Raw genomic sequence first — 56,621 nt, 5'->3', positions numbered from 1 at the left:
TGACGCGCGACCTCCGTCGCGACGCTCGCGAGGCGCTCGGAGACGCGCAGGAGCAGCACGTGCACGAGGTTGCGCTCGAACACGTCGTGCCCGTCGAGCTGCGCCGACAGCAGGCGCTGCTTGCGCGCGACCAGCGGCGCGCACTCGGCACGGAGCGCCTCCGCGAGCTCTGCGATGCGCGCGATCTCGTCGCCCTGGCTCGCGTAGGGCGCGTCGCTCCCACCGCCGCTGCGCTCGTCGAAGCGCGTGATCTTCGCGACGAGCTCGTCGCCCTCGGGATCGAGCGTGATGACGAAGCTGTCGCGCGGCGCGTCGAGCTTGCGACGCAGGTGGATCTCCATCGAGTCCGGCCCGAGCTCGAGCGCCGCGATCATCATCTCGTCGAGCACGACGACGTCGGGGTGCAGCGAGCTGCGCAGGAACGCCTTCTTGAACCCGACCTGCAGCGCGAGCCCCGGCGCGAAGTCGCCGATCTTCCGCGGCCGACCCCAGCTCGCGTCGCGCGACACGTCGAGCGAGAAGCTCGTCGTGAGATCCCCCGGGTGCGAGCGCACGACTTGCCCCTGCGGCGCGGTGCCGCCGAGCCCGAGCGAGAGCGCCCACGAGTCGACGGGCAGCGGCTCGCTGACCAGGTACTCGGCGAGCGCCGCGCGAAGCTCGCTGCGCCGCGCCCGGATGCGCGCCGCGACCTCGACCTGATCGGCGTCGAGATCCTTCGCGCGCGCCGCACGCGCCTTCGCGGAGAGCGCGTCGATCTGATCGAGGAGCTGGCTCGCGTAGGGCCCGACGACCTGCGGCGCGCCCGATCGCGCGGCGCGCTCTGCGATCACGTCGCCGAGCCCGTTGAAGAACGCCTGCAGCGCCTCGAGCGCGTGCAGGTGCTCCTGGGCTCGCTCGCCGAGCGAGCGCTCGAGCTCGTCGGCCTCGTACGCCAGCGCGAGCACGCGGCTCGACGCGCGCACGAAGCTGCGGAGCGCGCTCAGGAAATCGAAGCCGTCGGGAAACGGCTCGGAGTCTCCGTACAGGAATCGGGCGCCCACAGCACACACGATACCCGTGGCTGGTGCCGGCTGTACACCGGAACGATCGCGCTGGAAACGATCACCGCGATGCGCGCGGCGCGCTGGGGCACGAGCACCCCCAGCTCTCCGGGAGCTGCGCGCACGCAGTCTCGGCGATCACGCGATGTCCCTCGCGGTTCGGGTGCACCGGATCGAACCCGCGGTACTCGGGCCGCAGGAACCAGCGCGGGAGCTCCGCGAGGATGCGCGAGTCCGCGTCGAGCCGCGCCATGCGCACCGCTTCGGGGAACGCGTCGAGCATCCGCCGCGCGCGCGAGTCCTGCTCGAGCACGCGCCGCATCTCCGCCACGTCGCGCGGTGCGGCGCCGCGATCGCGCAGCACCGAGTCGTAGAGATCGATGCGCACGTCGGCGAGCTCTTCCGGCGCCCACGGCGCGTCCGCAGCGAGCTCGCGGTGCTGCGCGTGCTCGCCGAGCGCCTCGCGCGGCCCGATGCGGCCCATCACGAAGTCGACGATGCGCCGCGTGCTCCGCCACGTCTCGAGCCCGCGCGCGCCGCCCCAGCGACGCTCGTCGTCGAAGCTCCCCCAGGGCGTCAGCGTCATCCCGACGACGCGCATGCCGCGCCGATGCGCGTCGCGGAACGTCCGGCGGATGTAGTGGTTCGTGCGGTGCGACACGCCCGCGCTGTTCAGCCCGCCGTTCCACACGAGCCAGTGCTCCTGATCGGGCGCGCCCAGCGTGATGCGGGGGTTCCCCAGCACCTGCTCGCGGAAGTGCTCGTAGAGCTGCCACGCGCCGTACCCGACGCGCGACAGGTTCCGCACCTCGGCGTTCGCGCACCAGTTGTGGATCAGCCGCCCGTACGGCTCGTCGCGCCACGCGCCGATCGATCCCGCGAGCAGCACGACCTTCACCGGCCGCGAGCGCAGCACGAAGCGCCACTCGGGATCGTCCCACGCGTACCCGCCGCCTCCGCTCGGCTGCGCGAGCGTGGAGGTCGACGGAACGACGAACGCCGCGATCCCGCAGAGCAGGATCGCGGCGGCCGTGCAGAGCGTCTCAGCCCTTGAGCGCCTCGGCGCCACCGATGATCTCCATCAGCTCGGTGGTGATCGCCGCCTGGCGCGCGCGGTTGTAGGCGAGGGTCAGCTTGCCGACGAGCTCCGACGCGTTCTTCGTCGCGTTGTCCATCGCCGTCATGCGCGCGCCGTGCTCCGACGCGATCGACTCGAGCAGCGCGCGGAAGATCTCGATCTCCACGTACATCGGGAGGAGTCGATCGAGCAGCGCGACCTTGCTCGGCTCGTAGATGAAGTCGACCGACGCGCCGCCCGCGCCCTCGTCGCCGCCCACGCTGTGCGGGACGATCGGGAGCAGCGGCTCGAGCACGATCTTCTGCGAGATCGCGCTCTTGAACTCGTTGTACGCGAGGAGGACCTCGTCGTAGCCGTCGGTCTTGTACTCCGCGACGATCGCACGCCCGATCTCGCCGGCCTTGAGCACCGAGAGGTTCTCGAACACGCCGGTGAACTCGAACTCGATCTTCGCGTTGCGGCGACGGAGGTAGTCGCGCGCCTTGCGGCCGATCACCGCGAAGCCGACGTCGACGCCCTGCGCCTCGAGCTCCTTCCACTTGCGGAAGGCGGCCTTGTTGATGTTCGCGTTGAACGCGCCCGCGAGGCCGCGGTCGCTGGTCAGCGCGACGATCAGGACCTTCTTGCGCTCGCGCCGCGCGAGGAGCGGATGCACCTCCTCTTCGCCGGCGCGCGAAGCGACCGAGCTGAGGACCTCCATCGTCTTGATGGCGTAGGGCCGCAGCTCGGTGATCGCCTGCTGTGCTCGCCGGAGGCGAGCCGCGGCGACCATCTTCATCGCGCGCGTGATCTTCTGCGTGTTCTTGACGCTTCCGATCCGCTTACGAATGGCCTTGAGGTTGGCCATCGATCACTCCGCCGCTTCGTCGTCGGCCGCGGCCTTCTTCGCCTTCTTGCCGCCCTTGGCGCCGGCGCCCTCGACCGAGAAGATCGTGGCGAACTCCTTCAGCGCCTTGTGGACGTCGCCCTCGAGCTCCTTCGTGATCTCGGGCTTCTTCTTGAGCGTGTCGAGGATCGCGCCGTGCGAGCCCTCGACGAACGAGATCATCTCGCGCTCGTAGCGGCGAACCTCGCCCGTCGGGACCTCGTCGACGTAGCCGTTCGTCGCCGCGAAGATCGAAAGGACCTGCTTGTCGACCGTGAGCGGCGCGAACTGGTCCTGCTTCATGATCTCGACGAGGCGCGCGCCGCGCGCCAGCTGGCGCTGCGAGGCCTTGTCGAGGTCCGACGCGAACTGCGCGAACGCCGCCATCGCGCGGTACTGCGCGAGCTCGAGGCGCAGCGGGCCGGCGACCTTGCGCATCGCCTTCGTCTGCGCGCTGCCGCCGACGCGCGACACCGAGATGCCAACGTTGATGGCGGGGCGGACGCCCGAGTAGAAGAGGTCCGACTCCAGGAAGATCTGGCCGTCGGTGATCGAGATGACGTTCGTCGGGATGTACGCCGAGACGTCACCCGCCTGCGTCTCGATGATCGGGAGCGCCGTGAGCGAGCCGCCGGAGTCGGGGATCTTCTTGGCGACGTAGTCGCCACCCTTCTCCTTCGCCTCCTTCTCGGCCTCCTTCTTCGCTTCCTCGCCCATGTGGACGTGGACGCCCGGGAGGCCGCGCTTCGGCTCCTGATCCTTCTTCACGCACACCCACTCTTCCGCGAGCTTCGCGGCGCGCTCGAGCAGGCGCGAGTGGACGTAGAAGACGTCGCCCGGGTACGCCTCGCGGCCCGGCGGGCGGCGGAGGAGGAGCGAGAGCTGGCGGTACGCGACCGCCTGCTTCGAGAGATCATCGTAGACGAGCAGCGCGTGCTGTCCGTTGTCGCGGAAGTACTCGCCCATCGTCACGCCCGCGTACGGCGCGATGAACTGGAGCGGCGCCGACTCCGACGCGCCGGCCACGACGATCGTCGTGTACTCCATCGCGCCGTGCTCCTGGAGCTTCGTCACGACGTTCGCGACGGTCGACTGCTTCTGACCGATCGCCACGTACACGCAGAAGACGCCCTGGCCCTTCTGGTTGATGATCGTGTCGAGCGCGACCGCGGTCTTGCCGGTCTGGCGGTCGCCGATGATCAGCTCGCGCTGACCACGGCCGATCGGGATCATCGCGTCGATCGCCTTGAGGCCGGTCTGGAGCGGCTCCTTGACCGGCTGGCGCTGCACGATGCCGGGCGCCTTGATCTCGACGCGGCGGCGCAGCTTCGTCTCGATCGGGCCCTTGCCGTCGATCGGCTCGCCGAGCGAGTTCACCACGCGGCCGACCATCGCCGGGCCGACGGGCACGTCGAAGATGCGGCCCGTGCGCTTGACGGTGTCGCCCTCGCGGACCTCGATGCCGGTGCCGAGGATGGCGACGCCGACGTTGTCCTCCTCGAGGTTCAGCACCATGCCGGCCAGGCCGCCGCTGAACTCGACGAGCTCGCCCGCCATCGCGCTCTCGAGGCCGTAGATGCGCGCGATACCGTCACCGACCGACAGCACCGTGCCGGTCTCCAGGACGTCGACCGCCTTGTCGTAGCTGGCGATCTGCTTCTTGATGATCTCCGAGATCTCTTCGGCGCGGAGCTGCATGTTCCTGTCCTCGTTGGCGACTGGCTCGTTGTCCCGGTAGCCGCAGCCCTCAGGCGCGACCCTGCGGGGAAGCAGCCACCAGGAGCTGGTGGCGGATGTCACGGAGACGGTTCTTGATCGAGCCGTCGAACACGACGTCGCCGACCTTCGCGACGACGCCGCCGATGAGCGAGGGATCCGTGCGGCGCACGAGCTGCACCTTGCGACCGGTCGCCTCCGAGAGCGTGCGCTCGAGCTCGGCGTAGTAGGCCTCGGGCAGCTGCGTCGCGCTGATCACCTCGGCGCGCAGGCGTCCCGCCTGGGCCTCGGCCATCGACTGGTACGCGTCCGAGATCGCGCGGAGATGCACGAGGCGACCGCGTTCGGTCAGCATCATCAGCGCGTTCACGAGCATCGTGGGCGCGCCCGCGCGCTCCGCGACGCCGCGAACCACCTGCTTCTTCGTCTCCGGCAGGTACTTCGGGTTCTCGAGCACCCCGCGCAGCTCCACGCTCGACTCGAGCGCGCCCGCCACGTCGGCCAGGCCCTTGCCGATGGTCTCGACCGTCTTCTGCTCGCTCGCGAGCTCGAAGAGAGCCTTCGCGTAGCGCTTGGCGACTCCCGACGCGATCACAGCCGCTTCTCCTGCACCTTCTCGGCGAGCGAGGTGCGAATCGTGCCGAGGTAGTCCTTCGCGAGGCGCTCCTGGTCCTGCGCGTTCGTCGACTGCACGAGCATCGACTCCGCGGCCGCGACCGCGGCCTCGATCGCCTCGCGCGTCAGGTCCTCACGGAGCTGCTTCATCTGCTGCTCGATGAGGAAGCGCGCTTCGTCGCGCATCTTCTCGGCGCGCTTGCTCGCGTCGGCGACGATGCGATCGCGCTCGTCCATGCCGGCGCGGCGCATCTCCTCGCGGAGGCGATCGAGCTCGGCGTCGAGGTTGTCGATGCGGGCCGAGTACTCCTTGTACTTCGTCTCCGCCTCTTCCTTGACGCGCTTCGCCTCCTCCATGCCCTCGACCACCGACGCGCGGCGGTTGCGGAGGAACTCGGGGAGCGACTTCCGCATCAGCAGGAAGAGCACGAGCAGCAGGAGCGCGAAGTTGACGACCGAGCCACCGAGCTCGAACGTGTTGATCTCCGCGTGGTGCTCGCCGCCGTGCGCGTCGTGGCCGGCGCCGTGCGCGTCGCCGTGGTCCTCGCCGTGCTCGGTGGGCGCACCGTGCGCGCCCTCGGCACCGTGCGCGCCGTGATCCTGAGCGCTCGCGATCGCCGGGACCGACAGGCCTGCCGCTCCGGCGCAGAGCATCGCCGCGAGCAGCCACATCCGCAGCGTGCGCATCAGGCTGCCTTCCTGCCGAGCAGCTTCTCGGCGATCTGACCCGCGAGCGCGGGCACGGTCTTCTTCATGTCGGCGCGGATGGCGGCCGCGTCGGACTGCATCTTCGCGGTCGCGTCGCCGAGCATGCCGTCGGCCTCGACGCGCGCCTTCGCGAGCAGCTCGCGCTCGAGGCGCTGCGCGTCCTGGCGGATCGAGTCGCGATCGGCCGCGGCCTCGGCGCGCACCTTCTTCATCTCCGTCTCGAAGGCCTTGAGCTTCTCCTCGGCCTCGGTCTCGAGCGAGCGCGCCTCGCGCTTCGCTCCGTCGATCGCCGCCTCGCGCGCATCGAAGAGCGCGATCATCGGGCGGAACACCAGGCGGCGGAGGAGCTCGAACGCGACGAAGAAGATCGCGAGCTGGATCAGCAGCGACCCGTCGAGGTCGATCACCGCGCCTCCGGAGAGGAGCAGGGCAGGAAGAGTGGACGGCATGCCGATTCCTCGAGGGCGAAGACGCCTCGCAAGGGAGCTCTCGAGAACGCCTCGAGAGAGGCCCCCTGCGCAGCGCGAAGCGGTCGGGGGTTCGAGAGGGCCGGAAAATCAGTGGCGGCTGGCGCGCGCTCGGGGGGAGGGCCCCCTCGGGCGGGCGCTGTGTAGCATGGGGGTTGGGGCAGTCAAGCGTGGTCGCGAGTGCTCGCGGACCCCGCGGATGCCCGAGAAACATGGGCCTTTCTCGTCGGACGTGGGGTCGCTCTCGCGCGGCGGCGAGGGGCTCTCGAGCGCGTCTCCGCACGTGGCGGGAAGCCTCTGTCCGAGTGCGCCTTTTCGTCTATGCTCCGCGCCGATGAGTGTCACGACGCGCTGGATTCCAGTCGCGGCCGCGATCGCGGCCGCGGCGCTGGTCACGATCGACGGAGCGCCCGCCGAGGCCCAGGTGCGGGTCGCGGTGATGCCCTTCGAGGGCGCGGGCGCGAGCGGGGCGAGACGTCAGGTCCAGAGCGCCCTTGAGGAAGACGGGCGCGTGTCGGTCGTCGATCTCGATCGCGTGGACTCCGCGGGGAGCGATCCGAGCCGCGTCGCGAGCGATCTCGGCGCCCGGATGGTCGTGCAGGGCCGCGTGACCGGCCGCGGCCGTCGCCGGCGTCTCCAGCTCACCGCCCTCGACGAGAACGGGCACCAGGTCGCCAGCGCCAGCGCGCAGATGCGCGGTCAGGGCGTGGCGCGCGCCGCGCGATCGCTGCTCGACGACGGGCTCTCGCGCCTGCCCGGGCCGCGCCAGGAAGTCCAGGAGGCGCCTCCGCCCGTGCGCACCACGACGCTGCCCGACGAGGAAGAGGTCGTCGAGGACGAGGTCGAGGAGGAAGAGCAGGAGGAAGGCGGCACCTCCGAGTGGGATCGCCGCGCGCCGCTGCTCGAGCTGCAGTTCGGCGTGGTCCCGCGATCGCGCGAGGCCGACGTGACGTTCCAGGACGGTCGCCACGGTCGCTACAACGCGTGGTACCCGGAGCTCGCGGTGCGCGGCGAGGTGCGCCCCTTCAACGCGGATCCCGGCGTGATCCAGGGCATCTACGCCCGCGGCTTCTTCGCCCACGCGGTCGGCCTGTCGTCGCAGGTCGACAGCACCGGACAGCCGGTCGACAGCACCTTCTACCGCGTCGACTTCGCGGCGGGCTGGCTCTTCCCGCTCGCCGACGTGCTCGATCTCGGCGTCGAGTTCGGCGCCGGCTGGGACACCTACAACCTCAGCGAGAACCCGCTCCTCGAGAGCGCGGAGTACGTCTATCTCCGCCCCGCGCTGCGCGGGCGCATGCGGATCTACCGCGAGCTCTTCGTGATCGGCGCCGAGGTCGGCGTGCGCCCGGTGCTGAGCCGCGGCGATCTGAACCAGTACGGGAACGCCGGCGACACGATCGGCTTCGACGTCGGCGGCTCCATCGGCGGCGGTTTCACGCTCGCGGGGACGTTCGGGATCACCTGGGCGCTCCAGGTGAGCTACGTGAACTACTGGCTGTCGTTCTCGGATCCGCCGGACGTCGCGTTCGCCGGCGACAGCGGGACCGACGGCGGCGTGCGCATCGGGATCTTCGCCGGCATCGGCTACTGGTGAGCCCGAACGCCTCGATCTTCGTGTGAAGATCGAGGCTTCCGGGCACCAACCCTCGATTTCCCACCAAAAAACGGCTCTGGCCCCGGGCCAGAGCCGTTTTTTGGCGAAAGATCGCCGCTTTCCCCCGGCCCGAGCCGTTCTTTGGTCCGAACGAGGCTCTCGCCCGCGCGAAGGGACGTTCGTCGGCGAGAGAAGGGCTCGGGCCCGCGCGCCGTATCACCCGTGCTCATCGGGGACGGCCGTCTCGGCGGTCTCGCCCTCTTCCTCGTCGCGGTCGACCGGGAGCATCGTGCAGCGGCCCTCGAACACGCAGCCCTTCGAGATGTCGATCTCCGGCGCCTGGATGTCGCCGTACACCGCGCCCTCGGGGTGGATCTCGATCAGCTGACGCGCCAGCACGTTCCCGCGCAGCACGCCGCCGCGCACGATGAGCGTGCCGACCTCGACGTTCGCCTCGACCTCGGCGCCGTCGCCGATGACGAGCACTCCGTCGCCGAGGATCTCGCCCTTGAGCGCGCCGTCGATGCGCACGCGCCCTTCGAACGCGAGCTTGCCCTCGAAGCGCGCGCCACGGCCGAGCAGCGCGTGCAGCTCACCGATGCCGGTGAGATCGCGAGGCGCGGGCATCGTGCTCAGCCCTCCTCGACGCGGATCGCGCGCGCCGGCTCGGAGATGCCGCTCAGCATGTGGATCTCGCGGAGCGCGCTGCGCACGTTCGCGTCCTTGCACGCGTGGGTGAGCATCACGACGTGCACCGGCTCGCCGTCGGCGCTGGCGCGGCCCTCCTGGATCATCTGCTCGATCGACACGTCGAACGCGCCGAGCACGCCCGCGATGCGCGCGAGCACGCCGGGGCGATCCATCACGGTGAAGCGCAGGTAATAGCGCCCGACGTGGTGCCCGGGGTCGCGCACCTCGCGCGCCGCGAGCGAGCGATGCGTGACGCGACCGCGCGAGCCCATCATCAGGTTGCGCCCGACGTCGACGATGTCGCTCACCACGCTCATCGCGGTGGGCATCGATCCCGCGCCGTAGCCCGAGATCATCAGCGGACCGAGGCTCTCGCCCTCGATGTAGATCGCGTTGAGCGCGCCCGAGATGCTCGCGATGACGCTGTCGTCGGGCACGAGCGCAGGGTGCACGCGCAGATCGAGCGCGCCGTTCGGCAGCGCGCGCGCGATCGCGAGCAGCTTGATCACGTAGCCGAAGCGCGCCGCCATCTGCATGTCGATCGCCGCGACGTGCTCGATGCCCTCCTGGTGGATCTGCGAGGGCAGCACGCGCGTGCCGAACGCGAGCGACGCGAGGATCGTGAGCTTGTGGAGCGCGTCGCCGCCGTTCACGTCGAGCGTGGGATCGGCCTCGGCGTAGCCCGCGTCCTGCGCGCCGCGCAGCGCGACCGAGAAGTCGATCTTCTCGTCGTACATGCGCGAGAGGATGTAGTTGCTCGTGCCGTTGACGATGCCGCGCAGCGCGACGACGTTGTCGCTCACGAGCGCCTCGCGCAGCACGCGGATCACCGGGATGCCGCCGCACACCGCGGCCTCGAACGCGAGGTCGACGCCGCGCGCCTCCGCGAGCTCGAAGAGCTCCGAGCCGCGCTCGGCGAGCAGGAACTTGTTCGCGGTGACGACCGACTTGCCCGCTTCGATCGCACGCACGACGTGGGCGCCCGCGGGATCGAGCCCGCCCATCACCTCGACGACGACGTCGATCTCGGGATCGCCGAGCACGGTCTCGGGGTCGAACGAGAGCAGCTCGCGCGGCGCGTGCTCGCCGCGCTCCTTGTCGGGATCGCGCGCGACGACACGACGCACCTCGATCGGCGCACCGAGGCGGCGCGCGAGGCTCTCACGGCGGGTCGCGATCGTCCGGAGCACGCCCTGCCCCACGACGCCGCAGCCCAGCATCCCGATCCGAATCGACCTCGTCACGGGCGCTGACATACCTCATGGGCCGTGCTCACGAAAGCTGGTAGGAGGCTCCAATCTTGCCGTCGGGCGCAGCGCTTCTGATCTCGTGGATCGTGACCGCCGGCGTGTGGCTCTTCGTGCACGTCCTCGCGACGGTGAAGCTGCTGCGATCGGACGCGATCGATCGACGCACGAAGTCGCTCGGGCTGGTGCCGCTGGCCACGCCGTACGTCGCGTGGAAGGCGGGCGCGCGCGTGTCCGCGGTGCTGTGGGCCGCGCTCGCGGTGCTCTACGTGGTGCTTCGCGCCATGGGCTGAGGCACGTCCAGACTCGGCGCGCACGCTCCGGGCTCCAGCAGGCGCGCCGCTTCGATTGACACCCCCCGAGTGGTTCCCTACGTTCACCGCGTTTCGGAGGTGCTCATGGCCGGCAAGAACGTGCTCGTGGTGAACGATCTCAACTTCGAGAGCGAGGTGATGAACTCGGACCAGCCGGTCCTGGTGGACTTCACCGCCACGTGGTGCGGGCCCTGCCGTCAGATCGCGCCGTTCATCGATCAGCTCGCCGACGAGTACGCCGGGCGCGCGAAGGTCGTGAAGCTCGACATCGACGAGAGCCCCAGCACCGCGGCGCGCTTCGGCATCCGCGGCGTGCCCACGCTCTACGTGTTCAAGGGCGGCCGCATCGTCGCGCAGCAGCAGGGCGCGGCGCCGAAGACGATCCTCGCGCGCCTGATCGACACCGGCATCGGCGCCTGATCGATCGCCGCTCCGTGGAGCGCGAGAGACGCCCTGGTCCCGCGAGGGATCAGGGCGTCGTGCTCTGGAGCTCGCGGAGCCGCTGCTCGATGCGCTGCTGGCGCTCCTGCTCGCGCTGCATCGACGCGCGATAGAGGAACCCCGCGGCGACGATCGCGATCGCGATCACGACGGCGCCCGCGATGATCGCGTAGCTCGTCCACGAGGTCGCGCGTCGCGCGGGCCGGGCGCGCGGCGCGGCAGGCGCGGCCGGCGCGACGGCGGGGAGCACCGGCGCCTGCGGAGGCGGCGCGGGCGCGCGCGGCGCGGGCTTCGATGCGTCGAAGAGCACGGGGCCCGGCGCGATGATCTCGCCGCTGTCCATCGCGCGCGGACGCGGGATGGGCTTGATGTCGGTGGGAAGCGGCACCGGCTCGGGGTCGCGCGCCGGGCGGCGTCGCGCGGGACGTGCCGGCTCGGGCGCGGCCGCGGGCGCGGCGACGACCGCGGGGACGACGACGGGCATGCCCACGGCGGTGGCCTTCGCGCTCGCGATCTTCGGTGCTCGCGCCGCGGGGGCGGTGGCGCGCAGCTCTTCGAGATCGTTGGGCGCGAGCTCCTGCGTGATCTGCGCGGAGCGTCGCTTCGGCGGAGCATCGGGCTTCGGGGCGTCGAGCGCGATGCCGAGCGCGGCGCGCACGAGGCGCGGATCGAGCTCGTCGCTCATCGTGTCGCGCGGGCCGAGCTTCGCGCCGGGATCGGTCTTCGTGTCGAGCAGCTCGAGCTCGGCGCTCGCGAGCGGATCGGCCTCGGCGGCGAGCGCCGCGCGGACGAGGCGCGGATCGAGATCGCCCGCTTCGGGGAGGTTCCCGTCGGCGTCGAGCGCGACGTGGCGCGCGGTGTCGCGCGACGCGACCGCCGACATGCCGGGATCGGTGGGGAGGCGCTCGTCGCTCTGGATCATCGCCTCGGTCGAGCGCGTGAGACGCTCGGTCGGCGGATCGCCGAACGTCGGATACGACGAGCTCGTGCGGCGCGACGGATCGGTCGGCGAGCCCTCGAGCTCTGCGACCTGCGTGGTCTCGTCGGTGGTGGTGGACGCCGCGACGTGGAAGCTGTCGCGGTCGACCTGCGGGATGGGGAGCCGCGCGAGATCGGCGAGCGCCGAGACCAATGCGTCGAGCGTCGGGGGCCGCGCGGCGGGATCCGCGTCGAGCACGCGCACGAGCTCGACACCGACCGGACCGAGCGCCGGCGGCGGCGCGACGCGGCGCATGTCGACGCCGCGCCCGATGAGCGCTTCCCAGGCGATCGCGGCGACGCCCCAGCGATCCGACGCGCGGCCGCCGAGACCTTCGGCGACCTCGGGAGCGAGGCCGTGGCGCAGCCCGGGCTCGCGCTCGAGCGCGCTCTGCACGAGCTCACCGGAGAGCGCGGAGAGCAAGAAGCCGCCGGTCAGGAGGAGCCCGTCGGGATCGACCCAGACGCGATCGGCGCGCACGTCGCCGTGCCAGAAGAACTCGGGGATCGATGCGATCGCGGCTGCGAGGCGCGCCACGACGGGGAGCACCTCGCGGGGCTCGAGCGTGCCCGCGCCCTTCGCACGTCGCGCATCGAGCACCGCGCGCAGCGAGGTGCCGCGCGGCCACGGCTCGACGGTGAGCACGAGCGTGCCCTCGCGATCGACGTCGCGCAGCGGCGAGATCACGCGACCTCCGCCGCCGACCAGCGGGCGCATGCGCTCGACCATCCCGCGCGCATCGCGCTCGCCGAGGAGGCCGGGCGCGGTGCAGCGCAGGAGGATCGGCGCGTCGCTCTCCTGGTCGAGGCCGCGGTAGGTGAGGACGAGCGCGTCGCTCGCGAGCGCTTCGACGATCTCGTAGCGCTCGGCGAGGACCTCGCCCTTGCGGGGAGCACGACCGCCGGGCGCGCCGGTCACCAGCGTCGTGTCACTCATGGAGCGAGGACCTCGAGGGATCGTGGCGCGCGCCGCCCGCTCGCGTGAGCCCATCCATCGGGCCTTCGAGGGTATTCGAGGGCCGCGCTCCCCGTCGAGGGGCGTCCGCGGAGCGCATCAACGCCGCCCGAGCCCGGTCGAGCCGAAGCCGCCCTCGCCTCGCGCAGTCGCGTCGAGCGCATCGACGACGTCGATCGCGACGCGCGTGACCGGCGCGACGACGAGCTGCGCGATGCGATCGCCGTGACGGATCACGTGCGGCTCGCGGCCGTGGTGCACGAGGATCACCTGGAGCTCGCCGCGGTAGTCCTCGTCGATCGTGCCGGGCGCGTTGAGCACGGTGATGCCGTGACGTGCGGCGAGACCGCTGCGCGGGCGCACCTGCCCTTCGTGGCCGGGTGGGAGCGCGATCGCGAGGCCGGTCGGCACGCGCACGACGTCACCGGGACGCAGCTCGAGCGGCGCATCGAGCGCGGCCGACAGATCGAGCCCCGCCGCGCCTTCGGTCGCGTACACGGGAAGCGTCGCGTCCTCGCGGAGTCGCTGGATCCGAAGTCGCTCCATCGTCGACACCCTTCATCAAAACGGCGAACGCCCCGGAGCATTGCGCGCCGGGGCGTTCGTCGGGATTGCGCTCGTCGCGCGATCAGTCGCTGTCGCGGTCGTCGCGCGGGCGGTCGTCGCGCGGACGATCCTCGCGGGGGCGATCCTCACGCGGGCGGTCGTCGCGCGGGCGATCCTCGCGCGGACGATCGTCGCGCGGGCGATCGTCGCGCGGGCGATCGTCGCGCGGACGATCATCGCGCGGGCGATCGTCGCGCGGGCGATCATCACGCGGGCGATCACGATCGCGATCACGCGGGCCACGGTCGCGATCGCGCGGGCCACGATCCCGATCACGCCCACCGCGATCACGATCGCGGCCGCCGCGATCACGATCGCGATCACCACCGCGGCTCTCGCGGGGCTCGCGCGCCGGACGCTCCACCCAGCCCTCGGGCTTCGGCAGCAGCGCCTTGCGCGACAGGCGCACGCGGCCCGTCTGATCGATGTCGGTGACCTGCACCTCGATCTCGTCGCCGAGGTTCATGATGTCCTCGGTCTTCTCGACGCGCTCCCACGCGAAGTCCGAGATGTGACAGAGGCCGTCGGTGCCCGGCATGATCTCGAGGAACGCGCCGTAGGGCTCCACGCGCTTCACGATGCCCTTGTAGGTCTTGCCGACCTCGGGCTCGGTGGTCAGGCCGCGGATCATCTCGAGCGCCTTCTCGGCCGCCTTCGGATCCGCCGACGCCACGTGCACCGTGCCGTCGTCCTCGATGTCGACCTGCGCGCCCGTCGCCTCGACGATGCCCTTGATCGTCTTGCCGCCGGGGCCGATCACGAGGCGGATCTGGTCGGGCTTGACCTTGATCGTCGTGATGCGCGGCGCGTACTTGCTGAGCTCCGGGCGCGCCGCGGGCATCGCCTCGAGCATCTTGTCGAGGATGTGAAGCCGCGCGTCCTTCGCCTGCGCGAGCGCCTGCTCCATGATCGCGCGGCTCAGGCCGGCGATCTTGATGTCCATCTGGATGCCGGTGACGCCGCGCTTGGTGCCACAGACCTTGAAGTCCATGTCGCCGAGGTGGTCCTCGTCACCGAGGATGTCCGTGAGCACCGCGTAGCGATCGCCCTCGGCGATCAGGCCCATCGCGACGCCCGCGACCGGCGCCTTGATCGGCACGCCCGCGTCCATCAGCGAGAGCGTCCCGCCGCACACCGTCGCCATCGAGCTCGAGCCGTTCGACTCGGTGATCTCGCTGACGATGCGGATCGTGTAGGGGAACTCTTCCTTGCCCGGGACCATCTTCGCGAGCGAGCGCTCGGCGAGGTTGCCGTGGCCGATCTCGCGGCGACCGGGGCCGCGCATCGGCTTCACCTCACCGACGGAGTACGCCGGGAAGTTGTAGTGCAGCAGGAAGCGCTTCCAGGTGTTGCCCTCGAGCGCGTCGATGCGCTGCTCGTCGCTCGTGGTGCCGAGCGTCGCGGTGACGATGCCCTGCGTCTCACCACGCGTGAACAGCGTCGAGCCGTGCACGCGCGGGAGCAGGCCCATCTCGATCGAGATCGGACGCACGGTCGTGAAGTCACGCCCGTCGACGCGGCGCTTGTCCGTGAGGACCTGCTCGCGCATCGAGACGTACTTCAGATCCTCGTACGCCTCCTTGATCTCCTTCTCCTTCTCGGCGCCGAGCTCGGGAAGGAGCGCCGCCACGATGTCCTTCTTCACCTTCTTGAAGAGGTCGTAGCGCTGGTGCTTGACCGGCGTGTTGATCGCCTTCTTCACGCCCTCGCTCGCGACCTGCGCGACGCGCTCGGCGAGGCCCGGCGTCTTCGCGGGCGGGGTGAACGACCACTTCGGCGTGCCGACCGCCTCGCGCATCTGCTCGACGAGCTGGATCGCGGGCTGGATCGCGTTCTTGCCGAACCAGAGCGCCTCGACGAGATCGCTCTCGCTCATCTCGTCGGCCTCGCCCTCGACCATCACGATCGCGTCCTTGCTGGCCGCGACGACGAGCTCGCAGTCGCTGCGCTCCTGCTCGGCGTAGGTCGGGTTCGCGACCCACTTGCCGTCGACGCGCCCGACGCGCAGCCCGCCGATCGGGCCCGCCCACGGGATCGACGAGATGTGCAGCGCGGCGCTCGCGCCGAGCATCGCGAGCACGTCGGTCGGGTTCTCCTGATCGAACGAGAGCACGGTCGCGATGACCTGCACCTCGTTGCGATAGCCCTCGGGGAAGAGCGGACGGCAGGGACGATCGATCAGGCGCGAGACGAGGATCTCGGCGTCGCGCAGGCGACCCTCGCGCTTGAAGAAGCCGCCCGGGATCTTGCCCGCGGCGAACGTCTTCTCGACGTACTCGACGCTGAGCGGGAGGAAGTCGATGCCGGGGCGCGGCTCGGTGGTGCCGCAGACCGTCACGAGGACGATCGACTCACCACACGTGACGAGGCAGGAGCCGTGCGCCTGCTTCGCGATGCGGCCGGTCTCCAGCGTGATGACGCGGTCGCCGACCTTGACGTTCTCTCGGATGAACTGGGACATGAAGAGACACTCCTCGAACGTTGCCGGTGTCGCGACGCGGAGGGGTGCTCGGTCCTCGGTTCCAGGCCTCGAACGAGATCACGACGAGGGATGTCGTCGTGCTCGAGGGCTCGAATCGAAGTCCGAACGCTGTCCCTTCTCTCGCGGACGCGCGCCGGCGCTTGGGTGGATGGTTGGAACGACGAACAGATGGTCGCGGAGACGGAAACGAAAAAGCGGATCCCTTCACCGCCATCTGCGGTGCCGGGACCCGCTCTCTCGCTACACGCTCCAACGACCGAGGATCACTTACGGATGCGCATCACTTACGGATGCCAAGCGCGCCGATCACCTTGCGGTAACGGTCGACGCTCTCGCGACGCAAGTAGTCGAGCAGACGACGGCGCTGGCTGACGAGCTGCAGGAGACCACGACGCGAGTGGTGATCCTTCGCGTGCGTCTTGAAGTGCTCGGTGAGGTACTGGATGCGCTCGGTGAGCAGCGCGATCTGCACCTCGGGCGAGCCGGTGTCGCCCTCGTGCTGGCGGAACTGCTCGATGATCTGCGTCTTGCGCTCGGGGTTCAGAGCCATGCGGAAAATCTCGGGAAACGGGCCAAAAACGAGCGGCCCGGGAACGTCCAGGGCCCTGAAAGTCGGCGGAGTATGCGGGGCACCCCCCTGGGCGTCAAGCACGGGTCCGTGGCCGGGTAGGACGGTGGCGTGACAACTGGAAAGTGTCAGACTCGCCGTCGCCTTCGGTGGGAAGAAGGGGAGGATTATGCGGAAACGGCTCGGTTTCTTGGCCTGTGCGATCCTGGCTCTGGCGGGCTGCGGTGGTGACGACGACGGCATGACGGGTGGCGACGACGCCGGCACGCCGGACTCGGGCCCGCCGCCTGCGGCGCTCACGGGTGACTGGTCGTGCGTCGGCTCGCGCACTGCTCCGACCCCCGGGGCCGCGTCGACGTTCACCGCTCACGTCTACGACTTCCAGAGCGGGATGAGCAGCAACGTCGGTGGCGTGGCCGTCGACTACTTCCCCGACAACGTCGTGGCCGAGGGCTGCTCGGGCACCTGCGTCCGGACGACTCCGGGCGCCGACGGGAACGTCGCGGGGCTGATGGGCATGGAGAACGCGTGGTTTGCGTACCGCGTGGCCGCTGGCACCGGTAGCGGTGGCACCACGCCGGTGCTGACCGTCGGCTACAACCGCGCGGTCCCGGCGAACGGCGGCACGACGCAGCTCCCGAGCGTCTCGAGCATGACGATCGGGTTCATCCCGACGCTGTACATGCGCTCGCGCCTTCCGGGCACGGCCATCGTGTCGGGCACGCTGACCGACTGCGCCGGCGCGCCGGCGGCGAACGCGCAGGTTCGGATCTTCCGCGGCGGCACGGAGCTCGTCACGGGTCCGGGCTCGACCGACTTCTTCAGCGGGTACTTCAACGCCGCGAACCTGCCGGACAGCAATCGCACGGCGACCAACACGAACGGCCTGTTCGCGGCGGCGAACGCCGAAGCGACGGACGAGCCGCTGCGCGTGGAGCTCTGGGGCGTGCGGACCGAGGGTATGCCCGCGGAGCGCGTCGCGTGCGAGGAGATCGAGGTCTTCGCGGACGCGGTCACGATCGTGAACGTCGGCCCGCTGCGCAACGACTACGCGTCGGGCTCGGGCTGCGGCGGCTGATCGCCGAGGCAACGTGAGCATCGCGGAGGCCGGCGTCGGAGACGACGCCGGCCTCTTCGTTTTCGGCGCCTATGATGAGCGGCGTGCTCGTTCTCGATCTCGAGCGAGAGCTCTCGGTGCCGCCGGCCGTCGCGTTCGCGCTGGTGTCCGAGCCGGATCGCATGAACCGCTGGTCGGAGGCGCGCGTCGAGCGCGTGCTCGGGGGCGACGCCGGACATCCCGGCGGGACCGGCGCGCTGCGGCGCGTGCGGCCGCGGATGATGGGCCGCGAGGTGGTGCTCGAAGAGGTGATCGAGCGCGCCGAGGCGCCCGGGCTGCTCGTCTATCGCGTGCTCGCGGGCGGCGGCGTGAAGCAGCATCGCGGGACGATCACGATCACGCCGAGCGCGCGCGGGTCGCGGGTGCACTGGCGCGTCGAGGCGACGCTCGCGGCGTTGCCGCTCGAGTGGGCGGCGCGCGCGGCGCTGCGTCCTTCGCTCGAGCGCAGCCTCGATGCGATGGCGCAGGTCGCGACGGAGATGGGCGATCACGTCGAGGTCACGCTGCCCCCGCCGCGCTCGCTCGACGAGCTCGCGGAGTCGCGCGCGCTGGCGCGCGAGGCCGAGGCGTGCATGGAGTCGCAGCGCGCGTACGCCGACGAGCTGCTCGAGCGCGACGACGATCGCGGGTGGTTCGCGCGCGTCTACGAGCACGTCACCGAGGGTCAGCTCGTCGCGTGCGCGGCGGGGCGCTTCGATCATCCGGCGTGGGTGCTGCGGCTCGTGATCGCGTTCCACGCGCTGTGGGAGGAGAACCTCGCGATCCGGCTCGGCGAGCGCAGCGGAGACGTCGAGGCGCACTGGGTGAAGGCGCATCGTCGCGCCGAGACGGCGTCGCGCGGCGAGGCGACGATGTTCGTGCGCGCGATGCGATCGATCCACGCGGGGATGCGCGCGCACATCGAGGACGATCTGCCGCGCGCGATCGCGAAGGTGCACCTGTCGAGCTACGCGGGGCGCGCGGACCTCGCGCGCTTCCGCGCGGACTACCTGCGCATGGGCGACATCTTCCTCGACGCATCGGCGAAGATCCGCGACGTGCTGCCGCGCGAGGCGTGGACGCGACGGGCGCGCGTGCTCGACGTGCTCACGCCCGACGGGATGCGCGGCGCGCTGATCGAGAAGCGCTACTACCCGATCGCGCGCCGGCGGCGCGAGGCGTTCGAGCGCGCGGTCGGGCTCGTGCGCGTGCTCGGGTAGTCATTCTTGGTTGGTCGACCAATCAACTCCGTCGAACATCGCGCGCTCGTCCATCAGGGGGCTCGGATCGTGCGCGCCGTCGCGCGGGTGCAGCAGGCGAAAGTAGACGGTCTCGCGGGTGCGGAGCGAGAGGTTGTCGGACGCGCCGTGCGCGAGCAGGTGATGCGCGAGCACGACGTCGCCCGGCTCGACCTCGAGCTGGCGCGGAGGGCCGGCGTCTTCGGCGCGGATGCGATCGAGCAGCGCCTCGGCGCCGTTCGCGGCGAGGAACGCGGGCGCGTCGAGCTCGCGGAGCATGCGCGCGAAGTGGCGATGCGAGCCGGGCCACACGACGAAGTTGCCGCGATCGGGGCCGCGCAGCGGCGTGAGGTACACGCCGCAGAGGAGCGTGTGTCGGTGCACGGTGCCGTGCGGCACGTCGTTGAGCGACGTGGGAAAGCCGTCGAGGTGGAACCCGTGGCGTGCGTCGACGCGCGCGCGCTCGGGGAAGCGGAGCGCGATCTGGCCGCTCTTCGCGCGCGGTGACTCGGGGACGCCGAAGAGCGCGGCGATCGCGGGGTACGCCGGATCGAGCAGCCCGACGATGTCGGGATGGCGCGTGATCGACGGGCAGAACGTGCTCGCGAGGAAGCGCGGCATCTCGCCGATCGACTCGTCGCGATCGAGCGCGTCGGCGATCCGCGCGCGCGCCGCGCGGATGCGTTCGGTGGGAACGCACGCGCGGAGCACGAGATAGCCGTCGCGCGCGAACGCGGTGCGCTGTTCGTTCGTGATCATTCGCGCACCAGCGCGTCGGCCTCGCTGTCGAGGCGCAGCACGATCTCGCGCAGCGCGTCGGCGCCCTCGCGCAGCCCGAAGCGCGAGCGGATGTACGCGTCGCTGTTGGTCAGCACGATGATGCTCACGCCGTCGTCGCCGACGTAGAGCAGCGTCGCGCCGCCGTTCGTCGCGCCCGAGTGGTGCATGTACGCGCGGCCGCGGATCGTCTCGATCTCCCACGCGAGCGAGCGATCGCCGGCGATCTCCGGGAACGGGACGCGCCGCATCTCGGTGGCGAGGGCTTCGCGCAGCACGCGCACGCCGTCGAGCTCGAGGCCGCGCGACACCGCGCGCGCGTAGCGCGCCATGTGGACGATCGACGCGCGCATCGAGGCCGCGGGATAGAACGCGTAGCCGCCGTGCTGGAGCGCGGTGAAGCCGCGTCGCTCGCTCCACGAGTACGGCGTCGCGATCATCGAGACGTCGACGTCGGCGAGGAACCACCCGGAGCCGTCGAGCCCGAGCGGGTCGAGCAGGCGCGCATCGCTGCGCGCGCGGAAGTCCTGCTCGGTGATCGCCTCGACGAGCGCGCCGAGGACGGCGAAGCCTGCGTTGCAGTACTGGTATTGCGCGCCGGGTCGCGCGTCCCAGTGATCCGGGACCCCGACGTAGTCGCGCGAGAAGTCGGAGAGCGCGACGTCGGGATCGGTGCCCGCGGTCGATGCCATGCCGAGCACCGTGAGCTGATCGCGGAGGCCCGACGTGTGCGTGAGCAGCATGCGCGCGGTGACGGGCACGTCGGGGAACGCGGGGTTGCGCACCGCGTACGGGAGGTACTCGTCGAGGGGCGCATCGAGATCGAGGAGGCCGTCCTCGACGAGCTGCACGACGAGGATCCCGGTGAACGTCTTCGAGATCGACGCGAGCACGAAGAGCGTGTCCTCGGCGACGGGAACACCTTCGCTCGCTTCGCCGCGCAGCATCGTGAGCGCGGTGCCTTCGCGCGTCGTGATCGCGGCCGCGAGACCGCGGATGCCGCCGGCGCGCATCTGCCAGTCGACGAAGCCTTCGAGATCGGCGGGCGGCGGACCGGCGTCGAACGGGGTCGCGTCGACCGCGCGAGGCGTGACGGCGTCGGTCGGGACCGATGCGTCGAGCGACGCGAGCTCGAGGTCGCCACAGGCCGCGAGCGAGAGCGCGAGGAGCGCGACGAACGGCAGGCGCATGCGAGCACGAGGATAACGCGTTCACGCGCGCGCTCGCGCGGAGCCCGCACGAACGGAGGGGCTCCGCTACCAGCCTTCGTTGCCGGTGCCGCGCTCGATCGTGAATTGCCCGGCGGGACCTTCGTGTAGGAGGCCGCCCGCGGGCGCGTCGCGCACGACGACGTCGCTCAGGGACAGGCGGCCGCGCGCGTCGCCGCGCACGTGGATGCCGTGGCGCGTGGGCGAGGTGATCGTCACGCGCGACATCGAGGCCTGCGCGATGCGGCTCCCGTCGGCGCCCCACGACTGCAGGTCGAGCCCGAAGTAGCTGGGATCGTCGATGTCGACGTCCTCGATGGCGATCTGGCTCAGGTCGACCTGGAACGAGAAGAGCTTGAGCGCGCCGTGCTCTTGCCCGAACGAGACGCCGCCCGCGCGCAGCAGCGTGTTTCGCGCGACGCGCGTGGTGCCGCCGAACGCATGCTGCGGATACGGGCCACCGATCTGGATGCCGGGGAACGTCAGCGTGTCGATGCAGACGTTGTCCTCGATGCGGTTGTCCGCGCCGCCGTAGATCGCGAAACAGTTCGCGCGCCAAGGGAGCTGCGCGGTGTTGCGATGGAACACGTTGTTCGTCGCGACCGCGCCCGGCGCGGTGTAGGCCCAGACGGCGAGCGCGTCGTCTCCGGTGTAGCGGAGGTGCGTGTTCACGACCTCGGAATTGCTCGTACCGTTGCAGAAGTTGACGCCGTCCGCGTAGGTGTTGCGAATGCGGCAGTCGGAGATGACGAGGCCATTCGTCGGGCCATTCGGAGGGCTGTCGAGACCGACCCAATAGCCGACCTCGACGTGCTCGATCCAGATGCGATCGAGGCGCGAGCCGGAGCCCGCGCTGCCGTTGAATCCATTGCTGCGCTTCTGTCCGTCGCGAACGCGTGTGTCGCCGAAGAGCGCGAAGTCGGAGAACACGCACTCGTTGCCTGCGCAGTAGAAGCGCGCGCCCGAGCCGTGGATCGTGGAGTGCCACATGCCGGCGCCGCGGATCGTGTTGCGGTCGGTGAAGAAGCCCATGTCGCGCGCGGGCGCATACGAGGTCTCGAACGTGCCCGCGGGGATCCACACGCCACGCGACTCGGCGCGACCTCGGTCGAGGCACGTCTGGATCGCGTCGCCGTCGTCGGTCGCGTCGTTCGGCGTCGCGCCGCAATCGTCGACGATCGAGAGGAAGCCGTCGGGACGCGGCAGCGGGTCGGGAACGAGCTCGAGATCGACGAGATCGATGACGTAGTGGTCGGCCGTGCTCTCCGCATCCATCTGGATGCGGACCGTGGCGCCAGCGGGGATGTCGCCGATCAGCGCGCGCGACTCGTCGTAGAAGTGGAACGGACTACCGCGCGCGGGATCGTCGGAGGGATGATTGGGGCCTCCGTTCAGCCATGAATTCAGATCGTAGAACCACGAATATCGAGACGTGACCGGCAGTCGGTGACGCAGGGTGTCATTCACGTAGATGCCGATGGTCGAGTCGATCCCGCCGCCGGTGGGCGAATCGGGGATCGAATATCGCACGACGATCGAATTCGCGCGGCGAGCGGCGGTGAACTCGACGTAGTCGCCGGTGTCGTCGAGTCGCACCGCACGTCGTCCGGAGGACTCGGCCTCGATGGTGCCGACGTCGCGTCGATCCTCGAGAACGGTCGCGTTGGTGCGGCCGGCCTCGGCCTCGTACTCGTCCCAGGCGATCGTGGCGCCGCGACCGACGGGCGGGACGACTGGGCCACCGCCGTCGGGGTCGAGCGGAGCGCCGCCGCCGTCGACGTCGTCGAGCGCGCTCGCGTCGTCGTCGCTCGGCGCGGAGCCTCCGTCGCTCTCGAGACGTCCGCCATCGGCGCGCGGGCTGACGAGCCCACCGGCGTCGGTGCGCTCGAGGTCGCCGATGTTCCCTGGAGCGCACGCGATCGAGACACCGAGCAGCGCGAGCACGAGCAGGTGGCGCATTCGCCCTTTCCTCGCGCGCGGGAGAGCAGCGCGCGCGGCGACCGCGTTGCAAAGGTGCGTCCAGCCCGGCGGACGCGAGCATTCGCGGAAATCTGCGGGGTGCGGAGCGTGCGCTGCGCATGCGGAGCGCTCTGCGCTCCGCGCGTGGAGCCCGCGGGCCTCAGCCGGCGATCGGGATCAGATCGCGGAGCAGGCGCGCGCGCTCGCGGGCGAGCGGGATGCGCGGCTTCTCGGGATGGCTGAGCGTGAGCTCGAACGTGCCTGCGCCGCTCGGCTCCATCGCGGCGATGCGATCGAGGCGCACGAGGAAGCCGCGGTGCGATCGGAAGAACACGCCGTCGGGCAGGCGCTGCTCGAGCGCGGAGAGCGTGAGGTCGAGCGCGTATCGATCGTTCTCGGTGACGGCCCAGACGAGCTCGTCCTTCACCTCGAACCAGACGACGTCGTGGATGTCGACGACGACGTACGCGCCGCGACGGCGCACCGCGAGCCGCGTCAGCGGCGCACCTTCGCGCGGCGGGGGCTCGCTCGGGCTCGCTCCCGAGCCTTCGGTCAGGCGGGCGCGGACTCGCTCGATCGCCTTGCGCACGCGATCGAGGCGCGCCGGCTTGAGCAGGTAGTCGACGACGCCGACCTCGAAGCCGCGCAGCGCTCCGTCGTCGTGCGCCGAGACCATCACGATCGCGGTGCTGGGACGACGCGCGATCACCGCCTCCGCGAGCGCCAGGCCGTCGGGCCCGGGCATGCGCAGATCGGCGAACACCACGTCCGGCGCGTGCTCGCTCAGCAGCGCGAGCGCCTTCGCGCTGCTCTCGGCCTGCGCGACGACCTCGACGCCGCCGATCTGCTCGAGCGTGAAGACGAGCTCGTCGCGGGCGAGCGGCTCGTCGTCGACCACCAGTGCGCGGATCGTCGTGCTCATCACGCGTTCGCCCTTTCTTCGATCGATGCGAGCACCCGAGCGCCGCTCGACGTGGTCTGCGCCTCGAGCGGCAGCTTCACGGACGCGCGCGCGCCCATCGCGCCGACGTCGAGGTCGATCGCGGCGCGATCACCGAAGAGACGACCGAGACGCTCGCGCAGCGTGGCGAGCGCGATGCCGCTGCCCTTCTCGTTCGCGGGGACGGGATCGCCCTCGCACGCGTCCTCGACCTCGATCACGAGCGAGTCGCCGTCCTCGTGCGCGCCGATGCGGATCGTGCCGGCACCGCTCCGTCGCGCGACGCCGTGGCGGACCGCGTTCTCGACGAGGGGCTGGAGCAGGAGCGCGGGCACGCGATGCGCGCGCAGCGCCGCGGGCACGTCGATGTCGACGCGCACGCGGCCTTCGCCGAGGCGCGCGCGCTCGATCGCGAGGTACGCGCTCGCGTGATCGATCTCCGCGGAGAGCGGCGCGTCGTCGGGGTGCGAGAGGAGGTAGCGATAGAGATCGGCGAGGTCGCTGACGAGCTCGCGCGCGGCCTCGGGATCGCGCCGGATCGTGGCGCGAATCGCGGTGAGCGCGTTGAAGAGGAAGTGCGGCTCGAGCCGGCGGCGCAACGCTTCGAGCGCGGCTTTGTCGGCCGCGGCGCGTGCGTGGGCGAGCGCGACGCCGCGCTCTTCGCGCGAGATGACGAGGCGCGCGACCATCACGAAGAGCGTGACGCCCGCGCCGTTGACGACGAGCTTCACCAGGTGCGCGGGCCACGCGGGCAGGTAGCGCTCGGCGTAGCCGAACGCGACGAGGCCGACGCCGACGACGAAGAGGTGCACGCCCTGCACCGCGATCGCGGTGAAGAAGACACGCGGGCCCTCGACCCACTCGGGCTTGCGCTCGGCGACGACGCCCGCGAGCACTCCGTCGACCACCGACGCGATCAGCACGTAGGGCGCGGTCTGCGGATCGACCTGGAACGCGTAGAAGAGGCCGCCGCCGAGGCCGGCGAGCAGACCCGCTTTCCAGCCGCCGAGGATCGCGGCGATCAGGATCCCGATCGCGCGCACGTTGATGTCCTCGCCGGCGACGTGGAGGCCGAGCGTCGCGCCCCACACCGAGAGCCCGAACCCGAGGCCCACCGCGGCGAGCTTGTCGACGCGGCGACCGACGCCGAGGAGTCGATTGCGCAGCGGCGGGAAGAGCACGGCCACCAGCGCGGCGGCCGCGAGGAGCCCCATCTTCTCCGCGAGCTCGACGAGCAGCGTCGGCGGCGTCATTCGAGAGCACAGCGTAGCAGCGGCCCGGGGCAGCGAGCCCGCCGTTCGGGCAGCTCGGAAGACCGTTCGCGCCGACACGACGACGCGGCGCGCACCTCGGCGCGCGCCGCGTCCACGCGGATCAGAAGCCGCAGGTGCGGCCGCGGTTCTGCTCCTCGAGGTACTGCATCAGGGGGCGGTAGTACTCGAGCATCGGCTCCGCCGTGAGCTCGCGGCCGGTGTGCTCGACGAGCACTTCCTGCCAGTCGCGGCTCGCGCCGGGCGACATCACCGCACGGAGGAAGTCGCCGACCTCGCGACGACCGTAGTAGTTACACGCGCGCGGATCCTGCTGGAGGATGTTCCGGCAGATGTGATCGTGGAGCTGATAGAGCACCACGTTGGCGAGCGCGTAGTCGTAGTACTGCCCGGGATCGTCGTTGATGTGCGTCTTCGTGCACGCGTCGCAGCCCTCGGCGGGGCGCTCGGTCGGCGGCGCGATGCCCTGATAACGCGCGACGTGCTCCCACCAGCGGCGGTTGATCTCCTCGGGCGGGAGCTCGCCCGCGTAGAGATCGCGCTCGAAGTGGCTCATCACGCCGGCCGACCACGGCAGGAACGTGATCGGCCCGGTGAGCGCGGAGTCGAGCAGCCAGCGCATCTCGTCGATCTCCTGGCCCTCGGCGAGGAGACCGATCTCGCGCAGATAAGGCTCCTGCGATGCCGCGAGAGAGATCAGATCGCCAATCCCCTCGTGGTAGCTGCGATTGGCACCCTCGCGCAGCAGATAGGGCACCTCGGGGCGCGAATACGAGATGTAGTAATAGATGTGCCCGAGCTCGTGGTGCGTCGTCGTGAACCACTCCCACGTGGGCTCGACGCTCATCAGCGAGCGCACGTCGCTCTGCAGGTCGACGTGCCACGCGCTCGCGTGCGCGTTCTTGCGGCGCGTCTCGCCCTCGGGCACCGGATAGAGGTCGCTCTGCTCCCAGAACGACTGCGGCAGATTGGGGAAGCCCATCGAGACGTAGAAGCGCTCCGCCTGCTGCACGATCCACTCGGGCTCGCGCGACGAGACGAGCGAGTCCATGTCGATGCCCTCGACCAAGCCGGGCCAGCTCTGGCCCCAGCGATTGCCCAGCCAGTGCGCGGGGATCAGCGTCGGGACCTCGCTCTGGCCGTAGCGCTGCGCGAGCTCGTGACGCGCCCAGCACTGGAGCTGCGCGTAGAGCGGGCGCACTTCGTCCACGAGACGATCGAGGAGCGCCATCATCTCCTCGGTCGTGAGCGAGTAGTTGTCGACCTGGAACGCGAAGAAGTCGCGATATCCCATCTCGCGCGCGACGCCGTTGCGCAGGCCGCGCAGCTCGACGAGGCCGTCGCGCAGGACCGCGCCGACTTCCTTGCTCGACTGCCACGCTCGCAGTCGCTCGTCGAGATCGGTGGACGTTTGCAGGACGCGATCGAGATCGTTCGTCGTGACCGGCTGCGTGCAGGTGTCGCCCTGACGCGCGAGGCAGAACTGGAACCCGTCGAGCCGCGCGCTCTGCTGCGCTTCGGCCGCGACGCGCGCACGCGCGAGATCGGGACGCGTCTGGGGCGCGGACGCGGCGAGATAGAGCATCTGCCGCAGCTGGCGCACCGTCAGCGGATCGAGCTGGTCCTGCACCTCGAGGAGCGCGCGCGCGCGGCGGATGACCTCGGCGTTGCCGGCGAACGCGGCGAACGCGGTGTCCGCGCCGGTGCGCTGGCCGGTGTGCTCCTCGGAGACGTCGGTCGCCGCGACCCAGGCAGCGCGCGCCGACTCGGTGTAGAGCGCGACGTAGATCGGATCGTAGAGCGCGAGCAGCTCGTCGGCCTGGGCCTGCGGGGAGAGGTCGGCCGCGCTACGTGGAGCGGGCGCGCTACCGGCGCACGCGACGCTCGCGAGCGCCGCGATCACTGCGAAGAATCGTGAACGCATGGCGCGCGAACTTGCCAACGCAGAATCGCGAAGACAAGCACAGCGCGACTTCCAGCCAGGGGGTGTGAGAGATGCCGCGTGAGGTGCTCGACGAGTCGAAGATCCATCCCGCAGTGCGCGAGAAGATCGCCACGCATCACCGCGACATCGTCGACGAGGTGAAAGCCGCCGTCGCGAAGCACGACGTGGTGGTGGTCGGGATGTCGGTGAACGCGAACCCGCGGCGCGCTCGCGCGCTCCTGAAGAAGCTCGGGATCGAGCACGAGTACCTCGAGTACGGCGGCTACTTCTCGCTCTGGCGGCGTCGCAACGCGCTGAAGATGTGGACGGGTTGGCCCACGTTCCCGATGATCTTCGTGAAGGGCACGCTCATCGGGGGCGCCGACGATCTCGAGAAGCTCGCGGAGAGCGGCGAGCTCGCGAAGACGCTCGGGCGCTGAGCGGGGACCAAGAGTCGGCTCGCCCGCTCCGGGCCCCTCTGTCTGCGTGCTCCGCACGCTCGCGTGCGGGCCTGCGCCGGCGAGCGCTCCCGCTGACGGAACACCTGGTATGGTGTTCAGTCCCATGTCCGCTCCGTCGTTCCATCCCGCGGTCCTGCGTTGGTTCGAGCGCGCGCTGGGCGCACCGACGGCGCCGCAGCGCGACGGCTGGGCCCATGTCGGCGCCGGTCGGCACGTGCTGATCGCGGCGCCGACCGGCTCGGGCAAGACGCTCGCGGCGTTCCTCGCGACGATCGACGCGCTGGTGCGCGAGTCGCGCGCGCACGCGCTGCCCGACGAGACGCGCGTGCTCTACGTCTCGCCGCTCAAGGCGCTGAGCCACGACATCGAGGTGAACCTCCGCGCGCCGCTCGACGGCATCGACGCAGCGCTCGCGGAGCTCGGCGAAGGCGGGCACGGCATCCGCGTCGGCCTGCGCACCGGCGACACGCCCGCGAAGGAGCGCGCGAAGGCGAGCAAGCGCCCGCCGCACGTGTTCGTCACGACGCCCGAGTCGCTCGGCATCCTGCTCACGAGCGCGAGCGGGCGAAGGATGCTGAGCACGGTGCGCACGGCGATCGTCGACGAGATCCACGCCGTGGTCGGCAGCAAGCGCGGCGCGCACCTGGCGCTCTCGCTGGAGCGCCTCGTCGATCTCGTCGGAGGACGGCTCCAGCGCGTCGGGCTCTCCGCGACGCAGAAGCCGATCGAAGAGGTCGGGCGCTTCCTCGTCGGCGCCGCGGGCGTGTCGAGCGAGGGCGCGCCCGACTGCGCGATCGTCGACGTGGGCCACGCGCGCACGATCGATCTCGCGCTCGAGATGCCGGACTCGCCGCTCGAGGCGGTGATGGCGAACGACGTCTGGGGCGAGATCCACGCGCGCCTCGCGGCGCTGGTGCAGGCGCATCGCACCACGATCGTGTTCGTGCCGCAGCGTCGGCTCTGCGAGCGGCTCGCGCGCGCGCTCGGCGAGATCCTCGGCGAGGGCACGGTCGCCGCGCACCACGGCTCGATGTCGCGCGAGATGCGCCACGAGGCCGAGCACAAGCTGAAGCACGGCGAGGTGCGCTGCGTGGTCGCGACGAGCTCGCTCGAGCTCGGCATCGACGTCGGCCACGTCGATCTCGTGTGTCAGATCGGATCGCCGCGCGCGATCGCCGCGCTGCTGCAGCGCGTGGGGCGCAGCGGGCACTTCCTCGGCGGCGTGCCGAAGGGACGTCTCTTCCCGACGAGCCGAGACGATCTGGTCGAGTCGCTCGCGCTGCTCGACGCGATCACGCGCGGAGAGCTCGACGCCGTGTGCGTGCCCGACGCGCCGCTCGACGTGCTCGCGCAGCAGATCATCGCCGAGGTCGCGGGCCGGGACGACGCGACGCCGATCGACGCGCTGTTCGAGACGACGCGGCGCGCGTGGCCGTATCGCGCGCTCGAGCGCACGTCGTTCGATGCGATCGTGAGCACGCTGGGCGATGCGTTCGGGGTGCGGCGCGGGCGTCGCGGCGCGAGCGTGCACGTCGACCTCGCGACGAACGTGCTGCGCCCGCGGCGCGGCGCGCGCTTGCTCGCGACGAGCTCGGGCGGCGCGATCCCCGACAACCAGAGCTACGACGTGGTGCTCGAGCCCGAGGGCACGAAGCTCGGCAACATCCACGAGGACTTCGCGGTCGAGAGCATGCCGGGCGACATCTTCCAGCTCGGCACCGCGAGCTGGAAGATCGTGCGCGTGCAGCCCGGCGTGGTGCGCGTCGCGGACGCGAAGGGTCAGCCGCCCACCCTGCCCTTCTGGTTCGGCGAAGGACCGGCGCGCACGCGCGAGCTCTCGACGTCGGTGACGCGCTTGCTCGGGGAGATCGACGGTGAGCTCGCGGCGAACGGACCGAGCCACGCGATCGATCGCCTGCGCGCGAGGCTCGCGATCGCGCACGAGCCGGCACGACAGGCGGTCGAGTACCTCGACGAGGCGCGCGCGGCGTTGGGCGTGCTGCCCGATGGGCGCACCGTCGTCGCCGAGCGCTTCTTCGACGAGGCCGCGAACACGCACCTCGTGCTGCACACGCGGTTCGGCGCGCGCGTGAACCGCGCGTGGGGGCTCGCGCTGCGCAAGGCGTTCTGCCGCAGCTTCGACTTCGAGCTGCAGGCCGCGGCGACCGACGACGCGATCGTGCTCTCGCTCGGGCCCACGCACAGCTTCCCGCTCGACGAGGTGTTCGGCTTCCTCAAGAGCTCGCGCGCCGCGCACATGCTCACGCAGGCGGTGCTCGATGCGCCGCTCTTCGGGACGCGATGGCGCTGGGCCGCCACGATCTCGCTCGCGGTGCCGCGCAGCCGCGGCGGCAAGAAGAGCCCGCCGGCGCGGCAGCGCATCGACGCCGAGGATCTGCTCAGCGTGGTGTTCCCCGACGCGCAGGCGTGCTTCGAGAACATCCAGGGCGAGCGCGAGGTCCCCGATCATCCGCTGGTGCAGCAAGCGCTTCGCGACTGCCTCGAGGACGCGATGGACGTGCACGGGCTGGTGGACGTGCTCGCGCGCATCGAGCGCGGGGAGATCACGTGCATCGCGCGCGATCTGCCGCAGCCGTCGGCGCTCGCGGCGGAGATCCTCGGCGCGCGGCCGTGGGCGTACCTCGACGACGCGCCGCTCGAGGAGCGACGCACGCAGGCGGTGATGATGCGTCGCCTCGACGATCGCGCGCGGCTGCGCGATCTCGCGGCGCTCGATCCCGATGCGATCGCGCGGGTGCGCGAGGAAGCGTGGCCCGATCCGCGCGACGCGGACGAGCTGCACGACGCGCTCGGGACGATCGGGTGGATGCGCGACGAGGAGATCGCGCGCGCCGATCACGATGGGTCCTGGCGCGCATCGCTCGCGCGCGAAGGGCGGGTGACGCGCCTCGCGATCGGGGCGTGGGTGGCCGCGGAGCGGCTCGCGGAGATCCGCGCGATCCACCCGGACGCATCGTGGTCGCCGGCGATCGCGATCCCGAGCGCGCACGCGTCGCGCACGATCGACCGCGAGCACGCATTGCGCGAATTGGTGCGCAGCCGGCTCGAGGCCGTCGGCCCGGTGCGCGCGTCGGTGCTCGCGGCCGAGCTCGCGGTGAGCGAGGGCGAGATCGACGGTGCGCTCCACGCGCTCGAGGCCGAGGGCTTCGTGATGCGCGGGAGGTTCGAGTCACAGGAGGCGCTCGAGTGGTGCGAGCGTCGTCTGCTCGCGCGCATCCACCGCGCGACGGTGGAGACGCTGCGCCGCGCGATCGAGCCGGTGACGACCGCGGACTATCTGCGCTTCCTCTTCGAGTGGCAGCACGTCGCGCCGGGGTCGCGCCTGTCCGGCGACGACGCCGTGCACGCGATCGTGCAGCAGCTCGAAGGGTTCGAGGCGCCTGCGGGCGCGTGGGAGGAGGAGCTCCTCGCGTCGCGGGCGATCGGCGAGGTCGGGCGCTCGCTCGACGCGCTGTGTCTGTCGGGGCGCGTCGCGTGGGCGCGCGGCGGTGCGCCGACGCTCGATCAGGATCGTGTGCCCGCGCCGGTGCGCGCGACGCGCGTGGTGCTGCTCGATCGCGGACGGCTCGACACGTGGGCGGCGGTGCGGCCGGCGTGGCCTTCGCTCCCGGATGCATCGCGCGCGGCGCGCGAGATCGAGCGCGTGCTCGATGCGCGCGGTGCGTCCTTCTTCCACGAGCTCGAGCGCGCGACGGGGCTCGATCGCGGCGCGGTCGAGGCCGGGCTCGCCGAGCTCGTCGCGCGCGGCGCGGTGAGCTCGGACGCGTGGAGCGGTCTGCGCGCGCTGATCGCGCCGCAGGCCGAGCGCGGCATCGAGAGCGTCGCGACGGCGCGACGGCGCGGTCCGTCGCTCTCCGCGATGGAGTCGGCGGGTCGCTGGTCGCTGGTGCGGACCGCGGGCGCGCGCGACGGGGAGCGCGTCGACGAGCACGCGATCGAAGAGGTCGCGCGCGTGCTGCTGGCGCGCTGGGGCGTGATCGTGCGGCGCGTGCTGGAGCGCGAGGGCATGGCGCCGCCGTGGCGCGAGCTGGTGCGTGTGCTGCGGAGGCTCGAGGCGCGCGGGGAGATCCGCGGCGGGCGCTTCGTCGCAGGACAGAGCGGCGAGCAGTTCGCGCTGCCCGAGGCCCTCGAGACGCTGCGCGCGGTGCGACGCAAGCCGGCGCGCGGCGAGGCGATCACGATCAGCGCGATCGACCCGCTCAACCTCGTCGGCATCCTCACGCCGGGCGCGCGCGTGCCCGCCATCGCGTCGCACCGGATCGTGTGGTGCGACGGAGTGCCGATCGCGGTGCGCGACGGTCAGGGCGTCCGCGCGATGAGCGAGCCTGCGATGACGGGCGCAGCATGAGCGACACGACCGACGGCGCGTCGCACGTCCCGCTCGGCGAGGGGCTCGTCGTCCGACGGTTGCGTATGCAACCGTCGGACATCGTGCGACTGCGCGGGATCCTCGCGGGCTACGACGGGCTCGCGAGCGCGCACGGCGATCGCACCGGCGTGGTGGTGCTCGTGACCACCACCGATCGCGAGGCCGAGCTCGACGAGTGGCTCGAGGACGTCGCGCGCGAGATCGCGCTCGAGGTGATCGCGGAGTGAGCGACCGTGACCCGGTGCAAGCTCGAAGCGCGGCCGTCAGGCCGCCGCGAGCTTCGGCACGAAGGGCGTGCGCGTGCGCGCCACGCTGATCATGGCGCCGAGAAGCTTGCGCATCGAAGCGATGATCGCGAGCTTCTTCGGCTTTCCGGCGGCCACGAGGCGCTGGTAGAACGCCTTGAGCCACGGGTTGTGGGTCACGGCCCGCAGCGTCGGCATCCAGAGCTTGGCGCGCAGGTCGGCGTCGCCCATCGCGCAGGCGTGGCCTCGCAGCGGCTGGCGTTTGCCCGAGTGGTTCACGAGCGGAGCGACGCCGACGTACGCCGCGAGCGCGGCGGCGCTCTTGAAGCCGTCGAAGTCGATCGAGGCGATCATGCGCGCCGCAGTGTTGTCTCCGATGCCGTCGATGGTCGTCAGCAGCTTGCCGACCTCATGCCGATCCAGGCTCTGGCTGATGTCTTCGTCGAGCTTCTTGATGCGCGCCCGGAGCGTCGCGATGTCCTCGCACGCGTAGCGGATCTGCAGCTCGTAGGGCGTGCCCTGGTGCCGGCCCACGCTGGTCTTGGCGGCCTCGCAGAGCGCCTTTGCGAGCTCGAGACCGATGACGTGACGCCCGTCGTACTTCAGCTCGGCCAGGACCTTCGGGTCAGCTGCTCGGAACTTCTCGGCGGTCGGGCACACGACGAGCAGCGTAGTGGCCTTGGCCGATGCCACGTCGCGCACGTGGTCGGTGAGCTCCGGGAAGCTCAGGTCCAGCGCGCGATGGACCTGTCGCGCGCGGTCACCGAGGTCCTGCACCAGCCGGTCGCGCAGACGCATCAGCTCCCGCAGCTCGAGCGTCGCTGCATCGGGCATCGGCGTCGCGGCAGGCCGCTTCTGCTGCGCGAACCGCGCGATGCCGAGCGCATCCAGCGCGTCCGTCTTCGCGCGGCGCAGGTCCTCAGCCGCGAACCGCGACGTGCGCGTCGGGTTCAGCAGCGCGATCTGGAAGCCCGCCGCGTGGAGGAACGCGAACAGGTTCTGCCAGTAGTGCCCGGTCGCCTCCATCGCGACGAATGCGTCTGCCGCCTCACCGAGCATCGAGCGCAGTCGCTCGTAGCCCGATGCGTCCTCGGAGAACGGTATTGGCTTGCGCAGCGGCTTGCCCGTCTCGTCCACGATGGCGACGACGTGCTTCTCCGAACCGATGTCGATCGCGTGCCCGGGAGCCTCGGAGCCGAGCTTCGTGCCCATGCTTGTCCATGCGAGGACGGTGGACGAGCCACGCCTCTGGATACCGTTCGAGCAAAGAAACTCGGTCGAGGGCGCCAATCTCACTCACGGGGACGTTGCCCCAAGCGATGCCCGGCGACCCTCTCCCGAAACCGCGTGGCGGCCTGCTATCACGAACCAGCCGCCGATGACTGGGGTAGATACAAGCGAGCCCGCGCTCAGGCGAGCCCTTCGGCCTCGAGCGCCGCCTTCACCGCCGGGCGCGACGACACACGCTCGAGGTACGCGGGCAGCTCGCCGGGCAACGCACCGCTGTCGAAGCGCTGGAACGCGCGCAGCGCGTAGAGGAGATAGCCGTCGGCGATCGTGAAGCGATCGCCCATGAGGTACGGCTTCGAGCCGAGGCTCCGCGCGACGAGCTCGAGACGCGATCGCACCTTCGCCTTCACCGCCTGCTTCAGCTCGTCCGACGCTTGCGGCATGAAGAGCGGTGAGAGCCCTTTGTGCAGCTCGGTCGCGATGAAGACGAGCCACTCCTGCAGGCGCACGCGCTCCAGCGTGCCCGGCGGCGGCGCGAGGCCGAGCTCGGGCTTCTGGTCCGCGATGTACTGCACGATCGCGACGCCCTCGGTGAGCAGCTGTCCGTCGTCGAGCACCACCGCGGGCACGTAGCCCTTCGGGCTCACGTCGACGAATTCGCCGCCGGTCTCGAGGCGCTTGCCGCGCATGAAGTCGACGCGCACGAGCTCGAACGGGAGGCCCGCTTCGCGCAGCGCGACGTGTGGCGAGAGCGAGCAGGCACCGGGCGCGTAGTAGAGCTTGATCATCGTGTCGGTCCTCCTGGTCACGGGTGGTTCCCGTTTGTGACCGACGCTACTCTCGTGACCGTCGGATCGGCCCGCAAGGAGGCACATTCATGTCACCGAGGCACAAACCGCCGTCGCACGAGCCGTTCTCGAGCGAGGCGTGCCCCGCCATGCGCGACGTGCTCGATCGCATCGGCGACAAGTGGAGCGTGCTCGTCGTCGCGATGCTCGGGATCGAGCGCATGCGCTTCAACGAGCTGAAGCGATCCATCGACGGGATCTCGCAGCGCATGCTGACGCTCACGCTGAAGGCGCTCGAGCGCGACGGGCTCGTGACGCGCACCGCGTACCCGACGATCCCGCCGCGCGTCGAGTACGAGCTCACCGAGCTCGGCCGCACGCTGCTCGCGCCGATCACTGCGCTCGCGGCGTGGGCGCGGCAGAACCGCGATGCCGTCGAGGAGGCACGCGACAAGTACGACGCGAAGCTCGCGCGCCGCGCGCGATCGGCCCGCGCCGCGGAGGAGCGGGCGGGCGCGACCGGTCGGGCGTGAACGTCGAGCTCAGCGCGGCGGGATCCGCGCGATGCGGTAGTAGCCGAGCGGACCGTCCTCGATGGTGCGCGCGTGCCGCTCGAGCACGCCCTGCGGCAGCGGCGTCACGTGGAACGCGTCGAGCCACGCGCGCAGCGCCGGCGCGAGCGGGCCGCGCAGACCGCGCAGATCGCCGAAGTCGACGACCACGATCTCGCCGCGCGGCGACACCATCTCGCGCGCGTTCTCGATCGCGCGCTCGACGTCCTGGACCATCGAGAGCGTGTACGAGACGAGCACGCGATCGGGCGGCGCGCCGAGCAGCTCGCGGTAGTCCGCGTCCTCGGCGAAGCCCTCCTCGAGGAGCGCCCACGGGCATCGCGCGCGTGCGCGCTCGAGCATCGCGCTCGAGGCCTCGATCCCGCCGTAGAGCGCGACCGGGCGCTCCGCGTGGAGCTTGCGCAGGTTGCGTCCCGTTCCCGGCCCGATCTCGACGAGCCGGTTCCACGGCTCGCGCAGCAGCTGCGCGGTCACGACGTCGCGACCGAGCAGGTAGTAGCGGCGCGTGACGTCGTACACGTCGCGCGCCCAGCCGTAGTACGCGTCGAGGAAGCGCTTGTGCTCGTCGCGCGAGACCGGCGAGACGATCTCCATCAGTGCGCCACCTGGTAGAAGCGCACCGCGCGGTACTGGCGCGAGCGGTCGGCCTGCGTCGCGTGCTCGGTGCGATCACGCAGCGGGACGAAGCGGCGCTGATAGCCGAGACGCGTCGCCATGCACTCGTCCTCGACGGATCGATAGAGGACGATCGCGCCGTCCTCGCTGGTGCGCAGGATCTCGTCGAGCAGCCGGCGCTGGGTGCGCTCGGGCATCCAGTCGGGCGCGTCGCACAGCGTGTAGTGCGTGTACGCGCGCTGCGGCGAGCGCTCGAGCACGTCGAAGAGGTTCGCGCGGTGGTAGCGCACGTCGGTGCTCGCCTCGATCGAGCGTGCGTGACGATCCGGACGAAGGTACGGAGGCACCGCGTCGGTCGTGCGCTCGTGATCGAAGTGCCCCGCGATCGCCCACCAGACGAACCAGTTCGTCGCGACGTCGGTGCGCGCGAGCCGCCGCAGGTGATCGAGCACGAACGCCGCGAGATCGGGCTGGTCCTCGGTCGCGAGGATGCGGTCGCGCTGCGAGAAGTTGATGCCCAGCGCGACGAGCTGCGCGGGCGACGCGAAGTACGCGCGCGCGAGCGGGCTCTGCAGCACCGGGGCGATGTGCTCGTCCACCGCGGCGACGCGCGCGTCGGGCGAGAGGCGCATCGCCCAGCGCAGCCACTCCGCGTCGAGCCCGGTGAAGCGGCGGAACGCGCCGAGCATCACGGCGGTGAGCCCCTCGCGGTACACGCTGCGCTCGAAGCGCCCGTGGTGGCGCGACCAGTAGCGCTGCATCCACGAAGGCATCGCGCGCGCGAGCGTCGCGATCGTGCGCTCCGGATCGGGCTGCCAGCCGCGCCCGCAGAGATCGTAGAAGCGCGAGTACGAGCGCATCGACTTCGCGGCGGTGCACTTCAGCGCGGTGAGCGCGAGGTGGTGCGGGTTGATGTCGACCGCGTCGATCGAGCGCGGATCGCGGCTCAACATCCCCGCGACGCCGCACCCCGCGCCGGTGATCGAGAGCACGCGCGAGCGCTCGTCGACCCCGAGGTGCGTCTCGTCGACCTCCGCGTCCTCGAAGAGGATGTTGTAGACGAACAGGCGCTGGAACGTGTGCTCGAACGCGACGTCGCGGAGCTGCATGCGGGCTCTCCTCTCTCCTGGACTTCGAAGAGCTATCGCCCGCGCGTGAATCGCGGATGGCGCGGAGGTGAATCGCGAATGGAGCGTGCGTGAGGATCACGCCTCGAGCGGCCAGTACACGCGCAGCAGCGTGCGCGCGGGGCAGTCGTCGAGCTCGAGCACCACACGATCGCCGCCGACGTCGCGGTGACAACGCAGCGGCGTCTCTTGTCCGGTCGCGAGATCGGTCGTGCTCGCGAACGCGCTGTTCGCATGGGCGCCGAGGCCCTCGAGCACCAGCCGCGATCGTCGCGCGCGATAGCGGTTCATCAGGCCGATCCACTCGAAGGGCGAGCTCGCGGCGCCGCGCACGCGCGTGGCCTCGTCGAGGCTCCGACACACGCCGCCGTCGACGCGGTACCTCGTCAGCGCGCCGAGCCCGAGCTCGAGCTGCGCCGGCGTCGCGCGCACCGGCGCCGCGCGATCGAGCGGCTCGAGGAGCGCACCGCGCGCGCCTTCGATGGTCTCGACGTAGCGCCGCGGGCCCCGCCCGTTCGGCTCGACGCGGCGCTCGCACTCGTAGTCCCAGCGCCGCGCGCCGAAGCGTCGCGCGTTCATCAGGCGCACCCGCGACTCGTTCGCGATCAGCTTCGGCCCGCTGTGCGGCTCCGCGCCTTCGATCGGGTGGAGGCGCCACTTCGCGCCCTCGCGCGACGCCCAGACCAATGGGCGATACGCGGTCTCGCCCGCCGAGCGTCCCTTCCACCCGAACGACACCGCCTCGATCGTGATCGCGTCGCCTTCGAGCTCGATCACGTTGAACGACGGCCACAGGCGCGCCGTGTCGCGCGGCGAGGTCGGGCTCCAGCGCTGCGCGGTCCCCGCGCTCCCTGCCGACACGAGCAGCACGTCGCCCTGCCGCGCCTCGGTCGCGTCGAGCTTGCGTGCGGTCGCGTAGTGCTTGTGCCCGTGCAGCACGAGCACGGCGCGTCGCAGATCGTGCAGCGTCGAGAGCGCGGTGCCCGCGCCGAGCGCGGTCATCGTGAGCTCCTCGCGATCGGCATGCGCGACGAGCACCGGCAGCACGCGATGAAGCATCCAGCACAGCGCGGGGTGCATGCGGTGTGTCTCGATCGGGCCGACGTCGGTGAGCGGCGTCGGCACGAGGTGGTGGTGCAACAAGAAGAGCAGCGGCCAGTCGGGCTCGGCGTCTCCGATCTGCGCGGCCGCGTGCAGCAGATCCTCGTGGCGCACCACGCCGCCGGCGCTGAGCCAGCCGTGCGGGAGGTACGTCGAGTCGTACGCGATCGCCCAGAGGGGCTGCGCGTGGAACGCGGGCGGGACCACCTTCGCGAGGAACGGCGTGTCGCAGCCGTGGATCAACATGCGCGCGCCGAGCGCCTCGCGGACCGCGCGGAAGAGCGACTCGTCGTGCGGCCCGAAGAGCCCGATGCGCCGGCGATCGTGGTTGCCGGGCACGACGATCGTCGGCACGTCGTCGCCCAGCGCGCGCGTGATGCACTTGTGGAGCGCCTCGAGCTCGCGCACCGCGACGCGCGGATCGATCGTCGCGCTGTCGAACACGTCACCGGTGATCGCGATCAGATCGACGCGGCGGCCACGACGCGCGCGCTCCTTCTCGAGCGCTGTGATCAACGATGCGAGGATCGCGTCCTGCTCGCGCGGCTCGCCGAGCAGGTGGAGATCCGAGAGGTGCAGGATCAGCGTCACGCGCTGCACTCTCCGCGCGTCGCGCGGCGCACGCGCATCACGCCGGTGACGAGCGGCGCACGGGTTCGTCACGGACCCGCTCGGTTGCGCCGGGAGGCCTGCTCACTCGGGCGAGAGTCCCTCCTCGATGCGATCCTCGCCGCGCTGGCGATCCTCGGTCAGCTGATCGAGGCGCTGATCGCGCTCCTGCGAGAGCGCCTCGAGCCGCTGATCGCGACGGCGCTCGATCGTGTCCTCCATGCGGACGCGCTCGCGCGCGAGCTCTTCTTCGAGCTCGGCCTCGCGCCGCGCCCGGAGCTGCTCGATGCGCTGATCGATCTCGCCGATCTGCACCTCGCTGTCCTCGGCGACCTGCTGCTCGCGCGCCTCGTAGCGCTGCTGGAGCCGCGCGCGCCGCTCGTCCATGCGACGCTCGAACGCGTTCTCCGCCTCCGAGTCACACGCGGCGCACGAGAACGCCCCGATGAGCGCGAGCACGATTCCGACGCGGGACATGGTGCGACCTCCGGCGAGGAAGAACGCATGCGCCATGCCGCGGCACTCGGATCGGAAACAGAATCTCTGAGGAGAGCAGGAAGTCAGGAAAGCAGGAGATTGCAGCGTCGATGTCCTCCCCTCTCCTGACTTCCTGCACTCTTTAGAGGAATTCTCTCCTCAGAACTGCGCCGTGACGTTCGCCGCGACGTCGATCTGCGTGAGGCTCTCGATGCGGAAACGCTGGCCCGGCAGGTCGATCACCGCGCGATGGTGCGGGTTGATGATCCCGCTGCGGCACGTTCCCCTGCGGCCGGGATCGTCGCTGCTCGCGTTCGGATTGCACGCATCCGCTTGGGTCAGCCCGTACGACGGCGAGTGGAAGATCGCGGTCGTGATGCCGAAGCGCACGTAGCGCGCGGCCTGCAGCTCCAGCGTGATCTGACCACCGAGGCGCGCGTGCGCCTGTGTGTCGGTGAGCCCCGTGAAGTCGACCTGCTCGTAGCCCGCGGCCTGGCACGTCGCGCCGCCGGTCACGCCCTCGCACGCCGGGCTCGTCAGGTACGGGTTCGTCGACGAGCCGAGCGCGTCGAAGAGCGGCGAGTAGTCGCGCCCTTCGCTCACGTAGTCGCCCGTGAAGCGCAGGTCGATCGAGAAGCGCTGCCAGTGCTGGCGATCCTCCCACGGGATGATCGCGACGCCGGCCGTGAGGCGGCCCTGGATCGGCGGGCGCTGGTTGATGTAGCCCGCGAGGTTGCCGCCCTGCGTGAAGAGGTCCGCCGCGTTGCCCGGGAACTCGATCTGGAACGCGAGACCTGCGTACGGCTCGACGTAACGATCGCGCCACGAGCCGCGCGTCTCGAAGCGCAGCGCGTTCGTGCCGCGCGAGATCCCCGGCTCGCTCCCGCCGCCCTGGCACACGACGTCGCCGCCGGCGCGACGGCACGCGCGCATCGGCTCGTCGATGTTGAAGCGGCCCTCGAGCATGATCAGCCACGTCGGCACGTGGGGATCGCGCTGCTGGTTCAGGATCGACCACGCGAGCCCGACGCTCACCCAGTCGAGCCCCGAGCGCGTCGGCGAGCGGAAGCCCTCGCCGGCGGGCACGTCGAAGAGCGGCATCGGCGCGGAGCTGCGATCGAGCAGCACGGACGAGGGATCGTCGTTCCCGATGCGGCTCAGCGAGCGATCGTCGCTGAGGATCAGCGGCAGTCGCCCGTAGAGCGCGAGGTCGCGGAAGATGCCGACGTCGAGCCCGAAGACGAGCTGGTTGACCTCGCGCGAGTAGTCGGCGACGTCGAGCCACTCGCGCGATCGGCGATCCTCGGGATCGCCCATCCCCGGCTCGCGCTGGATGCGTCCGAGCTCCCACGTGCGCACGTAGCCGATCGAGATGTCGAGATCGAACGGGTCGTGATCGTCGAACGCGTCGATCACGTCGACGAACGCGGCCGGCTCGCGCATCAGCACGAGCTCGTCGTCGTCGGCCATCGCGCGTGTCGGCACGAGCAGCGCTGGACCTGCCGCGAAGAGCACCGAGGCGAGGGCCACGATCCGTGTGATCACGCGCATTTCGCGGGCGAGGATAGGCAGTGCGGATTCGCAGCGTCAACGGGGCCCACGCGTTGCTCCTGCCCTGCACGCGCGGCAGGCTCGCCGGCCCATGACCCGGCCTCAGGTGCGCCTCGGAGACGCGATTTCCCTCGAGACCCTCGACCTCGTCGCGCGCGGCGATGCGACGGTGGTGCTGACCGACGAGGTGCGCGCCCGCATCGATCGTGCGCGCGCCGCGGTCGATCGCCTCGCCGATGGCGGTGATCGCGCGCCCAACGTCTACGGCGTGAACACCGGGTTCGGCGCGCTCGCCGAGACGCGCATCGCGCACGATCAGATCCGCGCGCTCCAGCGCAACCTGGTGCGCAGCCATGCGTGCGGTGTGGGCCCGCTGCTCCCGCGCGAGGCGGTGCGCGCGATGATGTTCCTGCGCGCGCAGACGATCGCGATGGGCAACTCGGGCGCGCGCGCGAAGATCGTCGATCTCGTGATCGCGATGCTCGAGCGCGGCGTGCATCCGTGCATCCCCTCGCAGGGCTCGGTGGGCGCGTCGGGCGATCTCGCGCCGCTCGCGCACTTGGCGCTGGTGCTGATCGGCGAGGGCGAGGCCGAGCACCAGGGCGCGATCATGCCGGGCCACGAGGCGCTCGCCGCGGCGGGCCTCACGCCCGTCGAGCTCGAGGCGAAAGAAGGCCTCGCGATGATCAACGGCACGCAGCTGATCACCGCGATCGGCGCGCTCGCCGTGCTCCGCGGAGAGCGCCTCTGCACGAACGCCGACGTGGTCGGCGCGATGTCGCTCGAGGCGCTCAAGGGCACCGGTCGCCCCTTCGATCCGCGCGTGCAGCAGGTCCGCCCGCACCCCGGCCAGGCGACGACCGCCGCGAACCTCCGCGCGCTCCTCGAGGGCAGCGCGATCATGGAGAGCCACCGCGACTGCGGGAAGGTGCAGGACCCCTACTCGCTCCGCTGCATGCCGCAGATCCACGGCGCGACGCGCGACGCGCTCGCGTGGGCGCGCCAGGTGATCGAGCGCGAGATCGTCGCGTCGGTCGACAACCCGCTGGTGTTCGTCGACGAGCGCGGCGAGGCCGACTTCGTGAGCGGCGGGAACTTCCACGGCCAGCCGCTCGCCATCGCGCTCGACACCGCGGCGATCGCGATCGCGGAGCTCGCGAACTGCGCGGAGCGCCGCCTCGAGCAGCTCGTGAACCCCGCGATGTCGAGCGGGCTGCCGCCCTTCCTCGCGCCGCGCAGCGGGCTCGACTCGGGCTTCATGATGGCGCAGGTGACCGCGGCCGCGCTGGTCAGCGAGAACAAGGTCCTCTGCCATCCCTCGAGCGTCGACTCGATCCCGAGCAGCGCCGGCAAGGAAGACCACGTCTCGATGGGCAGCATCTCCGCGCGCAAGTGCATGCAGGTCGCGGAGCACGTGCGCACGGTGCTCGCGATCGAGGCGATGGTCGCGGCGCAGGGCCTCGATCTGCGGCTTCCGCTCGAGCCCGGCGTCGGCGTGCGCGCGGCGCACGTCGCGCTGCGCGAGCACGTGCCCACGCTCGTCGAGGATCGCGTGCTGCACCCGGACATCCTCCGCTGCTGCGAGCTCGTCGATCGCGGCGTGCTCGTGACGGCGGCCGAGCGCGTCGTCGGTCGGCTGAGCTAAGACTGCGCGATGCAGGTCGACATCCGCGATGCTCGCTTCGTCGCGAGCGCGATGCGGCAGGATCAGCTCCCGCCGCCCGCGTTCGCCGAGATCGCGTTCGCCGGTCGATCGAACGTCGGCAAGAGCAGCCTGATCAACCAACTCGTGGTGCGCCGCAAGCTCGTGCGCACCAGCTCGACGCCCGGCGCCACGCGCGGATTGCTCCTCTTCCGCACCGCGCTCGCGATCCAGCGCGCGGGCAAGGAGCCGCAGCTCGCGACGCTCGATCTCGTCGATCTGCCCGGCTACGGGTTCGCGAAGCGCAGCAAGATCGAGCGCCGCTCGTGGGGCCCGATGATCGAGGGCTACCTCGAGAACCGCGTCGGGCTGCGCGCGGTCGTGGTGATCGTCGACGTGCGACGCGGGCTCGAGGACGACGATCGACAGCTGCTCGAGTTCCTCGATCACATCCGGCGCCCGGCGGTGCTCGTCGCGACGAAGCTCGACAAGCTGCCCGCGAGCCAGCGCATGCTCGAGGTCGCGAAGATCAAAGCGAGCGCGGGACGTCCCGTGGTCGGCGTGAGCTCGGAGACCGGTGATGGTCGCGACCGGCTGTGGTCGCGACTCATCGCCGCGGCCGGGATCGCGCCCGCCGACGTCACGCCCTCGAGCTGATCCGCTCCGGCTCGCTTCTCACCGCGCGGGCGTTGCTCCTCGTGAGCGCGCTCACCCGCGCCCGTGGGGCGTTCTTGATCTGCGCGCGCTAGGCGCTGAAAGTTCGACTTCCAACTTTCAGGAGCCGCGATGCCCCGCTCTCTCCCGGCGCTCTTGCTCGTCGTCGCCGTCGCATGCGCCCCCGAAGACGACGCGTGTGCCGCCGCGCCGTTCGCGTCGCCGGGGCCCTTCGTGGCGGGCGTCACGACGCTCGACGTCGACGGGCTCGCGGTCGAGGTCTGGTACCCCGCGGAGAGCGAGGCGGGCACGCCGCGCGACGTCTACGACCTGCGCGATCACCTGCCGTCGGAGCTCGCGCCCGCGATCCCCGACGACGCGCCGACCACGTTCACCACGCCGGCGCATCGCGACGTGCCGGTCGCGAGCGGTCCGTTCCCGGTCGTCTACTTCAGCCATGGCCTCGGCGGATATCGCCGGCAGTCGTCGGCGATCACGGCGCACCTCGCGTCGTGGGGCTTCGTCGTCGCGGCGCCCGAGCACGCGGAGCGAAACCTCGCGACGGTGCTGCGCGTCGCGATGGGCACCGAGGGCGCGTCGATCAGCGACGACGCGTACGCGCAGATCCTCGCGGCGCACGCGCACCTCGCGAGCGAAGCGCGCTTCGCGGGCGCGCTCGATCTCTCGCGCGTCGCGGTGATGGGCCACTCGGCGGGCGGCGGCGCGGTGCAGGCGCTCGTCGATCGCTCACCGCTCGAGGCGGACGCGTGGATCGGGATGGCGACCGTCGCCGCGCCGCAGGCGTCGACGGTGCCCGGCCTGTTGCTCGGCGGCAGCCTCGATCAGCTCGCGACCGTCGCGTCGATGGACGAGCTCTTCGATCACGAGATCGTCGCGTCGCCGGCGCGCCTCGTGCGCATCGAGGGCGCCGGGCACCTCGCCTTCAGCGACATCTGCGTGATCGGCCGCGAGCGCGGCGGCGTGCTCGCGATCGCGCAGGACGCAGGGCTCGAGATCGACGAGCTCGTCGTGACGCTCGCGACCGACGGATGTCAGCCGCAGGCGCTGCCCGCCGAAGACGCGTGGCCGATCGTCGGGCACTACGCCGTCGCGCATCTGCGCGACGCGCTCGGCGTGAGCACGCCCGCGACGCCGATCACCGGGCTCGAGCCGGACGCCGCGACGTGCTTCGGCGCGCGCATCGGTCGCAACGACGCGCGCTGAGGAGCGCGCATGGGAGGGAATGATGGAGAAGGTCGCGCTCGCGTGGCTGTGCTCGCTCGCGCTCGTCGCGTGCGGTGGTGATGACGACGGCGACGGCACCGCCGGATTCGACGCGGGTCGGAGCGGGATCGACGCGCAGGTCGCTCCAGGCGTGGACTCGGGCACGCAGCCCGATGCGTACGTCGCGCCCGGCACCGATGCGGGCGGCGCGGACGCGTACGTCCCGCCCGGCACCGACGCCGGTGGCGGCGGCGGAGACGAGCGTGATCCGCGCCTCGAGACCGATCCCGATCCGGGCCAGGTCGGCTGCGGGTCGATGACGTGCAACGTGCCCGCGCAGACGTGCTGCACGCAGCTCTCGGGACAGACCTGCGTCGCGCCGTCCTCGTGCAGCGGAGGCCTCGCCGCGCCCGGCAACTGCGACGGCCCCGAGGACTGCAGCGACGGTCAGCTCTGCTGCGCGCCGAGCGGCTTCGCCGATCTCACGACCGGCACCACGTGCGCGGCGTCGTGCGGCTCGCGCCACGCGATGTGCCAGACGGACGCGGACTGCAGCGGCGGCGCGACGTGCCACACGTGTCGTCCGCCGGGCGGCATGGGCGGCGTCGTCGGCCTCTGCAACACCGGCGCGAGCTGCCCCGGCTCGTACACGTCGCTGTGATCACGATGCGCGCGTCGATCACGATCGCGCTCGTCCTCGTCGCGTGCGAGGCCGAGGTCGCGCCGGCGCTCGACGCCGGGCTCGAGGTGCGCCCCGGCGAAGGCATCGGCCCGGTGCACGTCGGCATGCGCTACGCGGACGTGCGCGAGGCGCTCGGCCCGCTCGAGGGCGCGTTCACCAGTGAGCGTGTCGCGTTCGGTCGCTACACGTCGCTCGGGCTCGAGGTCGTCCTCGTCTCGAGCGAGGACGCGAGCGTCAGCGACGACGCGATCGTGATCGGCGTGGGCGCGCTGCAGAGCGAAGGCTTCGTCGGACCGGTGGTGCCCGGGATGCGGCGCGACGCGCTCGTCGCCGCGTACGGCGAGCCGGACGACGAAGCGGGCGAGACCGCCCTCTATCGCGAGGGGTTCGGCGTCGAGCACGACGGCGACGTGGTGTCGAAGGTCGGCGTCTTCCGGCCCTACACGCACGAGCCGACGCCCCCCGCGATGGCGCGCGCGACGGGGACGCGATGACGCGCATCGTCCTCTTCGTCGCGGTCGTCGCGATCGCGAGCGACGCGCGCGCCGACATCGAGATCGACGGCGAGCGCGTGGAGGTCGTCGACATGCACCTCCACCCCGGGCACTACGCGAACATGGCGATCGAGGGTCGCCGCTTCATCGGCGCGAGCCTGCCGCCTTTCGCGCGGCTGTACGCGCCCGCGCTGATCGAGGTGCTGCTCGATCCCTACGCCGAGCACGTCGGCATCCGCGCGGAGACCGAGATGGCGGGGGTCGATCACGCGGTGCTCTTCGCGGTGTACGCCTCGCGCTCCACCGGCTTCTACACGAACGACGAGCTCGAGCGCGTGCTCGCGGACGAGCGCAACGCGGGCTGGGCGTGGGGCATGGCCAGCATCGACTACGAAGGGTTCCTCGACGACGGCATCGCGCAGCAGCGCCTCGACGCGCTCGCCTCGTACTTCGAGCAGCGCCGCGATCTGTTCGTCGGCATCAAGCTCGCGCACGCGCACCAGGCCGTGACCTTCGACGACGCGCGCTACCTGGGCGTGTACGACGTCGCGGCGCGCTTCGGCGTCCCGGTGCTGCTCCACACCGGGCTCAGCCCGTTCCCCGGCACGCAGACCGATCCGGCGTACTACGACCCCGAGGGGCTCGAAGCGGTCGTCACCGCGTACGACGGCGCGCACGGCGCGCCGCGCGTCGACTTCGTCCTCTCGCACGTGGGCCAGGGCGATCCGCGCGCGGTCGAGCACGCGCTCGCGCTCGCCGAAGCGCACGAGAACGTGTGGCTCGAGATCAGCGCGCTGAATCGGCCCTTCTTGCTCGATGACGACGGCGAGCCGATCGCGAGCACCGAGCCGCAGTACCCGAGCGTGCTCCGCCGCATCCTCGAGCGCGGCCTCGTCGAGCGCACGCTCTTCGCGACCGACGGCCCGCAGTTCTCGGGGATGGTGCGCAGCTACGTGCAGCGCATCGCGCTGGGCATGCGCGAGGCCGGGTACTCGCTCGACCAGATCCGCCGCGTGATGAGCGGGACCTTCTACCGGCTGTACCTGCAGAGCGAGTGAGGAGACGACGATGACGACGAGGACGATGCTCGCGCTCGTGTTCGTGCTGAGCGCGTGCGACGAGCGCGCCACCACGACGGCCGACGCCGGAGACGACGCGCGTGCGTCGTCGACGCGCGGCACGATCGCGGGGACGATCACCTACGACGGCAGCGGCGCCGGTCGCCTCACGGTGGGCGTGTGGCCCCAGACGCCGCCCGCCGGACCACCGAGCGAGATCTTCGTGCGCGACGATCCGACGTTCCCGATCGACTACGAGCTCCGCGGGCTCGCCGCGGGCACGTACTACCTCGGCGTCGTGCTCGACATCGGCGCGAACCACCCGACGATCCCCGGCGCCGAAGATCCGCGGAGCTTCCCGACGGACGGGATCGTCGTGGAGGGCGACACGCACGACGTCGACGTCGAGCTCGTCGACCCCGAGTGACGAGGCTTTACGTCCTCGCGAGGCGACGCCATCATCGCGCGCGAAAGCGAGACGTCGAACCGTCGATGGACGAAGAGTCGGAGCTCGAAGGCGGGCGCAGCGTGAAGGTCAGCGCGCTCGCGAAGATGTCGGGTGTCCCGGCGGCGACGATCAAGCACTACGTGCGCGAAGGCCTGCTCCCCGAGCCGTCGCGGACCAGCAAGAACATGGCGTACTACGACGTGTCACTGGTCCCTCGGATCAAGAAGATCAAGGAGCTCCAGCGCACGAGGTTCCTCCCGCTCAAGGTGATCAAGTCGATCCTCGACGAGTCCGAGCTGGAGAGCGAGGACGAGACCGTCGGCGCGACGATCGCGCGCGTGCTCGAGCAGACGGCGCCGACCGAGCGCCGCACGCGCGAGGAGCTCATCGCGTCGGGCATGCCCGAGGAGCAGCTCGTGTGGCTGCGCGGCGCGGGGCTGATCACGCCGCAGCCCGACTCGAAGCGCGAGGTCTACGCGGGCGACGACCTCGAGCTGCTGCGGGTGCTCGGCGCGTCGCGCAAGGCGGGGATCACCGCGGAGATGCTCCCGGTCACGATCCTCGGCGAGTACGCGCAGGCGCTGCGCACGCTCGTCGAGATCGAGGTGCGCATGTTCCGCGAAGGCGTCATGCCGCGCGCGGGAGACGATCTGCCCGCGCTCACCGAGGCCGCGACGACGCTCTCGGAGCGCCTCGTCATCGTGCTGCGACGCCGCATGCTCGTCCCGACGATGCGCGCCCTCGCCGAGCAAGCGAAGCGCTCACGCAGCGCGCCGCCGCCCGCTCCCAAGAAGCGCACCCCGCGCCGCAAGGCCGAGTGAACGACACGCGCGCGCCGCCCGAGACGCGCATCCGTCGACACGCCGCTCGAGACGTCGCCAGCCGAGTCGCTCTGCCCCGCTCGAGACGCCCGCCCGCCGAGTCGCCCGAGACGCCCGCCAGCCGAGTCCGCCTCAGCGCCGACACGCCCGCCAGCCGAGTCCGCCTCAGCGCACGAGACGCCCGCCAGCCGACACGCGCCTCACCGCCTGAGACGCAAGGGGGCGTAGGGGCCCCCGCGCCAGCGCAGAGCGGCCGGGGGTCGAGAGGGGGGCGGAGCCCCCCCAGGAAATTCAGTGCGTCGCGGTCGACGCGTGGCCCGAGTCCGCGAGGAACCGCGAGCGACCGCGGCCCTGCAGGTACGAGCGCATCGTCGTCGGCACGCGCAGCATCCACGCGTGCAGCTGCGGGCGCACGAGCCCGCCGAGGATCCCTTCGTCGACCGCCGCGAGGATCCCCCACGTCACGAGCGTGCGCCCGGGATCGCCCGGCCACTCGCTCAGCGTCATGAAGCCTCGCGCCGAGCGCACGTCGTTGGGCCGCGTCGCGTCGAGATCGAACGTCAGATCGTGCCGTCCGTCGGCGAAGCGCAGGCGCAGATGATAGGCCGCGCGAATCAGCCCGTACGCGTGCTCGATCCGGATCACGCCCTCGTGCTCGCCGCGCGAGACGACCGACACCGACTCGACCTGCGGCAGCAGGTTCCGGTAGTTCGCGGGGTCGCGCACCGCACGCCAGACCTCGGTGAGCGGACGATCGACCGTCTGGAAGCTCGTCCCGCCGAAGTGCACGAGGTTCCCGCGCTGCTCCACGCGACGCCGCGCGATCAATCGCCCCGCCGCGAGCACCGAGCGCTCGGCGTCCGAGAACCCGCGATCCTGTGCGCCGATGGTCTGCGCGGTGGAGAGCGGCAACAGCACGCCGAGGGCGCAGGCGAGGGCCGCGATCACGGCCGCGCGGCGAGCGAGACGCATCGACGGAGAACGATGCTGGATCACCCGCGACGACGCCAGGACTTAAATGCCCACGACCTGGGCCCCTCAGCGGCAGACGGCGACCTGCCGCTGCGCGCGTCCGGGCTCGAGCACGAGCGGCAGCGCGAAGTCGACGTAGCCGCTCGGAGCGTCGAACGCGAGCTCGAGCGCCGCGCGCGACAGACACGCCCGCAATGCGGCGTCCCCGGTCGAGTCCTCCATCACGCAGGCGTCGCTCACCCGACCGTCGGGCGCGATGCGCACCGCGAGCGCGACACGACCGCCCGCCGCGCCCGGACCGCTGCTCGTCCCGACGCACAGCTCGGCGCTCGACTGCAGCGGCGCGAGCGCGGCGCGGATCGACGACGCGGGCAGATCCCCGAGCGCCGCGTCCTCGGTGAGCTCGGGGAGCCCGTCGGGGCAGAGCTGTCCGCGCTCCGCCGTTCCGTCGACCGCGGGCGGCGCGTCGGGCAGGCGCGTGCCCGCCGCGAGCGGCACCGCGAGCGTGATGCGCCCCGCGAGCGACGCCGGCAGCGCCTCCAGCAACGCGACGAGCGTGGTCAGCGGCACGCGCGCCTCCGCGGTCACCACGACGAGATCGAACGCGCTCCAGTCGGTGTGCTCGACGACCCACGCCACGCGCGACGCATCGCGCTCGCCGCCCGGCTGATCGCTGCGCCGCGTGTAGACGCCCTCCGGCGTGACGAAGAGCGCGAGCGCCGTCCCGCGCGTCGGCGGCAGCGTCGTGCTCGTCGCGACGAGACCCATCTGCGCCGCGCCCGTGCCGTAGCTGCCGTAGCGGGTCAGCACGCGCACCGGGCCCGGATCGTTCGCGAGCCGCGCGTCGAGATCGCCCTCGGGCTCCGCGAGCGGGCGCACCGCGACGGCGAGATCCGCGCGCAGCTCGAAGCCGCTCGGCGTCACGCCGATCAGACACGCCGCGTCCGACTCCTGATCGCGCCGGTCGTCGAGCGTGCGCGCGGCCGCGACGAGATCGGCGAACGTCGCGTCACGCGCGAGCGTGCGCGGCGACGTCGGCACGGTGCTCGCGCGGTGCTCGCGAGGCTGCGGCGCGTCGGGCGTCCTCGTCGACGTCGCGGGCGGCGCACCGCCACATGCAGCGAGGATCAGGACGAGCGCGAGGTGATGGGCACGCACGCGCCGAGCGTAGTCCGTTTTCTTGCGCCGTCGCGCTCGCGCGCAGTACCCCGGGTCGCGATGCGTCGCAGTGCCGCCGTGCTCCTCGCGATCGCGATCGCGCTCCTCGCGACGGTCGCGCGCGCCACGCCCGGCGATCACGACGATCCCCGCCCGCGACGCGCGCGGCGCGCGACGCCGTCCACGTCAGTCGGCCTTCCTTTCCGCGGGCGCCTCCGCCACGGCGTGCTGCTCCGCGAGTCCGAGCACGTGCGCTACGCGGGCGAGTACCGCGAGGGCGGGCGCTTCTACGGCACCGACGAGCTCGTCCAGCTCATCGAGCGCGCCGCAGCGCGCGTCTCGCAGCGCCTCCCCGGCGCGCGCCTCTCGGTCGGCGAGCTCTCCGCGCGACAGGGAGGTCGCGTCAGCGGGCATCGCTCGCACCAGAACGGGCGCGACGTCGACATCGCGTTCTACATGATCGATCGCGACGGTCGCCCTTACGACCCGTGGGGCTTCGCCGCGTTCGATCGCCACGGCAACGGCATGCCGCCGAACGAGGCGCTGCGCTTCGACGACGCGCGCAACTGGGAGCTCGTCGCGCGCCTCGTCTCGGATCCCGATGCGCGCGTGCAGTACGTCTTCGTCGCCGACACGCTGCGCCGTCGCCTGCTCGCGACCGCGCGCCGCCGCCGCGCGCCGGCGTCGATCGTCGCGCGCGCCGAGCAGCTCCTCGTGCAGCCCTCGCACGGGCACCCGCACCGCAACCACTTCCACGTGCGCATCTACTGCCCGCCCGCGGATCGCCCGAGCTGCGAGGACCGCGAGCCCTTCCACGCGTGGTACCCGGGCACGCCGCCGCGCACCGAGCACGCGAGCGCCGAAGACGCCGGCGACTGACGCCCCCGGCTCAGTCGAGCGGTACGCCCGTCTCCGGCAGACCGTCCGCGTAGCGGCGGGTCCCCTGGGGCGATCGCACGATCAGCTCCTCCAGACCCGCGATCGACCGCATGCGATCGACGCCTCGCGGCGCGCAGCTCATCGCGCACGGGTCGCGATCGACGATCAGCTCCGCCGAGCCCGTGGTCCGCCCGCCCGTCGCACCTTGCCGGGGATCGCCCGCGCCCGGCGTGCCCGGCTCTCGCATGCGCAGCACCGACAGCTGCTCCAGCGCGTCACCCTCGGCGTGACAGTGGGTCGGGCCCGCGCCGCGGTAGCGCGTCGCGTCCTCGCCGTACGTCCGCGTGAGCGGCGGCGGGCACGTTCCCTCCTCGACCGCGCGCGCGCGGTACGGCTGCGCGCCGCCCGTCCGACCGTTCAGCCCCGTGATCTCGTCCTCGCCGGGCGTGGTCAGGATCGCGACCGTGTGCCCGTCGTTCGGAACGAGCGTGCGCGGCGGCAGCCCACAGTCCTCACGCCGCTGCTGGAGCCGCGCCCAGTCCTGCTCCGCGAGCCGACAGCGCGCGCGATCGATCTCGACGCTCTCGGGGATGGCTCCCGGCCAGCCGAAGAGCTGACAAGCCCGCGTCGTGCCGGCCTCCTCGCGCCACTCGTTCCCCACGCTCGTCGTCGTCGCGTCACACGCCGTCAGCACGCCCTCGACGCGCGCGCTGTTCGCCGATCCGACCACGTAGTAGCCGCTGCACGCGCCCTCCTCCTGCGTGTACGCGCGCGTCGCGAACTCCTCGAGCGCGTCGGTCGGCACGAGCCCGTCGAGCGTCGTCGAGCACGACGGCGTGCCGCCGGGATCGTCCCACGGGCGCCGGCACAGCGTCCGACCGCGGTACTCGCACGAGCAGAGGTGGCGGTCGATCGAGCGGAGCGCCCAGCCCGTGCACGCTTCGCCGTCTCGCAGCCCGAGGATCTCGTGGCCGTCGGTCGGTCGCTCCACCAGGCCGTTCGCGAGGACCGGGCCGATCTGCGCGTTCGTCTCGGGACACTCGCTCGGATCGAACGGCCGATCGCCGCTCTGCGTCGGATCGCTCGCGCACAGCATCCCGCGCGGAGGCTCCGTCCCGTCGCACACGCAGAGGCGGCGACACGGCTCGACGTTCCCCTGACAGGTCGCGTCTCCGGCGCACGCGCCCGTGCAGTCGCCGCCACCCGCCGCGCACGCATCGGGGCAGCTGCCCGCGCTCTCCTCGCCGGCGCACTCCGCGTCGGGCGCGGGTCCCGCTTCGCACGTCGGCCCCGTGCACGCGCCCGGCGCGTCGGAGCACGTCGAGCCGTCGGCGATCGCCCCGTAGCTGAAGTGCCGGACGGCCGCCGCCGCGACGCCGTCCTCGACGAACCCCGCGAAGTCGAACGACGTCTCGTCGCCCTCGCGCGACCACAGCAGCACGCTGCCCGGCGCGGCCGCCGGCGCTTCGAGCACGACGTGCACCGGCTCGGCGAACACCAGCCCCGAGGGCTCGAAGCGATACAGCGGCGAGCGGAGCGCGTACCGCTCGTCGGAGGGCGCGTCCTCCACGCTCACCGTGATCCGTGTCGCGCCCTCGAGCGCGCCCGCGGGGATCTCGAGCACGATGCCGTCGCCCTCGATGCGCCCGCCCTCGGCGCCGACGATCGCCGACGCGAGCACGGGCTCGCCAGGCGCGCACGATGGTCCACTGCCCAACGCGAGCACGATCGCCGCCGCGATTCTCCTCGTCGTCCCCATGTTCCCCCTCCGCCCGCGTGCGGGCCCGCCCACCTCGCGCAACTCCTGCGCGCCCGAACCGCCGCGCGCGCGCTCCGCACGGGACGCGCGCACCGGCGCAGGCAGTCCAGAGCAGGCGTCGTGCCGCCCAGCGCGCTGCGTCCGTGATCGCCGGGGCCGATCGGAGCGCGTAGGCTCTCGCGCGCATGCGCTTGCTCTTGCGGAACGCGACGATCATCGACGGCACCGGCGCCGAGGCCGAGGCGGGCGACGTCCTGCTCGAAGACGATCACATCGCCGAGCTCGGCGCGACCACGCTCGCGCCCGACGAGGTGATCGACGCGCGCGGCCTCGTCGTCACGCCGGGCTTCATCGACGTGCACTCGCACTCCGACTTCACGCTGCCCGGCGATCCCGAGGCGCGCGCGAAGGTGATGCAGGGCGTGACCAGCGAGGTCGTCGGCAACTGCGGCCTCGGCCTCTTCCCGTCGAACGAGACGGTCGAGCGCTTCTACGCGCTGCTCTCGCCGATGCTCTTCGGCGAGCCGGGAGGCGGGTGCTTCCGCGACATCGACGCGTACCGCGCGCGCCTCGAGGAGCGCGGCGTGAGCGTCAACGTCGTGCCGCTCGTCCCGCACGGCAACGTGCGCTGCCAGGCGATGGGGCTCGCCGAGCGCGCCGCGCGCCCCGACGAGATCGCCCGCATGCGCGACAGCGTCGACACGAACATGCGGCAGGGCGCGTTCGGGCTCTCGACCGGGCTCGTCTACGCGCCGGGCGCGTTCGCCGACACCGAGGAGATCGTCGAGCTCGCGAAGGTGAGCGCGGCGCACGGCGGCATCTACGCGTCGCACATGCGCGACGAGGGATCGCGCCTCGTGCAGTCGGTCGAGGAGACGCTGCGCATCGGGCGCGAGGCGAAGATCCCGGTGCAGATCTCGCATCACAAGGCGGCCGATCGCTGGAACTGGGGCAAGGTCGAGACGACGCTCGCGATGGTCGATCGCGCGCGCGCCGAGGGCCTCGACGTGCACAGCGACGTCTACCCGTACACCGCGGGATCGACGGTGCTGAGCGCGATGTTCCTGCCGCTCTGGGCGTTCGAGGGCTCGCAGGATCGACTGCTCGAGCGGCTGCGCGATCCGAAGGTGCGCGAGCAGATCGTCGAGGGCAGCAAGGAGCGCATGATGAAGCTCGCGACGCTGCCGGGCGTGCTCGATCGCATCGTGCCGAAGCGCTTGATCCTGCCCTTCGTGCTCTTCGAGCTGAGCCGCCTCGTCGTGGTGAGCTCGCTGAAGAACCAGCAGCAGTACGAGGGCATGACGCTGCGCGAGATCGCGAAGGCGCGGAAGCAGAAGCTCTACGACATGCTGCTCGACCTGCTGGTCGAGGAGGAGCTCGCGATCGCGGCGATCGCGCACGTGATGAGCGAGGACGACGTGCAGCGCGTGATGGCGCACGACGCGACGATGATCGGCACCGACGGCTTCCCGCAGCGCGAGGGCAAGCCGCACCCGCGCGCGTTCGGCACGTACGCGCGGGTGATCGAGCACTACGTGCGCGAGCGGCGGCTCTTCGGGATCGAGACCGCGATCCACAAGATGACGGGCATGGTCGCGAAGAAGCTCGGCCTGCGCGATCGCGGCGTGCTGCGCGCGGGCGCGAAGGCGGACGTGGTGGTGCTCGACGCGGCGAGGGTGAAGGACCGCGCGACGTACGCGAGCCCGAAGAACCACCCCGAGGGCATCGTGCACGTGTTCGTCAACGGCGTGCACACGGTGAAGAACGGGAAGCACACGGGAGCGCGCGGCGGGCGCGTGCTGCATCGCGCGGGGTGACGACCGCGCGAGCACGAGCACTTCCGTCGACGCGACGACGGCGCGAGGCTCGGCGGCGCCGTTTCCGGAATGGAAACGACGAAATCCACGCTCCGGAACGCCATTTCCGACACGGAAACGACGGAGCGCGGCACGGCAAGCGCCATCTCCTTCAGCGCATCGGCGAAAACCGCACGAGAAACGCCATTTCCTTCAGCGCATCGGCGAAAACCGCACGAGAAACGCCGTTTCCTTCAGCGCAATGGCGAAAACCGCACGAGAAACGCCGTTTCCTTCAGCGCAATGGCGAAAACCATCCGGAAAACGGCGACCGGAGCCTCCGGTCCACGAAAATCCGGGCAGCAATGGCCGACCGGCGCCGGCGGTTCACGAAGACCACCGAACGAACGCCGACCGGAGCCGGCGGCTTACGAGGCCGGCGCCAGCGATCGCCGACCGGCGCTTCGTGCTCATGAGCCCCGCTGGAACGACACTCACCAACGTCGCCGTCCCGCGCTCTCGCGCGTGCCGTCGACTCATCACCCACCAACGTCGCCGTCCCGCGCTCTCGCGCGTGCCGTCGACTCATCACCCACCAACGTCGCCGTCCCGCGCTCTCGCGCGTGCCGTCGACTCATCACCCACCACCGTCGCCGTCCCGCGCTCACGCGCGTGCCGTCGACTCCGCGCCCATCGAGGCGAATGCGAAGCAGAGCCCGACCGGTCAGGGCGAATGCAAAGCAGAGCCCGAATCGCGAGCGTCCGGGCCGCGGCGAAGCGCGGACCGGTCGCGAGCCGCCTCAGCCCAACCGAGTGAGACGGCAGAACCGCGGTGCCCGGCGCGAGGGGGTGGGTCTGGCGGCCTCGTGCGACGGGGGCTCGCAGAGGCCGACCACGGACTGATCACAGCATCGCGGCAGAGCGCGAAGCGCGCGCCGCGATGCGCCCACCGCTTCCCGACGCTCGCGCCGTTCCGTCCAGCAGCCCGCGAGCACTCCGGCCGCCAGACCCACCCCCTCGCGCCTCTCGCCGAGACCTATCCCGACGTCCACCCTTCACACCAAGACCAGTTCCCGCCAACGGGAACCATACAGACCTGCAGATCGAACCGAGGCCAGCTCCACCCCCTCGGCACGAGGAACGTCACCCGCCGACGCGCCGCGTCGACCACTCCGCGCACCGATCGGATCTCGGTGTCGCTCACCATCCGATCGCGCCGCACCCGCAGCGTCCACGTCGCGCCTTCGGGCGCGTCGCGATCGAGCGTCGCGACCACCGTCGTCGTCTCCTCGTCGCGCCCCGTCACCGCCGCGCCCGCGCGCGGCAGCGCCGCGATCGCGTCCGCGTGATCGCGCGCGACGTCGTCGATCACCCGCTCCATCTGCGCGCGCGCCGCGACCTCGCTGCACCCGATCGACTGCAGCGCGTCCTGCCACAGCGCGAGCGGCTCGAGATCCTGCGGCGCGTCGCTCCGCCCGATCGCGCGCATCACGTCGCCGACCGCGCGCTCGCCGCACGCGCGCGCGATGCCCTCGGTGAGCACCTCGCCGAGCGAGTACGCGAGCGACGTGTCGAAGCGCTGCCGCAGCGACTCGTCGTCGAGCACGTCCTCGAGCTGCAGCCGATGACGCGTCCATCCCGCGGCCGCGACGATGCGCGACTCGGTCTGCGCCGCGTCGTTCGGCACCACCCGGTACGCGACCCACTCCGCCGAGCCCTCGACGAACGCGCGCGTCCCGCGCTGCGTCATCAGACGCCGATCCGACTCGCGCCCCTGCAGCACGTGCGTGCTCTCGTGCGCGAGCACGTGGCGCAGTCGCGCGTCGTCGTCCTGCCCGACGAGCCCCATGCGGATGCGCGTGCCCGCCGCGATGCCCTCGTGGTGCGCGCTCGTCTCCGCGAGATCGACCGTGATGAACGGCACCTCGCGCGCACCGACCACACGCGCGACCGACTCCGCGATGTCGTCCGCGCTCCCCACGAGGCGCAGCGCGCGCGCCCGCAGGTTCGTCGGGTACACGAACGCGTAGTGCTCGGTGCGCGCCTCCGCGGTCTGCCAGTCGATGCCCTCGGGCTCGTCGCTCGGCAGCCCGTTCTCCTGCACCGAGCGCACCGCGAGCACTGTCATCACCGCGAGCCCCACGAAGACGACCACCGCGGTGCCGCACCCGAACGCGATCGCCGCGCGCCCGTCGCGCTTCGGCGCGAGCGCGTCGCGCAGCTGCTCGAACGGCCCCATCCACACGAGGTACGAGATGCCGAGCGCGACGAGCGCGATCGGCACGTGCACCGCGATGTCGCCCCACGGCACGAGCAGCACCTGACCCCGGTACGCGAGCCGGCAGATCGACGCCGGGTTCAGCCACGCGAGCGAGGGCTCGATCTCCTCCGCCGCGAGGAGCACGAACATGACGAGCGCGTACGGCAGGAGCCCGAAGCGCCGCATCGTCGAGGCGAGCACGCCGTGCGCGTAGAGGACGAGCACGAACGTCGACTGCAGCGCGGCCACGCCGAGCGCGACGTCGAGCCGGAACTGATCGCCGCTGAAGCTCTGCGGGTTCGGCAGCTGGAGCAGCCAGTTCGTCACCTGGCCGAGCGCGGTGAAGAGCACGAGCACGCCCGCGCCCGCGAGCATCTTCGCGGAGAAGATCGCGCGGCGCGTCACCGGCAGCGAGCGCAGGAAGTCGATCGTTCCGTCGTCGTGCTCGCGCGGGAACGCGGCGTAGGCGACGAAGAACGCGACCAGCGCGAGCATGAACGCGAGCCCGCCGCCTTCTCCGGGATCGACGGCGGAGATCGACGACCACGTCTGGATGTCGAGCTGCTCGGTGAGCGGCCGCGAGATCACGTCGCCGCTGATCACGAGGAAGCAGAGGAGCGCGTGCGGCACCAGCGCGCGCAGCTCCTTGCGCAAGAGCGCGATCACGGCACCTCCACGCGCGCTTCCGCGAGGCGCATCGGCGCGCCGAGCGGCGTGCCCTCGAGATCGAGCGCGACCCACACCCGCGAGCCCGGCCCGTAGCGACCGGGCAGGCGCATCTCGATCGAGCGCTCGCCGTCGGGCCACGCGCGCTCCTCGCGCTGCGGC

50 protein-coding genes (2 of these 50 only partly in view) are annotated in these 56,621 nt (G+C 71.4%); 19 read left to right on the top strand and 31 right to left on the bottom strand.

Features of this window, described 5'->3' with window-relative positions; genetic code table 11:
* The 7 genes from DB32_RS12755 to DB32_RS12725 all read right to left on the bottom strand — a co-directional run.
* Positions 1 to 1,040: the 5' portion of a hypothetical protein gene (locus tag DB32_RS12755; RefSeq protein WP_053232703.1), read on the bottom strand. The gene continues 304 nt to the left of window position 1, outside the view; the window shows 1,040 of its 1,344 coding nt (coding positions 1–1,040); its start codon is at positions 1,038 to 1,040; its stop codon lies beyond the left edge, outside the window.
* A gap of 61 nt (positions 1,041 to 1,101) precedes the next feature.
* Complete coding sequence (locus DB32_RS12750; protein ID WP_053232702.1) at positions 1,102 to 2,109, bottom strand: SGNH/GDSL hydrolase family protein; 1,008 nt, start codon at positions 2,107 to 2,109, stop codon at positions 1,102 to 1,104.
* Positions 2,084 to 2,965 carry an ATP synthase F1 subunit gamma gene (gene atpG, locus DB32_RS12745; RefSeq protein WP_053232701.1) on the bottom strand — a complete coding sequence of 294 codons (882 nt, stop codon included), beginning with the start codon at positions 2,963 to 2,965 and terminating at the stop codon, positions 2,084 to 2,086. Before atpG ends, DB32_RS12750 begins: the two co-directional genes overlap by 26 nt.
* A 3-nt stretch (positions 2,966 to 2,968) precedes the next feature.
* Positions 2,969 to 4,681: a F0F1 ATP synthase subunit alpha gene (gene atpA / locus DB32_RS12740; RefSeq protein ID WP_053232700.1), complete on the bottom strand. Its 1,713-nt coding sequence runs from the start codon at positions 4,679 to 4,681 to the stop codon at positions 2,969 to 2,971.
* Between the two features lie 49 nt (positions 4,682 to 4,730).
* Positions 4,731 to 5,294: an ATP synthase F1 subunit delta gene (atpH, locus tag DB32_RS12735; RefSeq protein ID WP_053232699.1), complete on the bottom strand. Its 564-nt coding sequence runs from the start codon at positions 5,292 to 5,294 to the stop codon at positions 4,731 to 4,733.
* Entirely contained in the window at positions 5,291 to 6,001 is a 711-nt protein-coding gene (locus tag DB32_RS12730; protein WP_053232698.1) for an ATP synthase F0 subunit B, read from the bottom strand. Before DB32_RS12730 ends, atpH begins: the two co-directional genes overlap by 4 nt.
* Positions 6,001 to 6,471: an ATP synthase F0 subunit B gene (locus DB32_RS12725; RefSeq protein WP_053232697.1), complete on the bottom strand. Its 471-nt coding sequence runs from the start codon at positions 6,469 to 6,471 to the stop codon at positions 6,001 to 6,003. Before DB32_RS12725 ends, DB32_RS12730 begins: the two co-directional genes overlap by 1 nt.
* A gap of 352 nt (positions 6,472 to 6,823) precedes the next feature.
* Between DB32_RS12725 and DB32_RS12720 the strand changes: the two genes are divergently transcribed.
* Positions 6,824 to 8,086 carry a hypothetical protein gene (locus tag DB32_RS12720; RefSeq protein ID WP_053232696.1) on the top strand — a complete coding sequence of 421 codons (1,263 nt, stop codon included), beginning with the start codon at positions 6,824 to 6,826 and terminating at the stop codon, positions 8,084 to 8,086.
* Positions 8,087 to 8,302: 216 nt separating this feature from the next.
* On the opposite strand, the gene DB32_RS12715 is transcribed toward DB32_RS12720, so the two are convergent.
* Positions 8,303 to 8,713, bottom strand: coding sequence for a bactofilin family protein (locus DB32_RS12715; protein WP_053232695.1), 411 nt, complete (start codon positions 8,711 to 8,713; stop codon positions 8,303 to 8,305).
* 5 nt (positions 8,714 to 8,718) lie between these two features.
* A complete protein-coding gene (locus tag DB32_RS12710) occupies positions 8,719 to 10,020 on the bottom strand; it encodes a homoserine dehydrogenase (RefSeq protein WP_169791432.1) in 1,302 nt (433 codons plus the stop codon).
* Positions 10,021 to 10,076: 56 nt separating this feature from the next.
* Here DB32_RS12710 and DB32_RS12705 point away from each other — a divergent pair, with 56 nt between their 5' ends.
* Together DB32_RS12705 and trxA are read left to right on the top strand one after the other, a co-directional pair.
* On the top strand, positions 10,077 to 10,316 hold the full coding sequence (locus tag DB32_RS12705; RefSeq protein ID WP_053232693.1) for a hypothetical protein: 240 nt from the start codon (positions 10,077 to 10,079) through the stop codon (positions 10,314 to 10,316).
* Positions 10,317 to 10,421: 105 nt separating this feature from the next.
* Positions 10,422 to 10,757, top strand: coding sequence for a thioredoxin (trxA, locus tag DB32_RS12700; protein ID WP_053232692.1), 336 nt, complete (start codon positions 10,422 to 10,424; stop codon positions 10,755 to 10,757).
* A 49-nt stretch (positions 10,758 to 10,806) separates the two neighbouring features.
* Here trxA and DB32_RS12695 read toward each other — a convergent pair whose 3' ends face one another.
* The 4 genes from DB32_RS12695 to rpsO form a co-directional block, all read right to left on the bottom strand.
* On the bottom strand, positions 10,807 to 12,693 hold the full coding sequence (locus tag DB32_RS12695) for a serine/threonine-protein kinase (protein WP_053232691.1): 1,887 nt from the start codon (positions 12,691 to 12,693) through the stop codon (positions 10,807 to 10,809).
* 117 nt (positions 12,694 to 12,810) lie between these two features.
* Complete coding sequence (gene dut / locus DB32_RS12690; RefSeq protein WP_053232690.1) at positions 12,811 to 13,266, bottom strand: dUTP diphosphatase; 456 nt, start codon at positions 13,264 to 13,266, stop codon at positions 12,811 to 12,813.
* Between the two features lie 73 nt (positions 13,267 to 13,339).
* On the bottom strand, positions 13,340 to 15,778 hold the full coding sequence (pnp, locus tag DB32_RS12685; RefSeq protein WP_075097515.1) for a polyribonucleotide nucleotidyltransferase: 2,439 nt from the start codon (positions 15,776 to 15,778) through the stop codon (positions 13,340 to 13,342).
* A 301-nt stretch (positions 15,779 to 16,079) separates the two neighbouring features.
* The gene (gene rpsO / locus DB32_RS12680; RefSeq protein ID WP_053232689.1) at positions 16,080 to 16,349 is read right to left on the bottom strand and encodes a 30S ribosomal protein S15; all 270 of its coding nucleotides are present in this window, start codon (positions 16,347 to 16,349) and stop codon (positions 16,080 to 16,082) included.
* A 259-nt stretch (positions 16,350 to 16,608) separates the two neighbouring features.
* On the opposite strand from rpsO, the gene DB32_RS12675 reads away from it, so the two are divergent.
* Both DB32_RS12675 and DB32_RS12670 read left to right on the top strand, forming a co-directional pair.
* On the top strand, positions 16,609 to 17,445 hold the full coding sequence (locus DB32_RS12675; RefSeq protein ID WP_053232688.1) for a hypothetical protein: 837 nt from the start codon (positions 16,609 to 16,611) through the stop codon (positions 17,443 to 17,445).
* A gap of 83 nt (positions 17,446 to 17,528) precedes the next feature.
* The gene (locus DB32_RS12670; protein WP_169791431.1) at positions 17,529 to 18,683 is read left to right on the top strand and encodes a DUF5995 family protein; all 1,155 of its coding nucleotides are present in this window, start codon (positions 17,529 to 17,531) and stop codon (positions 18,681 to 18,683) included.
* On the opposite strand, the gene DB32_RS12665 is transcribed toward DB32_RS12670, so the two are convergent.
* The 6 genes from DB32_RS12665 to DB32_RS12640 all read right to left on the bottom strand — a co-directional run bounded on the left by DB32_RS12665 (position 18,684) and on the right by DB32_RS12640 (position 26,780).
* Positions 18,684 to 19,460 carry a phytanoyl-CoA dioxygenase family protein gene (locus DB32_RS12665; RefSeq protein ID WP_053232686.1) on the bottom strand — a complete coding sequence of 259 codons (777 nt, stop codon included), beginning with the start codon at positions 19,458 to 19,460 and terminating at the stop codon, positions 18,684 to 18,686.
* Positions 19,457 to 20,668, bottom strand: a complete 1,212-nt coding sequence (locus DB32_RS12660) for a serine hydrolase domain-containing protein (RefSeq protein ID WP_053232685.1) — start codon at positions 20,666 to 20,668, stop codon at positions 19,457 to 19,459. Before DB32_RS12660 ends, DB32_RS12665 begins: the two co-directional genes overlap by 4 nt.
* A gap of 66 nt (positions 20,669 to 20,734) precedes the next feature.
* Positions 20,735 to 22,645 (bottom strand): glycosyl hydrolase family 28-related protein, encoded by a 1,911-nt coding sequence (locus tag DB32_RS12655; RefSeq protein WP_053232684.1) that lies wholly within the window; start codon positions 22,643 to 22,645, stop codon positions 20,735 to 20,737.
* Positions 22,646 to 22,805: 160 nt separating this feature from the next.
* On the bottom strand, positions 22,806 to 23,567 hold the full coding sequence (locus DB32_RS12650; protein ID WP_053232683.1) for a LytR/AlgR family response regulator transcription factor: 762 nt from the start codon (positions 23,565 to 23,567) through the stop codon (positions 22,806 to 22,808).
* A complete protein-coding gene (locus DB32_RS12645) occupies positions 23,567 to 24,838 on the bottom strand; it encodes a sensor histidine kinase (protein ID WP_053232682.1) in 1,272 nt (423 codons plus the stop codon). Before DB32_RS12645 ends, DB32_RS12650 begins: the two co-directional genes overlap by 1 nt.
* Positions 24,839 to 24,959: 121 nt before the next feature.
* Positions 24,960 to 26,780: a M2 family metallopeptidase gene (locus tag DB32_RS12640; protein ID WP_053232681.1), complete on the bottom strand. Its 1,821-nt coding sequence runs from the start codon at positions 26,778 to 26,780 to the stop codon at positions 24,960 to 24,962.
* A gap of 71 nt (positions 26,781 to 26,851) precedes the next feature.
* On the opposite strand from DB32_RS12640, the gene DB32_RS12635 reads away from it, so the two are divergent.
* The 3 genes from DB32_RS12635 to DB32_RS12625 all read left to right on the top strand — a co-directional run bounded on the left by DB32_RS12635 (position 26,852) and on the right by DB32_RS12625 (position 31,858).
* Entirely contained in the window at positions 26,852 to 27,220 is a 369-nt protein-coding gene (locus DB32_RS12635) for a glutaredoxin domain-containing protein (RefSeq protein WP_053232680.1), read from the top strand.
* Between the two features lie 124 nt (positions 27,221 to 27,344).
* Positions 27,345 to 31,610: a DEAD/DEAH box helicase gene (locus DB32_RS12630; RefSeq protein WP_169791430.1), complete on the top strand. Its 4,266-nt coding sequence runs from the start codon at positions 27,345 to 27,347 to the stop codon at positions 31,608 to 31,610.
* On the top strand, positions 31,607 to 31,858 hold the full coding sequence (locus tag DB32_RS12625) for a DUF4911 domain-containing protein (RefSeq protein WP_053232679.1): 252 nt from the start codon (positions 31,607 to 31,609) through the stop codon (positions 31,856 to 31,858). Before DB32_RS12630 ends, DB32_RS12625 begins: the two co-directional genes overlap by 4 nt.
* A 36-nt stretch (positions 31,859 to 31,894) precedes the next feature.
* Here the strand turns inward: DB32_RS12625 and DB32_RS12620 are convergent, their stop codons facing one another.
* Both DB32_RS12620 and gstA read right to left on the bottom strand, forming a co-directional pair.
* Complete coding sequence (locus DB32_RS12620) at positions 31,895 to 33,088, bottom strand: IS110 family RNA-guided transposase (protein ID WP_053232678.1); 1,194 nt, start codon at positions 33,086 to 33,088, stop codon at positions 31,895 to 31,897.
* A 197-nt stretch (positions 33,089 to 33,285) separates the two neighbouring features.
* On the bottom strand, positions 33,286 to 33,915 hold the full coding sequence (gene gstA, locus DB32_RS12615; protein WP_275935468.1) for a glutathione transferase GstA: 630 nt from the start codon (positions 33,913 to 33,915) through the stop codon (positions 33,286 to 33,288).
* Positions 33,916 to 33,983: 68 nt separating this feature from the next.
* On the opposite strand from gstA, the gene DB32_RS12610 reads away from it, so the two are divergent.
* Positions 33,984 to 34,427 carry a winged helix-turn-helix transcriptional regulator gene (locus DB32_RS12610; protein ID WP_053232677.1) on the top strand — a complete coding sequence of 148 codons (444 nt, stop codon included), beginning with the start codon at positions 33,984 to 33,986 and terminating at the stop codon, positions 34,425 to 34,427.
* 9 nt (positions 34,428 to 34,436) lie between these two features.
* Here the strand turns inward: DB32_RS12610 and DB32_RS12605 are convergent, their stop codons facing one another.
* The 5 genes from DB32_RS12605 to DB32_RS12585 form a co-directional block, all read right to left on the bottom strand.
* On the bottom strand, positions 34,437 to 35,060 hold the full coding sequence (locus DB32_RS12605; RefSeq protein ID WP_053232676.1) for a class I SAM-dependent methyltransferase: 624 nt from the start codon (positions 35,058 to 35,060) through the stop codon (positions 34,437 to 34,439).
* Complete coding sequence (locus DB32_RS12600) at positions 35,060 to 36,190, bottom strand: BtaA family protein (RefSeq protein WP_053232675.1); 1,131 nt, start codon at positions 36,188 to 36,190, stop codon at positions 35,060 to 35,062. The genes DB32_RS12605 and DB32_RS12600 overlap by 1 nt, the downstream gene beginning before the upstream one ends.
* Positions 36,191 to 36,286: 96 nt before the next feature.
* Entirely contained in the window at positions 36,287 to 37,900 is a 1,614-nt protein-coding gene (locus tag DB32_RS12595) for a metallophosphoesterase family protein (RefSeq protein WP_169791429.1), read from the bottom strand.
* A gap of 102 nt (positions 37,901 to 38,002) precedes the next feature.
* Positions 38,003 to 38,395 (bottom strand): hypothetical protein, encoded by a 393-nt coding sequence (locus DB32_RS12590; RefSeq protein WP_157068995.1) that lies wholly within the window; start codon positions 38,393 to 38,395, stop codon positions 38,003 to 38,005.
* A gap of 159 nt (positions 38,396 to 38,554) precedes the next feature.
* Positions 38,555 to 39,925 (bottom strand): hypothetical protein, encoded by a 1,371-nt coding sequence (locus tag DB32_RS12585; RefSeq protein ID WP_157068994.1) that lies wholly within the window; start codon positions 39,923 to 39,925, stop codon positions 38,555 to 38,557.
* Positions 39,926 to 40,037: 112 nt separating this feature from the next.
* Here DB32_RS12585 and hutH point away from each other — a divergent pair, with 112 nt between their 5' ends.
* From hutH to DB32_RS12545, 8 genes are all read left to right on the top strand, one after another.
* The gene (gene hutH / locus DB32_RS12580) at positions 40,038 to 41,591 is read left to right on the top strand and encodes a histidine ammonia-lyase (protein ID WP_053232671.1); all 1,554 of its coding nucleotides are present in this window, start codon (positions 40,038 to 40,040) and stop codon (positions 41,589 to 41,591) included.
* A gap of 9 nt (positions 41,592 to 41,600) precedes the next feature.
* Positions 41,601 to 42,245 carry a ribosome biogenesis GTP-binding protein YihA/YsxC gene (yihA, locus tag DB32_RS12575; RefSeq protein WP_053232670.1) on the top strand — a complete coding sequence of 215 codons (645 nt, stop codon included), beginning with the start codon at positions 41,601 to 41,603 and terminating at the stop codon, positions 42,243 to 42,245.
* A gap of 129 nt (positions 42,246 to 42,374) precedes the next feature.
* On the top strand, positions 42,375 to 43,466 hold the full coding sequence (locus DB32_RS12570) for an alpha/beta hydrolase family protein (protein ID WP_083457345.1): 1,092 nt from the start codon (positions 42,375 to 42,377) through the stop codon (positions 43,464 to 43,466).
* 22 nt (positions 43,467 to 43,488) lie between these two features.
* On the top strand, positions 43,489 to 44,127 hold the full coding sequence (locus tag DB32_RS12565) for a hypothetical protein (RefSeq protein ID WP_053232668.1): 639 nt from the start codon (positions 43,489 to 43,491) through the stop codon (positions 44,125 to 44,127).
* Positions 44,128 to 44,132: 5 nt separating this feature from the next.
* Positions 44,133 to 44,642: a hypothetical protein gene (locus tag DB32_RS12560; protein ID WP_157068993.1), complete on the top strand. Its 510-nt coding sequence runs from the start codon at positions 44,133 to 44,135 to the stop codon at positions 44,640 to 44,642.
* Entirely contained in the window at positions 44,639 to 45,700 is a 1,062-nt protein-coding gene (locus tag DB32_RS12555; protein ID WP_053232666.1) for an amidohydrolase family protein, read from the top strand. The genes DB32_RS12560 and DB32_RS12555 overlap by 4 nt, the downstream gene beginning before the upstream one ends.
* Positions 45,701 to 45,710: 10 nt before the next feature.
* A complete protein-coding gene (locus tag DB32_RS12550) occupies positions 45,711 to 46,127 on the top strand; it encodes a hypothetical protein (protein WP_053232665.1) in 417 nt (138 codons plus the stop codon).
* Between the two features lie 65 nt (positions 46,128 to 46,192).
* Complete coding sequence (locus DB32_RS12545; RefSeq protein ID WP_053232664.1) at positions 46,193 to 46,969, top strand: MerR family transcriptional regulator; 777 nt, start codon at positions 46,193 to 46,195, stop codon at positions 46,967 to 46,969.
* A 291-nt stretch (positions 46,970 to 47,260) separates the two neighbouring features.
* Here the strand turns inward: DB32_RS12545 and DB32_RS12540 are convergent, their stop codons facing one another.
* Both DB32_RS12540 and DB32_RS48160 read right to left on the bottom strand, forming a co-directional pair.
* Complete coding sequence (locus tag DB32_RS12540; RefSeq protein ID WP_053232663.1) at positions 47,261 to 47,941, bottom strand: SRPBCC family protein; 681 nt, start codon at positions 47,939 to 47,941, stop codon at positions 47,261 to 47,263.
* A gap of 66 nt (positions 47,942 to 48,007) precedes the next feature.
* Complete coding sequence (locus tag DB32_RS48160) at positions 48,008 to 49,099, bottom strand: hypothetical protein (protein WP_169791428.1); 1,092 nt, start codon at positions 49,097 to 49,099, stop codon at positions 48,008 to 48,010.
* A gap of 60 nt (positions 49,100 to 49,159) precedes the next feature.
* Between DB32_RS48160 and DB32_RS48155 the strand changes: the two genes are divergently transcribed.
* The gene (locus DB32_RS48155) at positions 49,160 to 49,978 is read left to right on the top strand and encodes a penicillin-insensitive murein endopeptidase (RefSeq protein WP_169791427.1); all 819 of its coding nucleotides are present in this window, start codon (positions 49,160 to 49,162) and stop codon (positions 49,976 to 49,978) included.
* 10 nt (positions 49,979 to 49,988) lie between these two features.
* On the opposite strand, the gene DB32_RS12525 is transcribed toward DB32_RS48155, so the two are convergent.
* Entirely contained in the window at positions 49,989 to 51,737 is a 1,749-nt protein-coding gene (locus DB32_RS12525) for a hypothetical protein (RefSeq protein WP_083457343.1), read from the bottom strand.
* Between the two features lie 185 nt (positions 51,738 to 51,922).
* Here DB32_RS12525 and DB32_RS12520 point away from each other — a divergent pair, with 185 nt between their 5' ends.
* Positions 51,923 to 53,554: an N-acyl-D-amino-acid deacylase family protein gene (locus tag DB32_RS12520; RefSeq protein ID WP_053232659.1), complete on the top strand. Its 1,632-nt coding sequence runs from the start codon at positions 51,923 to 51,925 to the stop codon at positions 53,552 to 53,554.
* Between the two features lie 1,015 nt (positions 53,555 to 54,569).
* Here the strand turns inward: DB32_RS12520 and DB32_RS46655 are convergent.
* Entirely contained in the window at positions 54,570 to 56,459 is a 1,890-nt protein-coding gene (locus DB32_RS46655; protein WP_053232658.1) for an ABC transporter permease, read from the bottom strand.
* A protein-coding gene (locus DB32_RS46650) for an ABC transporter permease (protein ID WP_053232657.1) crosses the window boundary here: on the bottom strand, positions 56,456 to 56,621 show its end. 1,727 nt of this gene lie beyond the right edge of the window; only the last 166 of its 1,893 coding nucleotides appear in the window; the start codon falls outside the window, past its right edge; the stop codon is at positions 56,456 to 56,458. Before DB32_RS46650 ends, DB32_RS46655 begins: the two co-directional genes overlap by 4 nt.

It is taken from the genome of Sandaracinus amylolyticus (genome assembly GCF_000737325.1).
Taxonomy (GTDB): domain Bacteria; phylum Myxococcota_A; class Polyangia; order Polyangiales; family Sandaracinaceae; genus Sandaracinus; species Sandaracinus amylolyticus.
Note: the sequence above shows the minus strand (reverse complement) of the source record. Positions and strands in the feature narration are given on the sequence as shown.

Excerpts from the sequence above, each read along its gene's own strand:
- DB32_RS12570 (WP_083457345.1), top strand. The coding sequence starts at position 42,375 with ATGCCCCGCTCTCTCCCGGCGCTCTTGCTCGTCGTCGCCGTCGCATGC.
- DB32_RS12715 (WP_053232695.1), bottom strand. The coding sequence starts at position 8,713 with ATGCCCGCGCCTCGCGATCTCACCGGCATCGGTGAGCTGCACGCGCTG.
- DB32_RS12540 (WP_053232663.1), bottom strand. The coding sequence starts at position 47,941 with ATGCGTCTCGCTCGCCGCGCGGCCGTGATCGCGGCCCTCGCCTGCGCC.
- DB32_RS12675 (WP_053232688.1), top strand. The coding sequence starts at position 16,609 with ATGACGGGTGGCGACGACGCCGGCACGCCGGACTCGGGCCCGCCGCCT.
- DB32_RS12660 (WP_053232685.1), bottom strand. The coding sequence starts at position 20,668 with ATGCGCCTGCCGTTCGTCGCGCTCCTCGCGCTCTCGCTCGCGGCCTGT.
- DB32_RS12730 (WP_053232698.1), bottom strand. The coding sequence starts at position 6,001 with ATGCGCACGCTGCGGATGTGGCTGCTCGCGGCGATGCTCTGCGCCGGA.
- DB32_RS12555 (WP_053232666.1), top strand. The coding sequence starts at position 44,639 with ATGACGCGCATCGTCCTCTTCGTCGCGGTCGTCGCGATCGCGAGCGAC.
- DB32_RS12550 (WP_053232665.1), top strand. The coding sequence starts at position 45,711 with ATGACGACGAGGACGATGCTCGCGCTCGTGTTCGTGCTGAGCGCGTGC.
- DB32_RS12650 (WP_053232683.1), bottom strand. The coding sequence starts at position 23,567 with ATGAGCACGACGATCCGCGCACTGGTGGTCGACGACGAGCCGCTCGCC.
- atpA (WP_053232700.1), bottom strand. The coding sequence starts at position 4,681 with ATGCAGCTCCGCGCCGAAGAGATCTCGGAGATCATCAAGAAGCAGATC.
- DB32_RS12520 (WP_053232659.1), top strand. The coding sequence starts at position 51,923 with ATGCGCTTGCTCTTGCGGAACGCGACGATCATCGACGGCACCGGCGCC.
- trxA (WP_053232692.1), top strand. The coding sequence starts at position 10,422 with ATGGCCGGCAAGAACGTGCTCGTGGTGAACGATCTCAACTTCGAGAGC.
- DB32_RS12560 (WP_157068993.1), top strand. The coding sequence starts at position 44,133 with ATGCGCGCGTCGATCACGATCGCGCTCGTCCTCGTCGCGTGCGAGGCC.
- DB32_RS12695 (WP_053232691.1), bottom strand. The coding sequence starts at position 12,693 with ATGAGTGACACGACGCTGGTGACCGGCGCGCCCGGCGGTCGTGCTCCC.
- DB32_RS12655 (WP_053232684.1), bottom strand. The coding sequence starts at position 22,645 with ATGCGCCACCTGCTCGTGCTCGCGCTGCTCGGTGTCTCGATCGCGTGC.
- yihA (WP_053232670.1), top strand. The coding sequence starts at position 41,601 with ATGCAGGTCGACATCCGCGATGCTCGCTTCGTCGCGAGCGCGATGCGG.
- DB32_RS12605 (WP_053232676.1), bottom strand. The coding sequence starts at position 35,060 with ATGGAGATCGTCTCGCCGGTCTCGCGCGACGAGCACAAGCGCTTCCTC.
- DB32_RS12725 (WP_053232697.1), bottom strand. The coding sequence starts at position 6,471 with ATGCCGTCCACTCTTCCTGCCCTGCTCCTCTCCGGAGGCGCGGTGATC.
- DB32_RS12640 (WP_053232681.1), bottom strand. The coding sequence starts at position 26,780 with ATGCGTTCACGATTCTTCGCAGTGATCGCGGCGCTCGCGAGCGTCGCG.
- DB32_RS48155 (WP_169791427.1), top strand. The coding sequence starts at position 49,160 with ATGCGTCGCAGTGCCGCCGTGCTCCTCGCGATCGCGATCGCGCTCCTC.
- DB32_RS12665 (WP_053232686.1), bottom strand. The coding sequence starts at position 19,460 with ATGATCACGAACGAACAGCGCACCGCGTTCGCGCGCGACGGCTATCTC.
- DB32_RS12610 (WP_053232677.1), top strand. The coding sequence starts at position 33,984 with ATGTCACCGAGGCACAAACCGCCGTCGCACGAGCCGTTCTCGAGCGAG.
- DB32_RS12635 (WP_053232680.1), top strand. The coding sequence starts at position 26,852 with ATGCCGCGTGAGGTGCTCGACGAGTCGAAGATCCATCCCGCAGTGCGC.
- DB32_RS12600 (WP_053232675.1), bottom strand. The coding sequence starts at position 36,190 with ATGCAGCTCCGCGACGTCGCGTTCGAGCACACGTTCCAGCGCCTGTTC.
- DB32_RS12720 (WP_053232696.1), top strand. The coding sequence starts at position 6,824 with ATGAGTGTCACGACGCGCTGGATTCCAGTCGCGGCCGCGATCGCGGCC.
- hutH (WP_053232671.1), top strand. The coding sequence starts at position 40,038 with ATGACCCGGCCTCAGGTGCGCCTCGGAGACGCGATTTCCCTCGAGACC.
- DB32_RS12645 (WP_053232682.1), bottom strand. The coding sequence starts at position 24,838 with ATGACGCCGCCGACGCTGCTCGTCGAGCTCGCGGAGAAGATGGGGCTC.
- DB32_RS12620 (WP_053232678.1), bottom strand. The coding sequence starts at position 33,088 with ATGGGCACGAAGCTCGGCTCCGAGGCTCCCGGGCACGCGATCGACATC.
- rpsO (WP_053232689.1), bottom strand. The coding sequence starts at position 16,349 with ATGGCTCTGAACCCCGAGCGCAAGACGCAGATCATCGAGCAGTTCCGC.
- DB32_RS12565 (WP_053232668.1), top strand. The coding sequence starts at position 43,489 with ATGGAGAAGGTCGCGCTCGCGTGGCTGTGCTCGCTCGCGCTCGTCGCG.
- DB32_RS12630 (WP_169791430.1), top strand. The coding sequence starts at position 27,345 with ATGTCCGCTCCGTCGTTCCATCCCGCGGTCCTGCGTTGGTTCGAGCGC.
- DB32_RS12625 (WP_053232679.1), top strand. The coding sequence starts at position 31,607 with ATGAGCGACACGACCGACGGCGCGTCGCACGTCCCGCTCGGCGAGGGG.
- DB32_RS12545 (WP_053232664.1), top strand. The coding sequence starts at position 46,193 with ATGGACGAAGAGTCGGAGCTCGAAGGCGGGCGCAGCGTGAAGGTCAGC.
- pnp (WP_075097515.1), bottom strand. The coding sequence starts at position 15,778 with ATGTCCCAGTTCATCCGAGAGAACGTCAAGGTCGGCGACCGCGTCATC.
- DB32_RS12525 (WP_083457343.1), bottom strand. The coding sequence starts at position 51,737 with ATGGGGACGACGAGGAGAATCGCGGCGGCGATCGTGCTCGCGTTGGGC.
- atpG (WP_053232701.1), bottom strand. The coding sequence starts at position 2,965 with ATGGCCAACCTCAAGGCCATTCGTAAGCGGATCGGAAGCGTCAAGAAC.
- DB32_RS12590 (WP_157068995.1), bottom strand. The coding sequence starts at position 38,395 with ATGTCCCGCGTCGGAATCGTGCTCGCGCTCATCGGGGCGTTCTCGTGC.